Annotated in this window: 59 protein-coding genes, 4 tRNA genes and 1 pseudogene (1 of these 64 cut by a window edge); 40 read left to right on the forward strand and 24 right to left on the reverse strand. The window is 69.2% G+C overall.

Annotation, left to right across the window (positions count from 1 at the left end):
* From A5648_RS03065 to A5648_RS03075, 3 genes and pseudogenes are all read left to right on the forward strand, one after another.
* Nucleotides 1-360 (forward strand): annotated as a pseudogene (locus A5648_RS03065) (hypothetical protein); the annotation flags it as partial.
* Nucleotides 348-1532 carry a class I SAM-dependent RNA methyltransferase gene (locus A5648_RS03070; RefSeq protein WP_428844303.1) on the forward strand — a complete coding sequence of 395 codons (1185 nt, stop codon included), beginning with the start codon at nt 348-350 and terminating at the stop codon, nt 1530-1532. The pseudogene A5648_RS03065 and the gene A5648_RS03070, both read left to right, overlap by 13 nt.
* A 112-nt stretch (nt 1533-1644) precedes the next feature.
* Complete coding sequence (locus tag A5648_RS03075) at nt 1645-2304, forward strand: DUF6629 family protein (RefSeq protein ID WP_234787270.1); 660 nt, start codon at nt 1645-1647, stop codon at nt 2302-2304.
* A gap of 101 nt (nt 2305-2405) precedes the next feature.
* Here A5648_RS03075 and A5648_RS03080 read toward each other — a convergent pair whose 3' ends face one another.
* The gene (locus A5648_RS03080; RefSeq protein ID WP_065023143.1) at nt 2406-2858 is read right to left on the reverse strand and encodes a GbsR/MarR family transcriptional regulator; all 453 of its coding nucleotides are present in this window, start codon (nt 2856-2858) and stop codon (nt 2406-2408) included.
* Nucleotides 2859-2908: 50 nt separating this feature from the next.
* On the opposite strand from A5648_RS03080, the gene A5648_RS03085 reads away from it, so the two are divergent.
* Genes A5648_RS03085 through A5648_RS03095 form a run of 3 tightly spaced genes read left to right on the forward strand, consistent with a single transcriptional unit; the run spans nt 2909 to nt 5228 of the window.
* Nucleotides 2909-3793 (forward strand): ABC transporter ATP-binding protein, encoded by an 885-nt coding sequence (locus A5648_RS03085; protein WP_234787271.1) that lies wholly within the window; start codon nt 2909-2911, stop codon nt 3791-3793.
* Complete coding sequence (locus tag A5648_RS03090) at nt 3790-4488, forward strand: fluoroquinolone transporter permease (RefSeq protein ID WP_065023145.1); 699 nt, start codon at nt 3790-3792, stop codon at nt 4486-4488. Before A5648_RS03085 ends, A5648_RS03090 begins: the two co-directional genes overlap by 4 nt.
* Complete coding sequence (locus tag A5648_RS03095) at nt 4488-5228, forward strand: fluoroquinolone transporter permease (protein WP_065023146.1); 741 nt, start codon at nt 4488-4490, stop codon at nt 5226-5228. The genes A5648_RS03090 and A5648_RS03095 overlap by 1 nt, the downstream gene beginning before the upstream one ends.
* Before the next feature lie 21 nt (nt 5229-5249).
* On the opposite strand, the gene A5648_RS03100 is transcribed toward A5648_RS03095, so the two are convergent.
* Nucleotides 5250-6539 (reverse strand): SLC13 family permease, encoded by a 1290-nt coding sequence (locus A5648_RS03100; protein WP_065023147.1) that lies wholly within the window; start codon nt 6537-6539, stop codon nt 5250-5252.
* 112 nt (nt 6540-6651) lie between these two features.
* Nucleotides 6652-7107 (reverse strand): CBS domain-containing protein, encoded by a 456-nt coding sequence (locus A5648_RS03105; protein ID WP_064855066.1) that lies wholly within the window; start codon nt 7105-7107, stop codon nt 6652-6654.
* Nucleotides 7108-7154: 47 nt separating this feature from the next.
* Here A5648_RS03105 and dxs point away from each other — a divergent pair, with 47 nt between their 5' ends.
* Nucleotides 7155-9068 carry a 1-deoxy-D-xylulose-5-phosphate synthase gene (dxs, locus tag A5648_RS03110; protein WP_065023148.1) on the forward strand — a complete coding sequence of 638 codons (1914 nt, stop codon included), beginning with the start codon at nt 7155-7157 and terminating at the stop codon, nt 9066-9068.
* Here dxs and A5648_RS03115 read toward each other — a convergent pair.
* From A5648_RS03115 to A5648_RS03125, 3 genes are read right to left on the reverse strand one after another with little or no spacing between them, the layout of a single operon-like run.
* Complete coding sequence (locus A5648_RS03115) at nt 9049-9471, reverse strand: PACE efflux transporter (protein ID WP_065023149.1); 423 nt, start codon at nt 9469-9471, stop codon at nt 9049-9051. The two genes, dxs and A5648_RS03115, sit on opposite strands and share 20 nt — an antisense overlap.
* A 5-nt stretch (nt 9472-9476) precedes the next feature.
* A complete protein-coding gene (locus A5648_RS03120) occupies nt 9477-10748 on the reverse strand; it encodes a ribonuclease D (RefSeq protein ID WP_065023150.1) in 1272 nt (423 codons plus the stop codon).
* 1 nt (nt 10749) lies between these two features.
* Complete coding sequence (locus A5648_RS03125; RefSeq protein WP_065023151.1) at nt 10750-11331, reverse strand: DUF3000 domain-containing protein; 582 nt, start codon at nt 11329-11331, stop codon at nt 10750-10752.
* Between the two features lie 301 nt (nt 11332-11632).
* Here A5648_RS03125 and hemE point away from each other — a divergent pair, with 301 nt between their 5' ends.
* Genes hemE through hemQ form a run of 3 tightly spaced genes read left to right on the forward strand, consistent with a single transcriptional unit; the run spans nt 11633 to nt 14771 of the window.
* Nucleotides 11633-12682 (forward strand): uroporphyrinogen decarboxylase, encoded by a 1050-nt coding sequence (gene hemE, locus A5648_RS03130; protein ID WP_065023152.1) that lies wholly within the window; start codon nt 11633-11635, stop codon nt 12680-12682.
* Nucleotides 12679-14040, forward strand: a complete 1362-nt coding sequence (locus A5648_RS03135; RefSeq protein WP_065023153.1) for a protoporphyrinogen oxidase — start codon at nt 12679-12681, stop codon at nt 14038-14040. The genes hemE and A5648_RS03135 overlap by 4 nt, the downstream gene beginning before the upstream one ends.
* 29 nt (nt 14041-14069) lie before the next feature.
* A complete protein-coding gene (hemQ, locus tag A5648_RS03140) occupies nt 14070-14771 on the forward strand; it encodes a hydrogen peroxide-dependent heme synthase (RefSeq protein ID WP_065023154.1) in 702 nt (233 codons plus the stop codon).
* Nucleotides 14772-14789: 18 nt separating this feature from the next.
* Here hemQ and msrB read toward each other — a convergent pair whose 3' ends face one another.
* The 4 genes from msrB to A5648_RS03160 are packed head-to-tail and all read right to left on the reverse strand — an operon-like array spanning nt 14790 to nt 18868.
* Nucleotides 14790-15197 carry a peptide-methionine (R)-S-oxide reductase MsrB gene (gene msrB / locus A5648_RS03145; RefSeq protein WP_065023155.1) on the reverse strand — a complete coding sequence of 136 codons (408 nt, stop codon included), beginning with the start codon at nt 15195-15197 and terminating at the stop codon, nt 14790-14792.
* Nucleotides 15194-16492, reverse strand: coding sequence for an arabinofuranan 3-O-arabinosyltransferase (gene aftC / locus A5648_RS03150; protein WP_065023156.1), 1299 nt, complete (start codon nt 16490-16492; stop codon nt 15194-15196). The genes msrB and aftC overlap by 4 nt, the downstream gene beginning before the upstream one ends.
* A 23-nt stretch (nt 16493-16515) precedes the next feature.
* Nucleotides 16516-18075 (reverse strand): alpha/beta hydrolase, encoded by a 1560-nt coding sequence (locus A5648_RS03155; RefSeq protein ID WP_065023157.1) that lies wholly within the window; start codon nt 18073-18075, stop codon nt 16516-16518.
* A 10-nt stretch (nt 18076-18085) separates the two neighbouring features.
* Entirely contained in the window at nt 18086-18868 is a 783-nt protein-coding gene (locus A5648_RS03160) for a pyrimidine reductase family protein (protein WP_065023158.1), read from the reverse strand.
* Between A5648_RS03160 and zapE the strand changes: the two genes are divergently transcribed.
* The gene (gene zapE, locus A5648_RS03165) at nt 18867-19949 is read left to right on the forward strand and encodes a cell division protein ZapE (RefSeq protein ID WP_065023159.1); all 1083 of its coding nucleotides are present in this window, start codon (nt 18867-18869) and stop codon (nt 19947-19949) included. The genes A5648_RS03160 and zapE overlap by 2 nt on opposite strands.
* Nucleotides 19950-20006: 57 nt before the next feature.
* On the opposite strand, the gene A5648_RS03170 is transcribed toward zapE, so the two are convergent.
* The 7 genes from A5648_RS03170 to A5648_RS03200 form a co-directional block, all read right to left on the reverse strand.
* Entirely contained in the window at nt 20007-20540 is a 534-nt protein-coding gene (locus tag A5648_RS03170) for a hypothetical protein (RefSeq protein WP_065023203.1), read from the reverse strand.
* 74 nt (nt 20541-20614) lie between these two features.
* Nucleotides 20615-21361: a Clp protease N-terminal domain-containing protein gene (locus A5648_RS03175; protein ID WP_065023160.1), complete on the reverse strand. Its 747-nt coding sequence runs from the start codon at nt 21359-21361 to the stop codon at nt 20615-20617.
* 64 nt (nt 21362-21425) lie between these two features.
* Nucleotides 21426-21983 carry a DUF4352 domain-containing protein gene (locus A5648_RS03180; RefSeq protein ID WP_234787272.1) on the reverse strand — a complete coding sequence of 186 codons (558 nt, stop codon included), beginning with the start codon at nt 21981-21983 and terminating at the stop codon, nt 21426-21428.
* Nucleotides 21984-22184: 201 nt separating this feature from the next.
* Nucleotides 22185-22436, reverse strand: coding sequence for a hypothetical protein (locus A5648_RS03185; RefSeq protein WP_131810512.1), 252 nt, complete (start codon nt 22434-22436; stop codon nt 22185-22187).
* Nucleotides 22437-22525: 89 nt separating this feature from the next.
* A tRNA-Val gene (locus A5648_RS03190) sits at nt 22526-22597 on the reverse strand.
* Nucleotides 22598-22614: 17 nt separating this feature from the next.
* Nucleotides 22615-22685: transfer RNA gene (locus A5648_RS03195), tRNA-Cys, on the reverse strand.
* Between the two features lie 30 nt (nt 22686-22715).
* Nucleotides 22716-22788: transfer RNA gene (locus tag A5648_RS03200), tRNA-Gly, on the reverse strand.
* A gap of 159 nt (nt 22789-22947) precedes the next feature.
* Between A5648_RS03200 and A5648_RS03205 the strand changes: the two genes are divergently transcribed.
* Nucleotides 22948-23019, forward strand: a tRNA-Val gene (locus tag A5648_RS03205).
* 67 nt (nt 23020-23086) lie between these two features.
* On the opposite strand, the gene A5648_RS03210 is transcribed toward A5648_RS03205, so the two are convergent.
* From A5648_RS03210 to A5648_RS03220, 3 genes are all read right to left on the reverse strand, one after another.
* Nucleotides 23087-23854, reverse strand: a complete 768-nt coding sequence (locus tag A5648_RS03210; protein ID WP_082966305.1) for an esterase — start codon at nt 23852-23854, stop codon at nt 23087-23089.
* Between the two features lie 152 nt (nt 23855-24006).
* Entirely contained in the window at nt 24007-24627 is a 621-nt protein-coding gene (locus A5648_RS03215; protein WP_065023163.1) for an antibiotic biosynthesis monooxygenase, read from the reverse strand.
* A gap of 91 nt (nt 24628-24718) precedes the next feature.
* A complete protein-coding gene (locus tag A5648_RS03220; RefSeq protein WP_065023164.1) occupies nt 24719-25384 on the reverse strand; it encodes a DedA family protein in 666 nt (221 codons plus the stop codon).
* Between the two features lie 117 nt (nt 25385-25501).
* Here A5648_RS03220 and A5648_RS03225 point away from each other — a divergent pair, with 117 nt between their 5' ends.
* From A5648_RS03225 to A5648_RS03250, 6 genes are all read left to right on the forward strand, one after another.
* Nucleotides 25502-27154, forward strand: coding sequence for an acyl-CoA synthetase (locus tag A5648_RS03225; RefSeq protein WP_065023165.1), 1653 nt, complete (start codon nt 25502-25504; stop codon nt 27152-27154).
* A gap of 152 nt (nt 27155-27306) precedes the next feature.
* The gene (gene fdxA, locus A5648_RS03230) at nt 27307-27651 is read left to right on the forward strand and encodes a ferredoxin (protein WP_064920404.1); all 345 of its coding nucleotides are present in this window, start codon (nt 27307-27309) and stop codon (nt 27649-27651) included.
* Nucleotides 27648-28403: a helix-turn-helix transcriptional regulator gene (locus A5648_RS03235; protein WP_065023166.1), complete on the forward strand. Its 756-nt coding sequence runs from the start codon at nt 27648-27650 to the stop codon at nt 28401-28403. The genes fdxA and A5648_RS03235 overlap by 4 nt, the downstream gene beginning before the upstream one ends.
* On the forward strand, nt 28400-28825 hold the full coding sequence (locus tag A5648_RS03240; RefSeq protein ID WP_065023167.1) for a hypothetical protein: 426 nt from the start codon (nt 28400-28402) through the stop codon (nt 28823-28825). Before A5648_RS03235 ends, A5648_RS03240 begins: the two co-directional genes overlap by 4 nt.
* Before the next feature lie 45 nt (nt 28826-28870).
* Nucleotides 28871-29209: a cupin domain-containing protein gene (locus tag A5648_RS03245; RefSeq protein WP_065023168.1), complete on the forward strand. Its 339-nt coding sequence runs from the start codon at nt 28871-28873 to the stop codon at nt 29207-29209.
* 65 nt (nt 29210-29274) lie between these two features.
* Complete coding sequence (locus tag A5648_RS03250) at nt 29275-30162, forward strand: NAD(P)H-dependent flavin oxidoreductase (RefSeq protein ID WP_065023205.1); 888 nt, start codon at nt 29275-29277, stop codon at nt 30160-30162.
* On the opposite strand, the gene A5648_RS03255 is transcribed toward A5648_RS03250, so the two are convergent.
* On the reverse strand, nt 30159-30863 hold the full coding sequence (locus A5648_RS03255; RefSeq protein ID WP_065023169.1) for a helix-turn-helix transcriptional regulator: 705 nt from the start codon (nt 30861-30863) through the stop codon (nt 30159-30161). The genes A5648_RS03250 and A5648_RS03255 overlap by 4 nt on opposite strands.
* Before the next feature lie 93 nt (nt 30864-30956).
* Between A5648_RS03255 and A5648_RS03260 the strand changes: the two genes are divergently transcribed.
* The gene (locus A5648_RS03260) at nt 30957-31412 is read left to right on the forward strand and encodes a DoxX family membrane protein (RefSeq protein WP_065023170.1); all 456 of its coding nucleotides are present in this window, start codon (nt 30957-30959) and stop codon (nt 31410-31412) included.
* Between the two features lie 64 nt (nt 31413-31476).
* On the opposite strand, the gene A5648_RS03265 is transcribed toward A5648_RS03260, so the two are convergent.
* Nucleotides 31477-31974 carry a DUF1990 family protein gene (locus A5648_RS03265; RefSeq protein WP_065023171.1) on the reverse strand — a complete coding sequence of 166 codons (498 nt, stop codon included), beginning with the start codon at nt 31972-31974 and terminating at the stop codon, nt 31477-31479.
* An 85-nt stretch (nt 31975-32059) separates the two neighbouring features.
* Here A5648_RS03265 and A5648_RS03270 point away from each other — a divergent pair, with 85 nt between their 5' ends.
* From A5648_RS03270 to ruvB, 17 genes are all read left to right on the forward strand, one after another.
* On the forward strand, nt 32060-32683 hold the full coding sequence (locus A5648_RS03270; protein WP_207511587.1) for a PaaI family thioesterase: 624 nt from the start codon (nt 32060-32062) through the stop codon (nt 32681-32683).
* Nucleotides 32684-32767: 84 nt separating this feature from the next.
* Nucleotides 32768-34813 carry a threonine--tRNA ligase gene (gene thrS / locus A5648_RS03275; protein WP_065023173.1) on the forward strand — a complete coding sequence of 682 codons (2046 nt, stop codon included), beginning with the start codon at nt 32768-32770 and terminating at the stop codon, nt 34811-34813.
* Nucleotides 34810-35382, forward strand: a complete 573-nt coding sequence (locus tag A5648_RS03280; RefSeq protein ID WP_065023174.1) for an HIT family protein — start codon at nt 34810-34812, stop codon at nt 35380-35382. The genes thrS and A5648_RS03280 overlap by 4 nt, the downstream gene beginning before the upstream one ends.
* A complete protein-coding gene (gene pgsA / locus A5648_RS03285) occupies nt 35379-36041 on the forward strand; it encodes a phosphatidylinositol phosphate synthase (RefSeq protein ID WP_065023175.1) in 663 nt (220 codons plus the stop codon). The genes A5648_RS03280 and pgsA overlap by 4 nt, the downstream gene beginning before the upstream one ends.
* Before the next feature lie 17 nt (nt 36042-36058).
* On the forward strand, nt 36059-36982 hold the full coding sequence (locus A5648_RS03290) for a phosphatidylinositol mannoside acyltransferase (RefSeq protein WP_234787274.1): 924 nt from the start codon (nt 36059-36061) through the stop codon (nt 36980-36982).
* The gene (locus A5648_RS03295; RefSeq protein WP_065023177.1) at nt 36982-38106 is read left to right on the forward strand and encodes a glycosyltransferase family 4 protein; all 1125 of its coding nucleotides are present in this window, start codon (nt 36982-36984) and stop codon (nt 38104-38106) included. The genes A5648_RS03290 and A5648_RS03295 overlap by 1 nt, the downstream gene beginning before the upstream one ends.
* A complete protein-coding gene (locus A5648_RS03300; protein WP_065023178.1) occupies nt 38106-39155 on the forward strand; it encodes an NUDIX hydrolase in 1050 nt (349 codons plus the stop codon). The genes A5648_RS03295 and A5648_RS03300 overlap by 1 nt, the downstream gene beginning before the upstream one ends.
* 32 nt (nt 39156-39187) lie before the next feature.
* A complete protein-coding gene (locus A5648_RS03305) occupies nt 39188-40210 on the forward strand; it encodes an alcohol dehydrogenase catalytic domain-containing protein (RefSeq protein WP_065023179.1) in 1023 nt (340 codons plus the stop codon).
* Nucleotides 40211-40320: 110 nt separating this feature from the next.
* Nucleotides 40321-41241, forward strand: a complete 921-nt coding sequence (gene pdxS, locus A5648_RS03310; protein WP_065023180.1) for a pyridoxal 5'-phosphate synthase lyase subunit PdxS — start codon at nt 40321-40323, stop codon at nt 41239-41241.
* Between the two features lie 65 nt (nt 41242-41306).
* A complete protein-coding gene (locus A5648_RS03315) occupies nt 41307-42164 on the forward strand; it encodes an aldo/keto reductase (RefSeq protein WP_065023181.1) in 858 nt (285 codons plus the stop codon).
* Between the two features lie 55 nt (nt 42165-42219).
* Nucleotides 42220-43065 carry an acyl-CoA thioesterase II gene (gene tesB / locus A5648_RS03320; RefSeq protein WP_065023182.1) on the forward strand — a complete coding sequence of 282 codons (846 nt, stop codon included), beginning with the start codon at nt 42220-42222 and terminating at the stop codon, nt 43063-43065.
* Nucleotides 43062-43658, forward strand: a complete 597-nt coding sequence (pdxT, locus tag A5648_RS03325; protein ID WP_065023183.1) for a pyridoxal 5'-phosphate synthase glutaminase subunit PdxT — start codon at nt 43062-43064, stop codon at nt 43656-43658. Before tesB ends, pdxT begins: the two co-directional genes overlap by 4 nt.
* 54 nt (nt 43659-43712) lie before the next feature.
* A complete protein-coding gene (gene car / locus A5648_RS03330) occupies nt 43713-47261 on the forward strand; it encodes a carboxylic acid reductase (RefSeq protein WP_065023184.1) in 3549 nt (1182 codons plus the stop codon).
* A 42-nt stretch (nt 47262-47303) separates the two neighbouring features.
* Nucleotides 47304-48059: a YebC/PmpR family DNA-binding transcriptional regulator gene (locus A5648_RS03335; RefSeq protein ID WP_064853591.1), complete on the forward strand. Its 756-nt coding sequence runs from the start codon at nt 47304-47306 to the stop codon at nt 48057-48059.
* Between the two features lie 81 nt (nt 48060-48140).
* On the forward strand, nt 48141-48698 hold the full coding sequence (ruvC, locus tag A5648_RS03340) for a crossover junction endodeoxyribonuclease RuvC (protein ID WP_065023185.1): 558 nt from the start codon (nt 48141-48143) through the stop codon (nt 48696-48698).
* The gene (ruvA, locus tag A5648_RS03345; RefSeq protein WP_065023186.1) at nt 48695-49285 is read left to right on the forward strand and encodes a Holliday junction branch migration protein RuvA; all 591 of its coding nucleotides are present in this window, start codon (nt 48695-48697) and stop codon (nt 49283-49285) included. Before ruvC ends, ruvA begins: the two co-directional genes overlap by 4 nt.
* Nucleotides 49282-50334, forward strand: a complete 1053-nt coding sequence (gene ruvB / locus A5648_RS03350) for a Holliday junction branch migration DNA helicase RuvB (RefSeq protein WP_065023187.1) — start codon at nt 49282-49284, stop codon at nt 50332-50334. Before ruvA ends, ruvB begins: the two co-directional genes overlap by 4 nt.
* A 3-nt stretch (nt 50335-50337) precedes the next feature.
* Here the strand turns inward: ruvB and gabT are convergent, their stop codons facing one another.
* On the reverse strand, nt 50338-51678 hold the full coding sequence (gene gabT / locus A5648_RS03355; RefSeq protein ID WP_109470668.1) for a 4-aminobutyrate--2-oxoglutarate transaminase: 1341 nt from the start codon (nt 51676-51678) through the stop codon (nt 50338-50340).
* A gap of 31 nt (nt 51679-51709) precedes the next feature.
* Nucleotides 51710-52030, reverse strand: a complete 321-nt coding sequence (locus A5648_RS22355) for a hypothetical protein (protein WP_082947012.1) — start codon at nt 52028-52030, stop codon at nt 51710-51712.
* Between the two features lie 178 nt (nt 52031-52208).
* Between A5648_RS22355 and yajC the strand changes: the two genes are divergently transcribed.
* From yajC to A5648_RS03375, 4 genes are all read left to right on the forward strand, one after another.
* Nucleotides 52209-52517: a preprotein translocase subunit YajC gene (gene yajC, locus A5648_RS03360; RefSeq protein WP_065023189.1), complete on the forward strand. Its 309-nt coding sequence runs from the start codon at nt 52209-52211 to the stop codon at nt 52515-52517.
* Nucleotides 52518-52689: 172 nt separating this feature from the next.
* Nucleotides 52690-54798, forward strand: a complete 2109-nt coding sequence (gene secD / locus A5648_RS03365; protein WP_065023190.1) for a protein translocase subunit SecD — start codon at nt 52690-52692, stop codon at nt 54796-54798.
* Between the two features lie 4 nt (nt 54799-54802).
* A complete protein-coding gene (gene secF / locus A5648_RS03370) occupies nt 54803-56119 on the forward strand; it encodes a protein translocase subunit SecF (protein WP_065023191.1) in 1317 nt (438 codons plus the stop codon).
* A 6-nt stretch (nt 56120-56125) separates the two neighbouring features.
* A protein-coding gene (locus A5648_RS03375; protein ID WP_065023192.1) for an ABC transporter substrate-binding protein crosses the window boundary here: on the forward strand, nt 56126-56332 show its 5' portion. It continues 1452 nt past the right edge of the window; only the first 207 of its 1659 coding nucleotides appear in the window; it begins with the start codon at nt 56126-56128; its stop codon lies beyond the right edge, outside the window.

Below are 56332 nucleotides of genomic sequence, written 5' to 3' on the forward strand. Positions count from 1 at the left end.
ACGGTGATATTGCTGTCCTCCCACTCGCGGACCAAAGCGCGGGTCTCGGTGTCGTCGACGTTGACGGTGATCGCCTCGCCCTACCGTGAGGTCACCCGGCCGGTGCTCGACTACGTCAGGCGCATCAACAAGGAGTCGCCGCGCACCGTGGTGACCGTCTACATCCCCGAATATGTGGTGGGGCACTGGTGGGAACAGGTGCTGCACAACCAGAGTGCGTTACGGCTCAAGACCCGGCTGCTGTTCATGCCGCAGGTGATGGTGACCTCGGTGCCCTGGCAGCTCAACTCCTCGGAACGGCGCAAGGTGCTGGCGCCGCACCACGCCCCCGGTGACACCCGGCGAGGATTTCTGGAGTGAGCGACCATGAGCTGACCCTGGTCACCGACGCGCCCGCGAACGGCGGCAGTTGTGTGGCCCGCCATGACGGCCGGGTGGTCTTCGTGCGTTACGCCCTGCCCGGCGAGCGGGTGCGGGCGCGGATCACCGCCGAGCGCGGATCGTACTGGCACGCCGAATGTGTCGAGGTGCTCGAACCGGCGGACGGCCGGGTCGCCTCGCTGTGCCCGATCGCCGGCGTCGGCGGTGCCGGTTGTTGCGACCTGGCATTCGCCGACCCGGCCGCGGCCCGTGCGCTCAAGGGCGAGGTGGTCTCCAACCAGTTGGCCCGGCTCGGCGGCCATGACTGGCAGGGCGAGGCCGAACCGGTGGGCGAGGGCGGTCCGACCGGCTGGCGCAGCCGGGTCCGGCTGGAGGTCGGCGCCGACGGGCGGGCCGGGTTTCACCGGTATCACAGCGAGGAGCTGGTCACCGATCTGCGGTGCGGCCAGTTGCCCGCCGGGATGATCAAGGGACTGGCCGAGCAGAGCTGGCGGCCCGGCGACCACGTCCATGTGGTGGCCGACGACGACGGCGTCCGGCACGTGGTGAGCACCGGCCGCAATCATCGCCCGCAGGTGCACGAGGGCGACTATCACGCCACCCAGTGGGTCGGCCGGCGGCGCTGGCAGATCCCGGTGACCGCGTTCTGGCAGGCGCACCGGCACGCGGCCGCGCTCTACAGCGCGCTGGTCGCCGACTGGGCAGCCACAGAGGCCGGCATGACCGCCTGGGACCTCTACGGCGGGGCCGGGATCTTCGCCGCGGCACTGGCCGAGGAGGTAGGGGAGTCCGGCCGGGTGATCAGCGTCGACACCTCGCGGGCGGCCACCGGCGCCGCCCGGGCCGCGCTGGCCGATCTGCCGCAGGTGTCGGTGCGGACCGACTCGGTGCGCCGGGTGTTGGGTGCGCAGCGGACCGCTGCCGACGTCGCGGTGCTGGATCCGCCGCGCGCCGGCGCCGGACGCGAGGTGATCGAGGCGTTGGCGGCCGCGGCCGTACCGCGCCTGGTGCACATCGGTTGTGAGGCAGCATCTTTCGCCCGCGATATCGGGCTGTACCGCAAGCACGGCTATGCCGTGCAGCGGATCCGGGTGTTCGACGCGTTTCCGCTCACTCATCACGTGGAGTGCGTGGCGCTGCTGGTGCGCTAGCCCTGACACAGCAGCGGGGCAGCCCGAAGGTCGATATGGTCAGACGCTGCCTGCGCGGAAAACGGGATTACGGGCGTGGCGGCGGGGGCACACTGGGGCGGTGTGTTTTTCGATGACGGCCGATCTGGTGGCCGGCACTGCGCTGCTGCCAGTCGCTGCGCTTTCACTACGCGAGGTCAAAGCCGCCCGGGAGCTGCCGTTTGCGCTGTTACCGACGGTCTTCGCGGTGCACCAGTTCATCGAGGCGGCGGTGTGGGCGCATCAGGACCGTGACCTGTCCGCCGGGCTCGGCCACCTTGCGGTGCTGGCTTATCTGCTGATCGCGTTGCCGCTGTTGCCGACCCTGGTGCCGGTATCCGTGGTGTTGCTGGAGCCACCCGGCCGCCGGTTACGTGTCGCGCCGTTCGTAGTGCTCGGCGCGGTGGTGTCGGCATATCTGCTCTATGTCGTCCTGGCCTCGCCGGTCTCAGTCACCCGGCACCGGCATGCGCTCGATTACCAAACCGGTATCCAGCACGCCGGCGTGTGGGTGACGCTCTACATCGTCGCCGTCATCGGGCCGGCGCTGCTGTCGGGTTACCGTTCGATCATCGCCTTTGGCGTCGTCAACCTGGTGGGCCTGGTTGTCGTCGCGGTGCTCTACACAAAGGCGTTCGCGTCGTTGTGGTGCATCTACGCCGCGGTCGCGTCGGTGCTGGTATTGGTGCACATGGTGCGCCGCAGGAATTTTCGCGACCCGTCCGGGGCGGCTCGTCGGCCGAGCACGAAGTAGCGCAACCACAGATACGGCGTCGCCTGTGCGACAGCGGTTTTCGCCCGCGATATCGGGTTGTGCCGCAAACACGGCTACACCGTGCAGAGTGTGTCGCGCTGCTAACCCGCTGATTGCTCGCGCCAGCGGTCCAGCAGCGCCGGGATCTCGCCGAGCAGAAACGTGTAGAAGTCCCGCATCTGGGTGAGCCGACGGTGGGCCGGGTGGTCGGCGCCGATGGCCGCGATCCCGGCCGCCGCGGCGTCCTGCATGGCTGAGATCGTCACGTTCTGGTTGGTGAACAGCACCGCCCACGCGTCGTCGCGCAGTCGATAGTGCTCGCGGCGGCTGGCCGGCACCGGAACCCGTTCGGCCAGCCCGACCGCGGTGAGCATCTTCATCGCCCCGGAGATCGCGCCGGCGCTGGCCTGCAGCTTCTCGGCCAGCTCGCCCATCGTCATCGTGGACCGTTCGGTGAACAGCAAGGCAGCCAGCACCCGGGCGGTCATGCGCTGCAGTCCGAGACCGGTCAACGTCAGCGCGAGTTGTTCGGCGATGTCCGCGTCATCCGCCACCGGAACTCCTAATGTTCATTAATTTCTGAAATGTCAGTATATTCGATCAGGTGTTGGACGACGGCGAGACCACCGAAGTGATCCGGGTGCGCGGACTCACCTACAGCTACCCGAAAGCCGAGCAGCCGGCGGTTCGCGGCATGGACTTCTCGGTCGACCGCGGAGAGATTTTCGGCTTCCTGGGCCCCAGTGGTGCCGGCAAGTCCACGACGCAGAAACTGCTCATCGGCCTGTTGCGCGGCCACGGCGGCCAGGCCCAGGTCTGGGGCCGCGACCCAGCGGCGTGGGGACCCGACTACTACCAGCGCATCGGGGTGTCCTTCGAACTGCCCAACCACTACCAAAAGCTCACCGGACTGGAGAATCTGCAGTTCTTCGCATCGCTGTACGCCGGCAAGACCGCCGACCCGACGGACCTGCTGGACGCCGTCGGCCTGACCGAATACGCCGACACCCGAGTGGGCAACTACTCCAAGGGCATGCAGATGCGGCTGACCTTCATCCGATCGCTGATCCACCACCCCGAACTGATCTTTCTCGACGAACCCACGTCCGGTCTGGACCCGGTCAACGCCAACAAAGTCAAGGACATGGTGCGCGATCTCAAGGCACGGGGCCGGACCGTCTTCCTGACCACCCATGACATGGCCACCGCCGACGAGCTGTGCGACCGGGTGGCATTCGTCGTCGACGGCCGGATCGTCGCACTGGACAAGCCCGCCGAGCTGAAGATCGCCCGCAGCCAGCGCATAGTGCGAGTGACCTACCGGTGCGAGCAGGGCGGCCTGGCGAATGCGGACTTCGCCATGGACACCCTGGCCGACGACGCGGCGTTTCAGGCGGTGCTGCGCGAACGACAGATCGAGACGATCCACAGCCGCGAGGCCAGCCTCGATGACGTGTTCGTCGAGGTCACCGGTAGGCAGCTGACATGAGCCGGCTGGTGGCCGCGCTACGCCTGGAGCTGATGTTGCAGGTCCGGCAGAAGTTTTTGCACGCCGCGGTGTTCTCGGGTCTGATCTGGCTGGCGGTGCTGTTGCCGATGCCGGCGGGCCTGCGCACGGCCGCCGAACCATATGTGCTGATGGGCGATACGGCCATCATCGGATTCTTCTTTATCGCCGGCACGGTGTTCTTCGACAAGCAGGATCGAACCCTCTCGGCGATCGTCGCCACACCGCTGCGATTCGGCGAGTACCTGACCGCGAAACTCACTCCGCTGGCCGGGATCTCACTGGCGGTGGCCGTGGTGGTGGCCGGCGTGGATCGCGTCGGCTACCACCCGGCTCCACTGCTGGCGGGGGTGCTGCTGGCGACCCTGGTGATGCTGCTGGTCGGGTTCACCACATCACTGCCGTTCGCGTCGATCAGCGACTGGTTCCTGACCGCGACGATCCCACTGGCGGTGATGTCGCTGCCGATGCTGCACTACTCGGGGGTATGGCCGTCACCGCTGTGCTACCTGATCCCCAGCCAGGGGCCGTTGCTGCTGTTCGGGGCGGCTTTCGCGCAGCTCAGCCTGGCGCCCTGGCAGATCGCGTACGCGCTGATCTATCCCACACTGTGGATCGCCGGGTTGTACGTGGCGGGCCGGAAACTGTTCGCCCACTACATCATCGAGCGGTCGTAATGGCCGGCTGGCGCGCAGTGACGGCGTTCGGGCGCAATGATCTGCGGGGCACCTACCGCGACCCGCTGTTGGTGATGATCGTGCTGGCGCCGGTGATCTGGACCACCGGGGTAGCGGTGCTGACGCCGCGGGTCACCACCATGCTCGCCGAGCGTTACGCGTTCGATCTGGTGCCCTACTACCCGTTGGTACTCACCGCATTCCTATTGCTGACGTCCATCATCATCACCGGTGGCCTGGCCGCATTCCTGGTGCTCGACGAAGTCGATGCCGGCACGCTGACCGCGCTGCGAGTCACCCCGGTGCGGCTATCGGTGTTCTTCGGCTACCGGGTGGCCACCGTGATGGTGGTGACGACCGCTTACGTCATCGCCACCCTGTCGTTCAGCGGGATTCTGCAACCGGGCCTGGTGCCATCGCTGATCCCGATCGGGCTGGTGGCGGGCCTGTCCGCGGTGGTGACGCTGCTGCTGATTCTGGCCATGGCCAGCAACAAGATTCAGGGCCTGGCCGCGCTGCGTGGCCTGGGCATGCTGATCGCCGGGTTGCCGTGCCTGCCCTGGTTCATCGACTCGGGCTGGAACCTGGCGTTCGGGGTGTTGCCGCCGTACTGGGCGGTCAAGGCATTCTGGGTGGCCGGCGACCACGGTATGTGGTGGCCCTATCTGGTCGGCGGGGTCGTCTACAACCTGGCGGTCGCGATACCGCTGTACCGCCGCTTCATCGCCAAGAACACCTGACGGGATTGAACACCGCAGAAATCAACCGAACACGAAGTAGCGCAACCACAGATACGGCGCCGCCAGTGCTATCGAGACCACGGTGACCACGATGCCCTTGCGGGTGAACTCCCAGAACGTGATCGGATTCCCGGCGCGGCGGGCGATGCCGAGCATCACTACATTGGCGCTGGCTCCCACTGCGGTCAGGTTGCCGCCGAAGTCGGCGCCGAGCGCCAGCGCCCACCACAGGGCATCGGGGTGCAGATCGTTGGGCAGCGTGGTGCTCAGCTCGGCCACGATCGGTGTCATGGTGGCCACGTAGGGGATGTTGTCGATGATGCCGGACACCGGCGCGGACACCCCCAGGATTCCCATCGTGGTCAGCAAGGCGTTGCCGCCGGTGAGTTCGGTGGCGCTCTTGGCCAGGGCCGCGATCGCCCCGGTATCCACCAGGGCGCCCACCATCACGAACAGGCCGGCGAAGAACAGCAGGGTCTCCCACTCGACGCCGGACAGGTAGTCCGAGCGCTCCATCTTGGAGATCACGATCAGTACCCCGGCACCGAGCAGCGCCACCACGGAGGGCTCCAGGTTCAGCGCGGAGTGTCCGATGAACCCGGCAAACACCCCGGCCAGCACGAGGCCGCACTTGATCAGCAGGCGGCGGTCCCGGATCGCCTCGTGCTCCTCGAGCGCCATCACGTCGGCGACCCGGTCGGGGTCGACGGTGAACGATCCCGGAAACAGCCGGGGCAGCATGAGGATGAAGGCGATCAGGACGATGACCACGATCGGCGCCATGTGCACGAGAAAGGCGTTGAACGACAAGCCCGCTCGGCTGGCGATGATGATGTTGGGCGGATCGCCGACCAGTGTGGCGGCGCCGCCGATGTTGGACGCGAACACCTCGGCCATCAGAAACGGTGCGGCGTTGATCTCCAGCCGGTCGCAGACCAACAGGGTGACCGGGGCGATCAGCAGCACCGTGGTGACGTTGTCCAGCAGCGCTGATGCAACAGCCGTCACCAGCACCAGCAGAATCATGATGCGCAGCGGGGAACCCTTGGCCCGCTTGGCCGACCAGATCGCGACGTACTCGAACACGCCGGTCTGGCGCAGCACGCTGACGATAATCATCATGCCCAGCAACAGGAAGATGACGTCCCAGTCGATGCCGGTTTTGCGGGAGTAGAAGATGTCGTCGGAGGAGATGACGGGCAAGATGACGACCGCGGCCGCCCCGGTCAGCGCCACCACCGTCTTGTTGATCCGGTCGGCGGCGATGAACCCATAGGCGATCACGAAGACCGCGACGGCGAAGTAGATCATCGGGGGAGCTCCGCACAGCGGTCGGCCGCAACCCCCACCATGCACCCCCTGGATACGGAATCATTGACGCCGACCAGGCTTGCCGGTACACCGCATGAAAATGGATACGTTATCAGCCGCGCCGATCAGGTTTGAGCGCTGCCGCGAGCAGTCGCGAGGCGGTGATCACGCCGAGCAGTTTACCGTCCTTGACGACGGCCACCAGCGGGCTGCGCAGCTGGGCCATGGTGGAGGCGACTTCGATGAGGGTGTGGGCGGGCCCGGCGGTCGGCAGTTCGGGCAGGTGTTCGGGCAGCACATCGCGCACCGTCTTGCCGTGCAATTTCTCCGCGGCGCGATCGGCCGCGCTCTCGCTGAGCACTCCGGCCAGCGACGGGTCGTCCTGGACGTATCCGGGCAGGATGAAACGCACGACCTGTGAGGCCGGCAGCACCGCGTGCGGCTTGCCGGCGGGGTCGATAACCACGATTCCGGGCAGTCGGTGTTCGGCCAGTAACCGGGCCGCGTCCACGGCGTCGGAATCGATGGACACCACCGGGAACTCCTCAGCGATCTCCTCGGCGCGCATACGACGACCATACGGTGGTCACCCGTCGCCATGCGTAGACTGGCCGGATGCTTGAAGGGATCCGCGGCCCCGCCGATCTGCAGCACCTCTCGCAGGCTCAGTTGGCCGATCTGGCGGCGGAGATCCGGGAGTTCCTGATCCACAAGGTTGCCGCGACAGGCGGGCACCTGGGCCCCAATTTGGGCGTGGTGGAGCTGACACTGGCGCTGCACCGGGTGTTCGACTCTCCGCACGATCCGATCATCTTCGACACCGGCCATCAGGCCTACGTGCACAAAATGCTGACCGGACGCAACCGTGACTTCGGCAGCCTGCGCAAGAAGGGCGGGCTGTCGGGATACCCGTCCCGCGCCGAGAGCGAGCACGACTGGGTGGAGTCCAGCCACGCCAGTGCCGCGCTGTCGTACGCCGATGGGCTGGCCAAAGCCTTCGAACTGACCGGGCACCGCAACCGGCACGTGGTGGCCGTCGTCGGCGACGGTGCGCTGACCGGCGGCATGTGCTGGGAGGCGTTGAACAACATCGCCGCCGGTAACCGGCCGGTGGTGGTCGTGGTCAACGACAACGGCCGCAGCTACGCGCCGACCATCGGGGGTTTCGCCGACCACCTGGCCGCGCTGCGACTGCAGCCCGTCTACGAGCGTCTGCTGGAGCGCGGCCGCGCCGCGGTGCGCGGCGTGCCGGTCGTCGGGGAGATCGGCTACCAGGTGATCCACAGCGTCAAGGCGGGACTCAAGGACGCGCTGGCGCCGCAGGCGCTCTTCACCGACCTGGGCCTGAAGTACCTCGGCCCGATCGACGGCCACGATGAGGCGGCGGTGGAGTCGGCGCTGCGCCGCGCTCGCGGCTTCGGCAGGCCGGTGATCGTGCACGTGGTCACCTGCAAGGGCAAGGGCTACGGTCCGGCCGAGAACGACGAGGCCGAGCAGATGCACGCCTGCGGCGTGATCGACCCGCTCACCGGGTACGCCACCGAGACCGCCGGCCGCGGCTGGACGGCGACGTTCTCCGATGCGCTCATCGAGTACGGCACCAAGCGACGCGACGTCGTCGCGATCACCGCCGCGATGCCCGGGCCCACCGGGCTGACGCCGTTCGGGCAGCGCTTTCCCGACCGGATGTTCGACGTCGGGATCGCCGAACAGCACGCGGTCACCTCGGCGGCCGGTCTGGCGATGGGCGGCCTGCACCCGGTGGTGGCGGTCTACTCGACGTTCCTCAACCGCGCTTTCGACCAGGTGATGATGGACGTCGCGCTGCACAAGCTGCCGGTCACGCTGGTGCTGGATCGATCCGGGATCACCGGCCCCGACGGCGCCAGCCACAACGGAATGTGGGATCTGTCGATCCTGGGTGTGGTGCCGGGGATGCGGGTGGCCGCCCCCCGCGACGGCATCCGGTTGCGCGAGGAACTCGGTGAGGCGCTTGAGGTCCAGGACGGTCCCACCGCGCTGCGGTTCCCCAAAGGCGATGTGGGCGAGGACATTCCAGCGCTCGAGCGCCGCTCCGGGGTCGATGTGCTCGCCCGGCCGACGGACGGGCTGGGCCCCGACGTTCTGCTGGTCGCTGTGGGGGCGTTCGCGCCGATGGCATTGGCGGTGGCCGACCGGCTGCACAACCAGGGCATCGGCGTGACGGTGATCGACCCGCGCTGGGTGCTGCCGGTGCCGCAGGTGATCGCCGAGTTGGCCGTCGCCCACAAGCTGGTGGTGACCTGCGAGGACAACGGTGTCGCCGGCGGGGTCGGCTCGGCGGTGTCGGCGGCGCTGCGGGCTGCCGACATTGACGTGCCTTGCCGGGATGTCGGTCTGCCGCAACGCTTCTACGACCACGCCTCGCGGGGGGAACTGCTGGCCGAGGTCGGCCTGACCGCCCAGGATGTGGCCCGCCAGATCACCGGCTGGGTGGCGGCGATGGGCAGTTCCAACTGCGTCGAAGAGGTCAGCGAGCACCTGGATTAGGTCGCGGAGGCCAGATCCTGTCGAACAGCCAGGTGAACACGAACGTGTAGACCAGGAAGAACGCCAGCAGGGCCGCCTCGAGACCGAAAGCCTGCAGCAGGGACACGCCCAATATCCACGCCACGACCGGCAACAGCACCACCACCAGCCCGCCTTCGAAGCCGATGGCGTGCGCGATCCGGCGCGCGACGGTGCGGGTTTGGGAGTCCTGCCGCCGCTCCCAGAACTCGAACACGGTGTTCCACACGTAGTTCCAGACCATTGCCACCGTCGATGCCGTCACCGCCATGACACCCGAGCTGCCGCCACCGAAGCCCAGGACGACCAGGCCGAGGGCGGTGAGCACGATGGCGATGAGTTCGTAGCTGATCACGTAGCTGATCCGGCGAACCACGGCGGACACCCGGATCAGCCGCCGTCGGCGGTGGTGCCGACGGCTTTACCGAGCGCGGCAGCCAGCAACGGCACCGTGAGCTCGCGTTGCCACGGTCGGGCGTCGCCGGCAATCAGGAACGCCTCGATCGCCGCCGCGGGTTCGGGTGTCGCCGGATCCCAGTCCCAGCACAGCCGGCGCACCAGCTCGGGGGAGAGCAGGTTCTCCGTCGGCACGCTCACCTGCTCGGACAGCTGGCCCAGGGCGGCGCGGGCCGCATCCAGTCGCGCGGCCGCCTCGGGCTTGCGCCGGGACCAGCGCGACGGCGGTGGTGGGCCGTTCTGGGGTTCGACGGAATCCAGCGGCTCGGGGTTGTCGCGCGCGGCGGCCAGCGCGGCCAACCAGGTCGCTGCGCTGCGGCGCTGCTTGGGCCCGCCGAACACCGGTAGGGCGAGCAACTCCTCGACGGTGGTGGGATTGGCCACGGCGGCGGCGATGATCGCCGAGTCGGGCAGGATGCGCCCGGGGGCGATATCGCGGCGCGCGGCGATCCGGTCGCGCACCGTCCACAGCTCGCGCACGGCGGCCAGGCCGCGCCGGTCGCGCACCTTGTGGATGCCCGACGTACGCCGCCAGCGGTCCCGGCGGGTCGACGTGGTGAAGTCGGTGATCCGAAGATGGTTGAATTCCTGTGCTGCCCAGTCGCTTTTATGCTGGCCGGCCAGCACGTCGGCGATGGCCCCACGCAGTTCGATCAGCACCTCGACGTCCAGCGCCGCATAGTTGAGCCAGTCGGCGGGCAGCGGGCGTTTCGACCAGTCGGCGGCACCGTGGCCCTTGGCCAGCCCCAGCCCCAGCAGGCGCTGCACCATCGCGGCCAGGTTGACCCGTTCGAAGCCGGCCAGCCGCCCGGCCAGCTCGGTGTCATAGAGCGCCTTCGGCCACATGCCGACCTCGGCCAGGCAGGCCAGATCCTGGTCGGCGGCGTGCAGGATCCACTCGTCGTCGTCGAGCACCTCGGCGACCGGACGCAGCAGCGCCGCCGGATCCTCGCCGGCGCCGACCGGGTCGATGAGCACGGTGCCCGAACCGGCGCGCCGGATCTGGATGAGGTAGGCGCGGTTGGAGTAGCGGAAGCCCGAGGCCCGCTCGGCATCCACCGCGAACGGGCCGTGGCCGCCGGCCAACTTCTCGGCGGCGGCGCCGATCTGCGTCGCGGTGACCGACACCTCAGGCACCCCGTCGGCGGGATGCGGCAGGGGAGTCGGCTCGGGCTCGTCGGATGCCGGTTCTGTCTGCCCGGACATCTCAGACGCGGGTTCGGGAGCTCAGGTCGGTGATCCCGACCGGCGGCAGCCCCGCAGCGTGTTCGAGGACCTCGCAGAACGCCTGGACGTGCGCGCCCAGCTCCGGTGTGGTCGCGGTCCAGGATGCGCGCAGCTCCAGTTGGTGGCCGCGGGGCGGGCCGGAGATGTCGCCGTAGCGCACCGAGGTGGTCGCCGTGACGGTGCCCCCCAGCGCGGTGACGTGCTCGGTGCGGGAGCCCAGCGCCTCCACCAGCCAACTCCAGGCGACCTCGGGCAGCAGCGGGTCGATCGCCTCGTGCGGATCCAGATCGGCCTGGATGAACGCCACCATCCGCATGGTGCCGTCCCAGGCGTCGGTGCCGTCGGGGTCGTAGAGCAGGATCAGCCGGCCGAACGCGTCGCCGTCGGAGTCCTCCGGCACGAAGTCGGTCTCGGGGTGCTTGACCTCGGCGCCCAGCGCATAGCTGTAGGGCGCCAGGCGCTGGGGCGGCCGGATCGGCCCCAACTCGATCTCAGACCGCACCGTCGCGGCATGCATCGTTGCCACCGCTTCGCGGAATGGGGCAGGCTCGGCTGATGTCACTGGCGCCGCTCCTTAACTCATCGCTGTGCCCCGCGTCGCCAGCGGCCGGCCCCCGGGTGCTGTTGCGCACCGCCGCGACGCGGGTCGCCGGATCTCACGCTAACCCCCGGCGCCGATCGGCGCAGACAGGCGCGCCGAATCACCGGCGGTTCAGCGAGGCTCGACGGAGGAGAGTCGAAGCTGGGACCGCCGCATGAACCGCGCGGTTCAGCGAGGCTCGACGGAGGAGAGTCGAAGCTGGGACCGCCGCATGAACCGCGCGGTTCGCCCACGTAACGCGACCGTGGCAGCATTGACCTCGATGAGTGCCCGTCGTGAGCTGCCTGAGTCGTCCTTCCTGGCCGCCGCTGCCGGCCGGCAACCCGCCCGGGTGCCGGTCTGGTTCATGCGGCAGGCCGGCCGGTCGCTGCCGGAATACCGAGACCTGCGCGCCCAACACAGCATGCTGGCGGCCTGCTTCGATCCGGAGCTGGTCTGCGAGATCACCCTGCAACCGGTGCGCCGCCACGACGTGGACGCGGCGATCCTGTTCTCCGACATCGTGGTGCCGCTGCGCGGTGCCGGGGTGGACCTGGACATCGTGCCCGACGTCGGGCCGGTGATCGCCGAGCCGGTACGCAGCGCGGCCGATATCGCCGCCCTGAAGCCGCTGGAGCCGCAGCAGGTGACGGCCGTCGCCGAAGCGGTGTCGCTGCTGGTGGACGCGCTGGGGGACGTGCCGCTGATCGGCTTCGCCGGAGCGCCGTTCACCCTGGCGTCCTACCTGGTCGAAGGCGGCCCGAGCCGCAACCATGCCCGCACCAAGGCGATGATGCTGGCCGAGCCGGACAGCTGGCATCAGCTGATGACCCGACTCACCGATCTGACCATCGCGTTTTTGACCGTGCAGCTGGACCACGGCGTGGACGCCATCCAGCTGTTCGACTCGTGGGCGGGCACGCTGAGCCGGGCCGACTACCGCAGCTTCGTGTTACCGCACAGCACCCGGGTGTTCGCGACGCTGGCCGACGCCGGGGTACCGATGACGCATTTCGGCGTGCAGACCGCCGAGCTGCTGGGCGCCATGGCCGAAGCCGGGCCCACCGTGGTCGGGGTGGACTGGCGGACCAGCCTGACCGATGCCGCCGCGCGGGTCGGCGCGGGCTTCGCCCTGCAGGGCAATCTGGATCCCGCGGTGCTGTTGGCGGGCTGGCCGGTGACCGAACGCGCGGCGCGCGCCGTCGTCGCCGATGGCCGTGCCGCGGTGGCCGCCGGAGCATCCGGTCACATCTTCAACCTCGGGCACGGCGTGCTGCCGGAATCGGACCCGGGCGTGCTCACCGATCTGGTGTCGCTGGTCCATTCGTTGTGACCACGTCGTACTGCGTTGTCGGAGGCGGCATCTCCGGTCTGGCCGCCGCTTACCGGCTACGCGCGACGCTCGGTGACGCGGCCGAGATCACCGTCTTCGATCCGGCCGACCGGCTCGGCGGGGTGCTGCGCACCGAGACCCTGGGCGGTATCGCCGTGGACGTGGGCGCGGAGGCGTTCGTCGCGCGCCGGCCCGAGCTGCCCGCCCTGCTGGCCGAGCTGGGCCTGGCCGACCGGGAACGCACCACCACCGGGGTGCGGCCGCTGCTGTACTGCCGCCGCCGGCTGCATCCGCTGCCGCCGGGCACGCTCAGCGGAATCCCGTCCTCGCCGGGGTCGATGGCCGGACTGGTCGACGAGGAGGCCATCGCCCGCGTCGCCGGCGAACCCAGCCGCCCGCTGACGTTCGAACCCGGCAGCGACCCGGCGCTGGGTGCGCTGGTGGCCGACCGGTTCGGCGAGCAGGTGGTCGCCTGCTCGGTGGATCCGTTGATCGGCGGGGTGTACGCCGGGACGGCGGCGACGATCGGACTGCGCTCGGCGGTCCCCGGCCTGGCCGCTGCGCTGGACGGCGGCGCCGCCAGCCTCACCGAGGCGGTGCGGCGGGCACTGCCGCCGACGACCGGCGCACCGGTGTTCGGCGCGATCGCCGGCGGCTACCAGGTGCTGATCGATGCCCTGGTGCGCCGCAGCAGGCTGCGCTGGGTGCAGGCGGCGGTGACCCAGATCGACCCGACCGGAGATGGTTGGCTGTTGCGGGACGCCGCCGGCGGCTTCCACCGCGCCGCCCGGCTGGTGATGGCGGTGCCCGCCCACGTGCTGGCCCGTTTGGCCACCGGGTTCGCCCCGCGCACCGCGGCGGCAGCCAGTCAGATCACCCACGCCTCGTCGGTGGTGGTGGCGCTGGCGGTGCCCGCCGGTGCGGCATTCCCGGACAACTCCGGGGTGCTGGTCGCCACCGGGGAGCGACTGCACGCCAAGGCGATCACCTTGACCTCGCGCAAGTGGGGCAGCTGGGGCTATGGCGGCAAGGTGGAGGTGCTGCGGTTGTCGTTCGGCCGGTTCGGCGACTCCCGCACCCGAGCCTCCGAGGCTGAGTTGGTGGCGTGGGCGATATCCGACCTGGAAACCGTCTTCGGCGCTGCGGTCGACCCGCTGGAGGTGTTGGTCCAGCGCTGGCCTGCGGCGATGCCGCAATACCGGTCCGGGCACGCCGCGCTGGTCACCGGGCTGCGCGCCGGGCTGCCGCCCACGGTGGCGGTGGCGGGCAACTACCTCGACGGCATCGGGGTGCCGGCCTGCGTCGCAGCGGCAGACCGCGCGGCCGCGGCCGTGATCAGCGCCACCCCGGCGCCCTAGCGGCGGCCTGTCGTGGCAGCATGGGGGCCATGGCGCACCTCGATTACGACAAGCTGAATTCCACCATCCGCTACGTGATGTTCTCGGTGTTCTCGGTGCGTCCCGGGGTGCTCGACGAGGGTCCCGGCACCCGGGACGAGGTCGCCGACCAGGCGGCCACCTTCCTCAAGCAGCAGGAAGAGCGCGGCGTGGTGATCCGCGGCCTCTACGACGTCGCGGGCCTGCGCGCCGACGCCGACTTCATGATCTGGAGCCACGCCGAGCAGGTGGAGGACCTACAGGCCACCTACACCGGCTTCCGGCGCACCGCGCTCGGCCGGGCCTGCACCCCGGTGTGGAGCAACGTGGGACTGCACCGGCCCGCGGAGTTCAACAAGAGCCACGTCCCGGCGTTCATCGCCGGTGAGCCGGCTGGTGCCTACATCTGCGTGTACCCGTTCGTGCGCTCGCATGAGTGGTATGTGCTGCCCGAGGAGGACCGGCGCCGGATGCTGGCCGAACACGGGATGGCCGCCCGGCCCTACAAGGATGTCCGCGCCAACACCGTGCCGGCGTTCGCGCTCGGCGACTACGAGTGGATCCTGGCGTTCGAGGCGCCCGAACTCGACCTGATCGTCGATTTGATGCGCGATCTGCGGAACACCGAGGCCCGCCTGCACGCCCGCGAGGAGACCCCGTTCTTCACCGGTCCCCGCGTCGAGGTCGAGCAGTTGGTGGCCGCCCTGCCCTGACGCGGCCCAGCGCCCGCCTCAGGACGACGGCACCAGCCGCAGACAGATCGAGTTGATGCAGTACCGCTGATCCGTCGGGGTGGGGTAGCCCTCACCTTCGAAGACGTGGCCCAGGTGGCTGTGGCAGGCCGCGCACAACACCTCGGTGCGACGCATCCCCAGGGACTCGTCCGGGCGCAGGATCACCGCATCGGAGTCCGCCGGATCGAAAAACGACGGCCAACCACAGTGCGACGGGAATTTCTCTGTGCTGCGGAACAATTCGGCGCCGCATGCCCTGCACTCGTAGACACCCTCGGTGGTGGTGTTGGTGTATTCACCGATGTTGGGCGGCTCGGTACCGCCGCGGCGCAGCACGGCGAATTCCTCGGGGGTGAGTTTGCGGCGCCACTCGTCGTCGGTGAGCGCCACCTTGGGAGAGGTCATGCCTCCACGTTAGCCCTGTCGGGTTTATCTGCCAGCCACGCCGGATCGATCCCGTCGTCGAGGCGGCCGGCCTCGCGGGCGTCCAGGTAGCGGTAGCACAGCACGGCGCACACCACGATCAGCAGCAGCGACCAGCCGTAGGTGATCTTGAGGTAGTCCAGCGGCCGCCCGACATTCATCCACCGGAAGATCAGCCATTTGTCCAGCGTCATGAACCCGTAGATGCCCAGCCACGCCGGCCAGTTGCGCAGCACCGAGTTCGGCAGCACCACCGTCATCAGGAACGGGACCAGCACGATCGAGTAGTAGCCCTGGCCCAGCGACAGCACCAGAAACGAGGTGGTCAGTAGCACGCCCGAGGAGGTCAGCAGCCAGAACCGCGGGTCGCGGGTGCGGTAGTAGCGGTAGAGCAGCCACAGACTGACGGCCGCGATCGCGGTGAACAACACCCGCAGGAACAGGATCAGCGGAGACGGCAGGCCGAAGAACACGCCATTGCCCAGGATCGAGGAGTTGAAGTAGTCGCGGGTGCCCATGATGTAGGGCACGGTGTGGGTGAAGTAGCTGGTCGGATCGCTGGCCAGCGGGAACGCCACCAGGTTGAACAGCACCGGCGCCACGACCGCGCCGATGAGCGGCCGCCACTGCCTGTTCAGCACCGGAAGCAGCAGCAGCGGCGCCAGCACCGGTTTGACCACCAGGGTCAGCCCGATGGCCATACCGGCCCACCACTGGCGGCTCTCCCGGCCGTCGAGCACCCAGCGCAAGAACAGCACCTCCGCCAGCAGGATGACGCCGTTGATGTTGGTGAATACCAGTGTGCTGGAGACGCTTTCGGTCAGAAACAGCGCCGCCAGCAGGGCCGGGGCAGCCACCGAGGTCAGCGCGAAACCGAACATCCGCAACAGCAGGTAGGCGGCGAGCAGGATGGCGATGGTGTTGGTGGCGATGAACGTGTACCGCGACAGAGTTTCGGGCAGATACCCGAACGGCGACATCAGCAAGGTGCCGCCGGGGGAGTAGAGGTAGTGCGGGTCGACGTAGTCGAAGTGCTCGTTGTAGATGTCCAGGCCGTGCCGGAAGTTGAGCACCGCGCGGTAGACCGGCTTGAAGTCGTCGGTGATGTTGCCGTTGAGCGGCAGGATCACCGCGCGGTGAATCAACGACATGATGGCCACCGGCCACAGCACCGAACGCAGCACGTTCGCGGCGCTCGGCGCGCTGGTCGGTGGGCGGAAGGCGGTCAGCAGACTGCTGCGAAGTGAGTTAACTGCCGTCACCAGCGCACCGTACACCGAACGGGTGCGCCCGCCTCAGCTCAGGCCGGGCAGTAGACGTCGGTGTCGGGCAGCTTGCCGCTGTCGAGATAGCCGATCAGCGGGGGTAGCGTGCAGGACGAGTAGACGGTGGCCCCGTGACCGATGCCCTGCCACATCACCCGCTTGCTGGCCGCGCCGGCGTTGATGACGGCCGCGGCGGTGGCCGCCACACCCTCCTCGCCGACGATCGGGTCGTTTTGCACCCCGAACAGCAGCACGTCGATCTTGAGCTCCTTCGCCGCCTCCGGGGTGGCGCTGCTGGGCCAGCTCAGGCACTGCGCCATATCGAGGGCGCCGACGGCGCCGAACTGCGGGTACTCCTTGCCCCAGGCGACTAGCAGCTCCCGGACCCGGTCGGGGGTGGGCCGGTTGAGCGCGTCGGCGCACGAATTGATGAAGTGGCCGTCGCTGCCGACGGTGCCCTGGGCCCGGTTGATCAGGTTGTTCAGCAGGTTGGCGTCACCGGCATGCGCGCCGGCCAGCGCCCTGGCCAATTCGTTGGTGCTGCTGACACGGTCACCGATGGGATAGCCCAGGGTGCTGACGATGGCATGGGTCACCGCGGCCACCGAGGCGCCGCCCGGACCGTTCCCGGAACGGGCGGAGTCCAGCACCGCGTCCACGACACCCTTGGGGTCGGGCGCCAGGGCGCAGTTCACCGCGACGCACTGGGCGGCGAACGCCTCGAAGGCCGCCTCCTGGCCCTTGATCCGCTGCTCGGCGGCGGCCTCGGCGGCCACGCCGAGCGGGATGGGGGAGTCCAGCGCCAACCGGGCCACCTTGCCGGGATGGGATCCGGCGTAGGCCAGGGCGACCTGGGCGCCATTGCCGATTCCGATCAGGGCCAGCGCCGGAACGTCCCAGATGCTGCGCAGCCGTTCGAGGTCGGTGGCGGCGTGGGTGTTGTCGTAGGAGGACTCCCCGGGCGAGATGGCGTCGGTGCAGTCGGTGGTGGCGTCCATCGCGACGGTGCCCAGGTTGGCCACCGGGTCGTCGCCGGGGGCGAACTGCGCCAGGTTCCACATCTCGTCGCGATCACCGCGGTCGCGGCAGTCCACCGGGCTCGACATGCCGGTGCCGCGCCGGTCCACGGCCACGACGGGGTGGCCGGCGAGCACATCGGCACCGCCGCGCGCCAGCCAGGTCGGCAGCTGCAGCGAGGACGGGAGGTCCCAGCCGGTGGTGAACACGACGGGCCCGGCGTCGGCGGGGGTCTGCACCGAGCGGGCTCGCACCACGCCGATGCTGATCGCCGTCGAGCTGCCGCCGAGCGGGTCGACGTCGGCGTCGTAGCTGGCGCAGTCCAGCCGCACCCCGGGGGTGGCGGGCACCGCGGCGTCGTTGAAGACCCGGGCCGTGCAGTCATGCCAGGGCAGGTCGTTCTTGGGTACCTCGACCGGCGGCGGGCCGGCCGTGTCGGGGGTGGACTCGGGTTGGCCCTGCGGGCCGGCGCCGGAGTCGGTGGCGAAGCGCGGGTTCGCGGCCAGCCCGGGCGCACAGCCGGACAGCACGACAACCACCGGCAGGGCGGCGGCGAGCGCGATCCTGGCAAGATTCATGCCTGTCACCTTATAGGCGGACGCCTTTGACGTAGCGGCCGTAGAGGTAGCCGGACTCGTCGGTCAGCAGATGCGCACAGTGCATCGGAATCGCCACCTCGCCGGGGCCGGTGGCGATCCGGCGCGCCAGGCCCCCGACCAGAAAAGGGGCGACGGTCAGACACAGCTCGTCGAGCAGATCGCGTTCGATGAAAGAGCCCAGCAGCATCGGGCCGCCTTCGGTGAGCACCCGATAGTGCCCGCGGGCGCCCAGCGCGGCCAGCACCGCTGCCTCATCGACCCGGTCCGGGTCGCCGGTCGAGCAGTCCTGGACCTCGGCGTGGCCGGCCAGCCGCCGCCGGGTGTCCTCGGTGGCCGCTGTGCTGGTCAACACCAGCGGCGGCAGCTCGGTGTCGGTGAAGATCCGCAGGTCGCGGTCCAGCTGCCCGGACTGGGTGACGATCGCGATCCGGGGCACCTCGGACTGTCCGCGGTCGCGGCGGCGCTGGCGCTGCGCGACGCTGAGGCGGGCTCCGCCGTAGTTCTCCACCCGGACCGTGCCCGCGCCGACCAGCACGACGTCGGCCAGTGCCCGCAGCAGCATGAACAGGGCGCGGTCGCCCGGATTGCCCAGGCCGCCGGACCTCCCGGACAGCGTTGCGCCGCCGTCGATGCTGCCGATGAAATTGGCGCGCACCCACAGGCGCGGGTGCTCGGGTTCGGGGTAGGCGTACAACCGGGCCAGTTCGGCGTCGTCGACGGGTTGTGCCGAGTCCAGTCGGGTGAAACCCGGATCTGCGCTGAGGTCGGACATGGCCTCGATTGCACCATGTGGCTACAGTTCCTGCGTGCCTAATCCCGCCGTCGAGGGAATCGACCACCTGGTGGACCGGCATCCGGCCGTCTCACCGGAGCGGTTGATCGCGCAGCTCACGCCGCCGCCGACGTTCTCTCGCGCCAGCTTCGCCAGCTACCGTCCCGACCCCGCCGAGCCCACCCAGGCGGCGGCCGTGGCGGCCTGCACCGCGTTCTGCGCGCAGGCGGTTGAGCGGCGGGCCGGGCGGCGCAAGCTGCTCGGCAAGCGCGAAGTGCTGCCGGGCGTCGGGCTTTATCTCGACGGCGGGTTCGGTGTCGGCAAGACCCACCTGCTGGCTTCGGTCTACCGCGAGATCACCGAGACCGGCGATCCAGGGCAGCCGCATCGGACGGCGTTCGCCACGTTCATGGAACTCACCCAGCTGGCCGGGGTGTTCGGGTTCACCGAGTGCATCGAGTTGCTCGGCGGCTACACCGTGGTGTGCATCGACGAGTTCGAACTCGACGATCCGGGCAACACCACGCTGGTGTCGCGGCTGCTCCTAGAACTGGTGGCGCGCGGGGTCTCGGTGGCCGCCACGTCGAACACCCTGCCCGACCAACTCGGTGAGGGGCGCTTCGCCGTGCAGGATTTCCTGCGCGAAATCCAGGCGCTGGCAAGCATTTTCACACCGGTTCGGGTCGACGGCCCGGACTATCGGCATCGGGACCTGCCGCCGGCGCCCGAGCCGCCGTCGGCGCAGCAGGTCGCCCAGCGCGCCGCGGCGCTGCCCGGTTCCACCCTGGATGACTTCGACGCGCTGTGTGCGCACCTGGCCACCATGCACCCGTCGCGGTACCTGAGCCTGATCGAGGGCGTCACCGGAGTCTTTCTCACCGGCGCGCACCCCATCGACGATCAGAATGTGGCGCTGCGCCTGGTGGCACTGACCGACCGGCTCTACGACGCGGGCACTCCGGTGGTGGCGTCCGGGGCCAAGCTGGACGACATCTTCAGTGCCGAGATGCTGGCCGGTGGCTATCGCAAGAAATACTTGCGGGCCACCTCCCGGCTGCTGGCGTTGAGCAGCGGCGGTTAGCGAGGCTCGACGGAGGAGAGCCGAAGCTGGACCGCCGCATTGAACTCGGCGGTTAGCTCACAGATTCCACTGCGCCAGGCGCAGGCCGGTGTTGCGGGACAGCATCGTGACGTGGGTGACCAGGCCGCGGTAGACGTCCCAGTACACCCCGCCGGTGACGGTGGAGCCCGCCGGCGCGTTGGTGAGCAGCGCGTCCAGGGTGGTGGGGTCGTCGGTGTGCTTGGCCACGTAAGCGTCACCGCCGGGAGTGACTCCGTTGAAGGTGGTCGAGGCCGCCATGATGTAGGGGTTGGGCACCGCGATCGGGTGGATGGTCACGTTCGCCCGCCACGGACCGCCCTGCGCGCGCCAGCGCGGCGATCCGTTCTGGCCCCAGCCCGGCGGGATCTCACTGGGCACCACGTCGTGCACGGTCACGTCGGCGACGATCGGGCCGAAGGCCTCGTCCTGGTATTGGATGCGCAGCGTGTCGCCGAGCCGGCCGATCGGGGCTTCCGGCGTGGTCGTGGGCGTGGCGTAGCCGACGGCCGGCGCCGTCAGGGCCACCACGGTGACGATGGAAGTGACCAGGGCCAGAATCCAGCGATGCATCATGTCCTTCTTTGGTTGGTTGGAGGAATCTTGGCATATCGCGGTTGCGGGTGCACCAGCCTTGGCCAGGGAGATCAGTCCGTAGCGTCGGCGCCGCCGGTGGCCGGCGTGACGGTGATGGACTCCAGGGCTGCGGCGAGGTCGGTCTCGAGGCGGTCCCGGTCGACTCCGGCGCGATGCAGCGGTCCGGTGTCGTCTTCGGCGTCGAACAGGGCCAGGAGCAGGTGTTCGGTGCCGATGTAGTTGTGGCCGAGGCGAAGTGCGATGCGGAAGGTCAACTCCAGTGCCTTGCGGGCCGGCCCGCTGAACGGGATCAGCGGGGGCGGTTCGCTGACGCCGGGGGCAAGGGTGACGGCTTCGGCGACGGCGCCCGGGTCGATGCGCTGTGCGGCGAGCAAGGCGCTGGCCAGTGCATCGGGGTCGTGCAGCAGGCCCAGCAGCAGATGGTCGGGGGTGATCTCGGTATGGCGCGCCCGGTGGGCGGTGTTCTGGGCGGCCACCACCGCGCTGCGCGCTCGCGGCGTGAACCGGGCGAAGCCCTGCTCGGCGTCCAGCGTGGCCGCCTCGGCGCGCGGGACGAACCGCTTCTGCGCCGCCTGCTTGGTGACGCCCATGCACTTGCCGATCTCCGTCCACGACGCGCCGGAGCGGCGTGCCTGATCGACGAAGTGCCCGATCAGGTGATCGGCGACCTCGCTGAGGTGCTCGGCGGCCAGCACGGCGTCGGTCAACTGCTCCAGCGGATCGTCGTGCACGCCGGTGATGGCGTTGATCAGATCGTCGAGCCGGACGGGCGGGGTCACGGGAGTCGGTTCAGCCATGCGTCAACTGTAGGTTGACGTTGCCGCAGACGTCAACCACCGGTTGACCTCTGCGGGTGGGCGGCTACGGCAGGGACCATTCCCCGAAGTCGTAGGCGAACCCCGAGGACGGGGCGTACTTGACCTTGGTCGGGCTCACCCCGTGCGGCAGCGCGAACACCACGCAACCGATCGCCGACTCGCCGGGGCTGAGGCGGAAGATGCCGGATTCGAAATTCGTGCACTCGCTGACGTTGTTCAGATCCGGGGTGTAGCGCTGGCCGTCGGAGCCGAACACCGAGACGTTGATGTTGACGTCGCCGTCGATGTCCACCGTTCCCGGGTCGGCGATCTTGAGCCGCGTGGCGATGTAGGTGGCGCCGCGGTCACCGCCGGCGGGGGTGACCGTCGCGGGGTTGATGACCCCTTCCAGGGTGACCGCGATGGTGCTGCCGTCGGCGCGAGTCAAGGTCAGGGTGTCACCGATGTGCCCGGTGGCTTTCGGTGCGGCACTGGTGGTTTCGGTGGCGGCGGGCACGTCGGACGATGACGGCGCCTGCGGCGATTCGGTGTGGCCCGAACACGCCGCCGAGACGCCGGCGGCCAGCAGTGCCACTACCGACAGGGCGACAACCGGTCTCATAGGGTCCACCTTTCGCTACTTTCCCAGCCTACGGGGGCGTTGCTACCGATTGTGCTGCCTAGCTGCCGGTGGGCGCGGAGCGACTCGCGATTCGGCCGCATTCCCGCCAATGCCGCCCAGTCGGACGTTCGGAAAATGGGTCATTGCCGCGCCTCGTCCTGCCGGCGGCGCCGGGTCGCAGCGCGCAGTTTGATCACCAAATCACCACCGCCACAGGTACTTGGGGCATTGTCCGGCGACGACGGAGCGAATGTAGACGCGAGCGTCGGCGTTGGAGGCGTCCGGGCCGAGTACTTGGCGCGCGGTCACCGAGTTTTCCAGTCCTTCGGGCGTGTTCCCGGCTGCGAGCAGCCGACAGATCGCGTTGCCGGCGGGATCGGCGTATGCGGTCGGGGCGGCGAGGAACGCGAGGAACGCGAGGGCCGCGAGCGCGGCGAAGGCGAGGCGCTTCATGCGCGAACCGTATCGCTGGGCTGTGACAGGCGGCACATGCTGCGCCATCGTCGAGGCCAGAAAACAATTCCGACCTGCATCGATCTCGGTGCGCGGTACTGGGATTGAACCAGCGACCTCTTCCGTGTCAGGGAAGCGCTCTCCCGCTGAGCTAACCGCGCTTAGAGCCAAGGAACGGAGGTGGAGACGGGAATCGAACCCGTGTGCACGGCTTTGCAGGCCGTTGCCTCACCACTCGGCCACTCCACCGCAAGGGCTTGATGCCACTTGACACCCTCGAGCGGATGACGGGATTCGAACCCGCGACCCTCACCTTGGCAAGGTGATGCGCTACCAACTGCGCTACATCCGCGTGCCACGGGCGAGATCGTCGCCCGTCGCGATGCAGAACATTAGTCCACTGATGTGAGACAACACAACTTGGCCTGTCAGACCGGCGAGTCGACCGAAAATCGGCCTGCGCATTGAAGCTACGGGGACCGGCCGTGCTAGTCTTCGACCTCGTTCATCCGGTCTCGTAGCTCAGGGGGAGAGCGTCCGCCTCACACGCGGAAGGTCGCTGGTTCGATCCCAGCCGGGACCACAAGAAAACCACCTCACGGCAGGTGGTTTTTCTGTTTCAGGCCGGACGGGGCAGTGCTGCGCAGGTGTCAGGCGATCATCGGGTCGATCGCAGACCGGGGCACCAGGACGTGTACAGCCCCGGCCGAAGCGGGCAACACCACGCCCTGGTCGAAAAAGAAAATCACGCCGTCGTTGACCACTGCGAAATTCTGATAGTTGGTGGGGTCGTACAGCGCGGCTTGCGCGAACGGCAACGGTGGCGGCGCCGTGGTGGACGTCGTCGTCGTCGACTGTTCCGGTTGTGCGGGCGGCGGTGCCAGCTGCTGCTGCAGGTCAGCTTGGACGATCGGGGCAACGGTCTTCAGCGGATCGTCCACCTGCCACAACGGCGCATGTTCTTTGTCGTCCGGTGCGGCTGCGTAGGTGATCGCCTTGCGGTAGGTCTGGTCCCAGTTGAACGCCTTGTACGTCGTCTGTGGCTGCGCCCCGCCGAGGTTTTTGTTCACTGTGAACACCACCGCTTGTGTGCCGCGCGGGGGAATCGACGAGGTGTATTCCGTCGGCTTGATGCTCAACTCGTACGGTGTGCTGCGAGGCGCGCCAGACTTGGCCGAGTTGAGGAACGCGTCGCGTGTCTGGGCGACGTACTCGGCGACCGACTTCTGGTCCGGGTAGTTCAGCGGAATGCTGATGTCGACCTTGTACCCGGGGTCGGAGAGCTGGATCTCACACGTGCGGCCGGCATTGCCACCTTGGAGCTCGGCGCAGTAATCCTTCGGGGCCGCCACAGCCACGCCCGGGCAACCGACCATGGCGGCTACCGTCACGACCACGGACACGCTGAAAGACCGCATGGGTGATACCTCCTAGCAAAGGCGGCAACGCGCCGCGAGCAAAGGTTAACCTGCGGTCCCCCTACCGCGTCGTCTCGCGTAAGCCGTTGCAACACCTGCTGCTCGCCGAAGCACACCCCACGTGGGGCGTCGCCTACTACGGCTAGCGGCGCTCAGGCCATCTCGGGCACATTCAAGTGCGCGATCGCCAGGTCGAACTCGGCGACCTCGAGGACCTCGGCGCCGGCGTCGTTGACGGCCCTGGCCCAGATGGCCTGCTCACCGCTGCGGCTGGCCACCATCGCCGCACGGTCGTCGAAGCTGATCGACGACACCGCGCGCCCCGAGCTCCGGTCCACCAGCAGGGTGGTGCTGCAGAAGCCGTCGAGGTCGGCCATCTCGGGCATCAGCGCCAGCTTGTAGGTGTCGATCATCCGCTCGCACCTGGCCGGATCGGTCCGCAACCAGGTGACCCGCACACCTGCGTGGCGCCGGGACCGGTAGTCGCGGCGTACCGCGGCGACCTCCCAGCGGGTGATCTCGGCGGTGGCGTGGAAGATCTCTCTGGCGCGGTCGCACAGCTGCTGGGCACTGTCCTCGCTGGCGCGCAGGGTGTCCTCGTCCAGCCAGGACGACGTCACGATGCACCGGCCGGCGTCGCGGTCGACCAGCATCGACATTCCCGCGCAGCCGTCCTCATCGGCCAGGGTCGGCATCACCACGCCGCGAACGTGAGTGATCCCCTCATCGAGGAATGACGGATGGGCGTGAATTGTGGTTGCGCGCGCGAACATATCGGCCTCCGGCTGATCGATCGGTGGCGACGCCCCGGCGGCGCCGCCGGTCCCCTTCCACCATGCTCCGCCGATGCTGCGGCGACAACCCCTAATCGGCGAGTTCTTGAACGGAGTCCGCTTCGTGACGATGTTGGGCCTCCAGCTCGGCGATCCGAGCACCGACGCGTCCCCGCAGCGCGATCGTGCCGATGACACCGCCGAGGATCGCCACCAGCAACGCGACCCAGGAGAACCGGGACAGCCAGTGCTCGGCGGCCATCCCGGCGTAGTAGACCAGGGCGGTGGTGCCGCCGGCCCAGCAGATCGCGCCGGTCACGTTGGCGACGAGGAACTGTGGGTAGCGCATCTTCAGTGCCCCGGCCAGCGGCCCGGCCAGGATGCGCAACAGTGCGACGAACCGGCCGAAGAACACGGCGCTGGTGCCCCAGCGGGCGAACAGGTGTTCTGCGTAGGCGATGTGACCGGGGCCGAAGTGGTTGGGAAACCGTGCACCCAGGCGGTCGAAGAGCGGCATGCCGAAGCGCCGCCCGATCAAATAGCCGATCGAATCGCCGATCACCGCGCCGACGATCGCCGCGGCCGCGACCCCGGCCGGGTCGACCGCCAGGTCATGGCGCGACGACAGCAGCGCGGCCCCGACCAACATCACTTCACCGGGCAAGGGGATGCCGAGGCTCTCGATCCCGATCACCCCGCCGACGAGCAAATAGACCGCCAGGGGCGGGATCGACTGCAGCAGGACATCCACCGACATGCGGCTAAGCATGCCTGACGCTGGCCGGATGCGCCCGCCCAGACCATGGTCGGGCCAATAGCGCGTCACCTTGTAGCGTTATCCGGGCGCATCCGGAGGTCGAATCGAGGAGTGGCAGTGGAATTCAACCTCGCCCAGGTGTTCTCGGCGGTGGCGTCTGCCATTCCGGACCGGGACTGCGTGGTGTTCGGCGACCGGCGGTTCAGCTACGCCCAGATCGAGGGCCGTGCCCGCCGGTTGGCGCGCGTGCTGCACGAACGGGGTCTGGGTGCGCGCCGGGAGCGCTCGGAATTGGCCGCCCATGAATCCGGACAGAGCCATCTCGCGCTGTATCTGGCCAACGGCAACGAATACCTGGAAGGCATGCTGGGCGCCTACCACGCCCGCGTCGCCCCCTTCAACGTCAACTACCGCTATGTGGCCGACGAACTGGTCTACCTGCTGGCCGACGCCTCGGCCGAGGCGATCATGTACCACGCGCGGTTCGCCCCCACGCTGGCCGAAGCGCTGGCCCAAGCCGGCGACCAGCTGCCGGCGATGCTGCTGATCCACATCGACGACGACTCCGGCAACGACCCACTGCCCGGCGCGCTGCGCTACGAGGAGTTGCTCGCAACCGCTTCCGATGAACCGCTGAACCTGCCGCTATCCGCCGACGACCTATACGTGCTCTACACCGGCGGCACCACCGGCATGCCCAAGGGGGTGCTCTGGCGCCAGCACGACATCTTCATCAACGCGATGGGTGGCCGGGAGTTCGGCACCGGCGCCATTCCCGCCAGCCTGGCGGAGGTCGTCGAACGCACGCGGGCCGGCGGGCCGGGGTCGATGACGGTGGCGCCGCTGATGCACGGCGCCGCCCAGTGGGCCGCGTTCATCACGGTGCTCGGCGGCCGGCCGTTCGTGATGTCGGCGACCACCGACCGGTTCGACCCCGCCGCGACCTGGGAACTGGCGGCCCGGGAGCGCGTCATCTCGCTCTCGATCGTCGGCGACGCCTTCGCCCGGCCACTCGCCGACGCCCTGGAGAGCGGCAACTATGACTTGTCGAGCCTGTTCGTGCTGGCCAGCGGCGGTGCCCCGCTGACCGCCCCGCTCAAGCAGCGGATCCTGGACCTGCTTCCGCAGCTGTCGATCCTCGACGCCGGCGGCTCCTCGGAGACCGGCGCGCAGATGGGCCAGACCACCCGCCGCGGCCAGGCCTCCACCGGCCGATTCACCCCGAATCCCGGCGCGGTCGTGGTCAGCGAGGACATGAGCCGCATCCTGCGGCCCGGCGACGACGAGATCGGCTGGCTGGCTCAGCAGGGCTATGTGCCGCTGGGATACCTGGGCGATCCGGAGAAGAGCGCACGGACCTTCCCCGTCATCGAAGGCATCCGGCATTCGGTCCCCGGGGATCGAGCCCGCTGGGATGCCGACGGCGGCATCGAGCTGCTCGGGCGCGACTCGGTGACGATCAACTCCGGGGGCGAAAAGATCTTCGCCGAGGAGGTCGAAGCCGCGGTCGCGCACCATCCCGCCGTCTACGACGTCGTCGTGGTGGGCCGGCCCAGCCGGCGCTGGGGCAACGAGGTGGTCGCCGTGGTGCAGCTGGCCGAGGGCGCCGAGGCCACGGCCGAGGACATCGTCGCCGAGGCGGCCCGCTACATCGCGCGCTACAAACTGCCCAAGGATGTGGTGTTCTGCGCGCGTGTGCAGCGCTCGCCGTCCGGCAAGGCCGACTACCGTTGGGCCGCGGCGCAGGCGAGCGCGGTGCCGACCGTCTGAGTGGTGAAGCTGTCTCGGAACACATTGCTGCGCAATATGTTTCGTGACGGCATCCGGGCCATCGCGGGCACGTGCCGAGGGCGGAAATCCGCGGGCGACATTTAGGTCCGCCCTTCTAGTTTCTACAAAATCCCTTGTGTAAACTCTCGCGCATGGCATATGTGATCGGGAAGCCGTGCGTTGACGTGATGGACCGGGCCTGCGTGGAGGAGTGCCCCGTCGACTGCATCTACGAAGGCGGGCGAGCCCTCTACATCCATCCGGATGAATGTGTGGACTGCGGTGCCTGCGAGCCGGTATGCCCGGTCGAGGCCATCTACTACGAGGATGACCTCCCGGACGAGTTGCAACCCCACCTGGCCGACAACGCGGAGTTCTTCACCGAGGCGCTGCCCGGCCGCGATGAAGCGCTCGGCTCGCCAGGCGGCGCCGCCAAGGTCGGCGCGCTCGGCGTCGACACTCCGCTGGTGGCCAGTTACCCGCCCCAGGGGGAGTGAGCGACATCGCCAAACCGGCCGGGCCACCTGGAGGACGTCGTCTTGACGTACTTCGGCTGGTGCAGGCCGCTGACGAGCCGCTGAGCATCGCCCAGATCGCCGACGAGCTGGGCGTGCACCCCAACACCGTGCGTTTCCACCTGGACACGTTGGTGGAAGAAGGCCGCGTCGAACACACCGAACCCGACCACAAGGGCCGGGGCCGTCCGGCGCTGATGTTCCGGGCGATCCGGCAGATGGACCGTGGTGGCACGCGCCGGTTCCGGCTCCTCGCCGAGATCCTCACCATCGGCCTGGCCGCCGACCAGGACCCCGGCGCCAAGGCGCTGGCGGCCGGCCGGGCATGGGGGCGGCGACTGCGGCCGCTGCACGGCCCGGCCGAGCCCGTCGACGCCGAGGAGTCGACCGACCATCTGGTCGACATGCTCGACGAGTTGGGATTCCAGCCCGAGCAGCTCGAGCCCGACGGCGTCGGCGACAAGCAGCTCGGTCTGCGCCACTGCCCGTTCCTCGAGCTCGCCGAGACCTCCACCGAGGTGGTCTGCCCGATCCACCTGGGCCTGATGCAGGGTGCGCTGGAGGCCTGGAACGCACCGGTGACGGTCGACCGCCTCGACTCGTTCGCCAAGCCCGATCTGTGTGTGGCGCATCTGAAGTCGGTGGACGCCGATGCGCCCAGGCCGGCCCCGAACGGGGCTCGGATCGAGCAGTCGCCCGCGCTGCCGGTGCGAGTGGAAGGGCCGACCGGGTGAGCGCTGCCTCCGCCGTCGCGGTCGCCGCGACATTTCTGTGGCTGGGCATGGTGGTCGCGATCTCGTTCATGGAGGCACCGCTGAAGTTCCGCGCGCCCAACGCGACGATCCCGGTCTGCCTGGGGATCGGCCGGTTGGTGTTTCGGGCCCTCAATGCCGTCGAGTTCGTTCTGGCCGCGGCCCTCGCGGTCGCGTTCGCGATCGAGCGCCCGAGCGCCGGCACCGTCGTGGCGTTCGTGGTCGCCGTGGCTATGTTGTTCACCCAGATGCTGGCCGTGCGGCCGCGCCTGAGCCGCCGCGCCGACCAGGTGCTGTCCGGGCTGGAGGCGCCTCGTTCCCGTGCTCACTACGCCTACGTCGGCCTGGAGGTGATCAAGGTCGCCGCACTGGTGCCACTGGGCATTCTGTTGCTGTCTCGCTGAGCCGTTCGACCCGCTAACCGACCCGACGAGTGAGAAGGACTACCGATGGAATCGACCTCCCTGACCGCGTTGGCCGACGAGAAGCTCGCCGAGGCCAAGCAGCATCACAGCGGGCGCGCGGCCCACACCGTCTACGGCGGCTCGGTGCATCATCTGCGCCAGACCCTGGTTGCCCTGCAGGCCGGCCAGTCGCTGGCCGAACACGACAGCCCGGGGGAGTCGACCCTGCAGGTGCTGCGTGGCCGGGTCCGGCTGAGTGCCGGCGACGACGCCTGGGAGGGCTCGGCCGGCGAGCTCGTCATTCTGCCGCGCACCCGCCACGCGCTGGAGTCGCTGGAGGACTCGGTGGTGCTGCTGACGGTCGCCAAGAGCGCATCCCACTGAGCGTGCCGCTGAGCACACCCTGGTCGAAGCGGGCCGGTCTGCAGCTGCCCATTCTCAACGCCCCGATGGGCGGGGTGGCCGGTGGGCGGCTGGCCGCTGCGGTCACCGCCGCGGGCGGGCTGGGCATGATCGGCATGGGCAGTACCGCCACGGCGGAATCACTGGCCGGCGAGCTGGCCCTGGCCGGGCCGGCGCGGTTCGGAATCGGCTTGGTGGACTGGGTGATCCGCGATCAGCCGGAGCTGCTCGATGCCGCCCTGGCAGCGCGCCCGGCGCTGCTCTCGGTGAGCTTCGGCGACGACCTGTCCTGGGTGCAGCGCGCCCACGCCGCCGGAATACCAGCCGCCACCCAGGTCTATGACGCCGAGACCGCCCGCCGTGCAGCCGACGCCGGGCTGGACCTGGTGGTGGCCCGCGGCGCCGAAGGTGGGGGGCACGGCGAGATCCGGCTGGCCACGCTGCCCCTGCTCGATGCCGTGCTGGACGCCGTGGCGGTACCGGTGCTGGCCGCCGGGGGGATCGCCTCGCCGCGCAGCTTGGCCGCGGTGCTGGCGGCCGGCGCGGCCGGCGCCTGGCTGGGCACCTGCCTGTCGGCTTGCCCCGAGGCGTTGACCGGCGACGGTGCCCGGCGCGCCCTGATCGCGGCCACCGGCACCGACACCGTCAGCACCCGGGTGTTCGACGTCGGCCAGCGGCTGGATTGGCCGACGCGCTTCCCTTCGCGGGTATTGCGCAATGAGTTCGTGGGCCGCTGGGCGGGCCGAGAGGAGACGCTGGCCGGCGATAGCGAAGCCGGCGCGGAACTGGCTGCCGGGATCGCCGCCGACGATCAGCGCATCGCCCCGGTCGACGCGGGCCAGGGCGTGGGGATGCTGCACGACAGCCGTCCGGTGGCCGTGGTCATCGACGAGTTGTGCGCCGGGGCCAAGCAACTGCTGGCGCGCTGGGCCTAATCGGGGTCCGCTGCGGCACGCAGCACGACGCAGCAGCGCGACGGGTCCGGGCAGAGCCGGGTCTGCGGGCAGTGCGGCTCCAGTGCCTCGCTGACGCCGCTGATCAACGCGAGGTTCATGGTGCAGGCCAGCTCCGTCTGGGCCCGGGCCAGCGCGTGGAACGGACAGTTGGCCAAGAAGACCTCGCCGTCACCATCGCGGGGTTCGTAGCCGTGTTCGCCGAGCACGCCGATGGCCAACTCGAGTGCGGCCATCGCGTCGGTCGGCGCCTGCCCCGCGGTCGCGGTGCTGCCGAGTCCGCGGCCAAAGTCGCGGGCCAGGGAGCGCAGTACCTCGATCGCCGGAGTGCCGGTGCGGGCGGATTCGGCGATCGCGTCGGCCATCAGCCGGCCCGCCAGCTCATACTCCCGCGGCGGCAAGCTGATGGCGATTTGGTCAGGCGAGCGCCGGTAGCGCTTCGAGGGGCGGCCCGCGCCGGGGCCGGAGCGGCCGGTCAGCCGGGCATAGTCACTCTGCAGCAGGCCGTCGGCCTCCAGCCGGTCCAGATGGAACTTGGCCTGGTGGCGGGCGATACCGGTCGCCGCGGCAGCCTCGTCGCGGCTGACCGGGCCGGGTTGGGCGGCGACGAATCGATACAGCTCACGGCGGACCGGATCGGCGAGTGCGCCGATTCCCGTCACGTCGCGGTCGCGGTTGGCCATAGTTCGTGAACTTCTATCGGATGAAACTCTTGACGTTAGATTCTACCCGTTCTAACGTAGAAAATATAAGCCGTTAGAGTTGAGGAGGGCGTTATGAGTGCCACCGGTCATGCGAGTTCACCTGCCGTTTCGGAGCGGTTGAAGGATCCGGTGTTCGAGGCGTTCTTCGTGCTGCGGACCCTGTTCACGGTCGCTCCGATCCTGTTCGGTCTGGACAAATTCTTCAACCTGCTGACGCACGTGCCGGGCGGCGCGGGACCGAGTCACTGGGACAAGTACCTTGCCGGCTGGATCAATGACATTCTGCCGGGCAACGGCGACCAGGCGATGTACCTGATCGGCGCCATCGAAATCGTCGCCGGTGTCCTGGTCGCGGTCGCGCCGCGGATCGGCGCCTGGGTGGTGGCAGCCTGGCTGGCCGGCATCATCGTCGACCTGCTCACCTTGTCGGGCTACTACGACGTCGCGCTGCGCGACTTCGGTCTGCTGGTCTCCGCGGTAGTGCTGGCCCGACTGGCTCAGGCGGTGCACACCCGCCAGTTGACCTGACACTCCGCCCGCACCGACTCGCGACCGCGCCACGGTCACCCGATCCGTCCGTGGCGCGGTCGCGTCACACCGCCCGCAGATAGCGTTTGGCGATCACGCGCTGGACCACCGATGTCACCGGCCCGCCCGCCCTGATCCACCATTTGTTCGGCCGGAAGAACGATCGCACCTGCGCATAGACCAGGTCATCGGCCGGGTCGTAGCGCACCGCGAACAACTCCTCGCCGCAGCCGGGGTGTCCCGGCAGGGTGCCGTAGGCGAAGCCGCGCCGATCGGGTTCCGAGACCACGTAGACGACCCGGCACGGTGCGGTCAACAACCCCATTCGCACCACCACGGTCGCGCCCACCTGCGCGACGTCGCTGTCCGCCCGCACACCCAAGCCGGTCCCGCGCTGCATGCCCCAGTGCAACACCGCTTCGCCGGCCTCCTCGAAGCGCTGTCGGCCGCGGCCGATCGGGGCGGTGTGCTCCAGGTGCTGATACCCGTCGGGCAGCGCCCCCGCGGTGGCGCCCACCTCCGCGTAGGTCAGCGGCAGATCACGCAGCTCGCTCAAGTCCACCGGCCCACCCTCCCAGGCGGTTGAGCCTGCGTCCAGGGCGCAAAAGTGCGAGCGGGATGCGCCCTGGACGCAGGGTCAACGTTAAATAGGACGCGTGCAAGCCCCACATGCCGGCGGCGGGTTCAACCCGCCCGAGCCGACCGAGAAGGGCGGGTCGGACTACGGCCGGTTCTTGGAGATGATGCGTGACCTGCAGGACCACGCCCGCGCCGTCGACGCCCCCGCCGCGGTGATCAGCCGGGCCGCCGACGCGCTGCAGGAAGTCTGCGACCTGTTGGCCCCGTACGACGCCGACGAATGGGCGTCGCCGTCCGGGCGCCGGCTGGACCTGCCGATGCGCGGCAACCTGCTTCCGGTGCCGATGAAGCTCAAGAAGGGCGACGACGGGCGGCTGCACGGCTGGGCGCGATTCCGGCGGTTCCACCTGGGGCGCAACGGCGCTGCCCACGGCGGCGCCATCGGGCTGCTGTTCGACTCGGTGCTCGGGACCGCGTCGTGGCTGCTGACCGGCGGGCCCTACCAGCGCACCGCCTATCTGCACATCAACTACCGCAGCATCGTGCCCATCGGTAAGGAGTTGCAGGTCGAGGCGTGGGTCAGCCGGACCGAGGGCCGCAAGATCTTCGTCGAGACCACCCTGCGCGACGGCGATACGCTGCTGGCCGACGGCGAGGCGTTGTTCGTGGTGCTCAAACCCGGCCAGCCGTAGATGCCCTCAACGGTCGGCCACCACAGCCCCGATAGCATGGTCGCGGACGTTTCGACCACCTCGCATCCCCTTGGAGACCACGCCATGAGCGCGCCCGCACAGCCCGCCCCGATCCGGGTTCCTGCCGGCACCACCGCCGCCGATGCGGTGCGCGCGGCGGGCCTGCCCAGCCGCGGCGCGCCGGATGCGATCGTGGTGGTGCGCGACGCGCAGGGCAAGCTGCGCGACCTGGGTTGGGTTCCCGACACCGACACCGAAGCAACCCCGGTGGCCGCCGATACCGAAGACGGCCGCAGCGTCATCCGGCACTCGTGCGCGCATGTGCTGGCCCAAGCGGTGCAAGACCTGTTCCCGGCCGCCAAGCTCGGCATCGGCCCGCCGATCACCGACGGCTTCTACTACGACTTCGACGTCCCCGAAGCCTTCACCCCGGAGGATCTGGCCGCGCTGGAGAAGCGGATGCGGGCCATCATCAAAGACGGCCAGTTGTTTTCCCGGCGGGTCTATGAGTCCAAAGACGCCGCCCGCGCCGAGCTCGCGAACGAGCCGTACAAGCTGGAGCTGGTCGACGACAAATCGGGCGACAGCGACATCATGGAGGTCGGCGGCGACGAGCTCACCGCTTACGACAACCTCAATCCCCGTACCCGGGAACGGGTTTGGGGTGACTTGTGCCGCGGCCCGCACATCCCGACCACCCGGTTCATCCCGGCGTTCAAACTCACCCGCTCCTCGGCGGCCTACTGGCGCGGCGACCAGAACAACGCCAGCCTGCAACGGGTCTACGGCACCGCATGGGAGTCCCAGGAGGCACTGGACCGTCACCTGGAACTGATCGAGGAAGCCCTGCGCCGCGACCACCGCAAGCTCGGCGTCGAACTGGACCTGTTCAGCTTCCCCGACGAGATCGGTTCGGGCCTACCGGTTTTCCACCCCAAGGGCGGGATCATCCGCCGCGAGCTGGAGGACTACTCGCGGCGCAAGCACATCGAGGCCGGCTACCAGTTCGTCAACACCCCGCACATCACCAAGTCCGAACTCTACGAGACCTCCGGACATCTGGAGTGGTACCGCGAGGGCATGTACCCGCCGATGCACATCGACGCGGAGTTCGCCGAGGACGGATCCCTGCGCAAACCCGGCCAGGACTACTACCTCAAGCCGATGAACTGCCCCATGCACCATTTGATCTTCCGGTCGCGTGGGCGCTCATACCGTGAACTTCCCTTGCGGCTCTTCGAATTCGGCAGTGTGTACCGCTACGAACGCTCCGGGGTGGTGCACGGCCTGACCCGGGTCCGCGGCATGACCCAGGACGACGCGCACATCTATTGCACCCGGGAGACCATGCGCGACGAGCTGGCCTCGCTGCTGCGCTTCGTGCTCGACCTGCTCTCCGACTACGGCCTGGACGACTACTACCTGGAGCTGTCCACCAAGGACCCGGAGAAGTACGTGGGCTCCGACGAGGTGTGGGAGGAGGCCACCGAGACGCTGCGCGAGGTCGCCGAGGCGTCCGGGCTGACCCTAGTGCCCGACCCGGGCGGTGCGGCGTTTTATGGGCCGAAGATCTCGGTGCAGGTCAAAGACGCGCTGGGCCGCAGCTGGCAGATGTCGACCATTCAGCTCGACTTCAACATGCCCGACCGTTTCGAGCTGGAGTACACCGCGGCCGATGGCACCCGACAGCGCCCGGTGCTCATCCACCGGGCGCTGTTCGGCTCGATCGAGCGTTTCTTCGGGGTGCTGACCGAGCACTACGCCGGGGCGTTCCCGGCCTGGCTGGCGCCGGTGCAGGTGGTCGGCATCCCGGTCGCCGACCAGCACGTGGGCTACCTGGAAGAGGTTGCCGCCCAACTACGCAGCCGCGGGGTGCGGGTCGAGGTGGACGCCAGTGACGACCGGATGCCCAAGAAGATCGTCAACCACACCAATGCCAAGGTGCCGTTCATGCTGCTGGCCGGCGACCGCGACGTCGACGCCGGCGCGGTCAGCTTCCGGTTCGCCGACCGCACCCAGATCAACGGCGTGCCGCGCGACGAGGCAGTCGCCGCGATCGCCGGCTGGATCACCGCCCGCGACAACACCGTGCCGACCGCGGACACGCTGAAGGTAGGCGGCACCCAGTGACCGGCGACGAGGGCGGCGAGCAGGGGATCGTCGACACCGGCGTCGGTGAAGCCGACCGGCTGGAGCGGCTGTGGACGCCGTATCGGATGACCTACCTGGCCGAGGCACCCCTCAAGCGCACCGAAGCGGGCTCGGCGCGATCCACCCGGCCGTTCACCGACATCCCCACCATGTCCGACGAAGACGGGCTGGTGGTGGCGCGCGGTGAATACGTCTACGCCGTGCTCAACCTCTACCCCTACAACCCCGGCCACCTGATGGTGGTGCCCTACCGGCGGTTCTCGGAGTTCGAAGACCTCACCGAACCCGAGGGCGCCGAGCTGATGACGTTTATTCAAAAAGCCATCCGGGTGATCAAGGCGGTGTCGCGCCCGCACGGGTTCAACGTGGGGCTGAACCTGGGCGAGTCGGCCGGCGGGTCATTGGCCGAGCACCTGCACGTGCACGTGGTGCCGCGCTGGGGCGGCGACGCAAACTTCATCACGATCGTCGGCGGCTCCAAAGTGATCCCGCAATTGCTGCGCGATACTCGCCGGCTGCTCGCCGACGAGTGGGCGAAACAGCAATGAGCAGACTGCCGTTCCTGTCCCGGGCGACGTTCGCCGGTATCACCACCCCGGTGGCGCGGGCCTTCCTGCGGGCCGGGCTTACCGCCGACATCGTCACGATCCTGGGCACCGCCGGTGCGGTGCTGGCGGCGCTGACCCTGTTTCCGACCGGTCAGCTGTTCGCCGGCACGCTGGTGGTCTGGTTCTTCGTGCACTTCGACATGCTCGACGGGGCGATGGCGCGCGAGAGCGGCGGCGGCAGTGCGTTCGGCGCGGTACTGGACGCGACCTGCGACCGGATCAGTGACGGAGCGGTGTTCTGCGGACTGGCGTGGTGGGCGGCGTTCGGCCTGGACAGCGCCCCGCTGGTGGTCGCGACGTTGATCTGCCTGGTCACCTCGCAGGTGATCTCCTACATCAAGGCCCGCGCCGAAGCCAGCGGCCTGCGCGGCGACGGCGGTTACATCGAACGCCCGGAACGGCTGATCATCGTGCTGGTGGGCGCGGGATTGTCCGATCTGCCGGTGTACCCGCTGCCGTGGGCGCTGCACGTGGCGATGTGGCTGCTGGCGGTGGCCAGCCTGATCACCTGCGCCCAGCGGCTGCACACCGTGCGCACCTCCCCCGGAGCGGTGGAACCGCTGCCGGACGCCGACGGCGAGGGAACCGCCGGATCGTGACTCTCCTCCCGAGCGGTCTGCGCATTCCCGGGCTCAGCCGGCTCGACGCCTGGGCCACCGACGCCGGGTTCGCTGCCGGCTGGATGATGGTGCGTGCACTGCCGGAATTCGTCGCCCGCAACGCCTTCGACGCCGGTGCGTTGTTCGCGGCGCGCAGCGGTGGCCCCGAGCAGTTGCGCAAGAATCTGGCTCGCGTACTGGGGGTGGCCCCGGCCGAGGTGCCCTCGGCGCTGATGCGGGCCTCGCTGGCGTCCTACGCCCGGTATTGGCGCGAGGCGTTCCGGCTGCCCACCATGGATCACGCCAAGTTGGCGGCGCAGCTGCAGGAATCGGTGCGGGGCCACGAGAACATCGAGGCCGCGCTGCGCGCCGGGCGTGGCGCGGTGCTGGCCTTGCCGCACAGCGGCAACTGGGACATGGCCGGGGTGTGGCTGGCCCAGACGCACGGCGGGTTCACCACGGTCGCCGAACGGCTCAAACCCGAGTCGCTGTACCGGCGCTTCCTCGACTTCCGGGAGAGTCTGGGCTTCGAAGTGCTGCCGTTGTCCGGTGGCGAGCGGCCCCCGCTCGAGGTACTGGCCGAGCGCCTGACCGGCAACGGGCTGGTCTGCCTGATGGCCGACCGCGACCTGACCCGAAGCGGGGTGCCGGTCGACTTCTTCGGTGCGACCACCCGGATGCCGGCCGGCTCGGCCAAACTCGCGATCCAAACCGGTGCCGCACTGCTGCCGGTGCACTGCTGGTTCGAGGGCGCGGGCTGGGGCATCCGGATTCACCCGCCGCTCGACTGCGCAGGCGGTGATGTCGGGGTGATCACCCAGGCGCTGGCCGACAGGTTCGCCGAGGGCATCGCCGCCTACCCCGAAGACTGGCACATGATGCAGCCGCAGTGGGTGGCCGACCTTACCGAATCCCGGCGGGCGCGGCTGGGGGAGAGCTGATGCGGATCGGCATCGTCTGCCCCTACTCGTTCGACGTGCCGGGCGGGGTGCAGGCTCACGTCCTGCAGTTGGCCGAGGTGCTGCGGGCCCGCGGGCACGAGGTCAGCGTGCTGGCGCCGGCCTCGCCGCACGTGGAGTTGCCCGACTACGTCGTCTCCGCCGGCAAGGCCCTCGGGATCCCCTACAACGGGTCGGTGGCCCGGCTGCAGTTCAGCCCGGCCGCGCATCGCAAGGTCAAGAAATGGCTCATGCAAGGGGATTTCGACGTGTTGCACCTGCACGAGCCGAACGCCCCCAGCCTGTCGATGCTGGCGCTGAACGTGGCCGAAGGCCCGATCGTGGCCACCTTTCACACCTCGACCACCAAATCGTTGACGCTGAGCGTGGCCCAGGGCTTGCTGCGGCCGATGCACGAGAAGATCATCGGCCGCATCGCGGTGTCGGACCTGGCCCGCCGCTGGCAGATGGAGGCGCTGGGATCCGACGCCGTAGAGATCCCCAACGGGGTCGACGTGGCCGCGTTCGCCACCGCGCAGCCATTGGCCGGTTACCCGCGGGCCGGGCGCACGGTGCTGTTCCTGGGCCGCTACGACGAACCCCGCAAGGGGATGGCCGTGCTGCTGGGTGCGCTGCCTGCGCTGGTCGAGAAGTTCGCCGACGTGGAGGTATTGGTCGTCGGCCGCGGTGATGAAGCCGAATTGTCCAGCAACGCAGGCGCATTGGCCGGCCACCTGCGATTTCTGGGGCAAGTCGACGACGCCGAGAAGGCGTCGGCGCTGCGCAGCGCCGACGTGTACTGTGCGCCGAACACCGGTGGCGAGAGCTTCGGCATCGTGCTTGCCGAGGCGATGGCCGCCGGGGCCGCGGTGGTCGCCAGTGACCTGGACGCGTTCCGCCGGGTGTTGTGCGACGGCGAGGCGGGCCGGCTGGTGCCCGTCGATGACCACGAGGCCCTGGCCGCCGCCCTGATCGAGGTGCTCGAGGACGACGCGCTGCGGGCGTCCTATGTGGCGGCGGGCCGCGAGGCGGTACGCCGCTTTGACTGGTCGGTGGTGGCCGACCAGATCATCCGGGTCTACGAGACGGTCGCCGGCGCCGGCCGCAAGGTCTCGGTGGGCGACTGATGGGTCCGACGATCGTCGGCACCGTGCTGGTGCTGATCGCCGTGGCAGTGCTGGCCGCCGCGGTGGGCTGGGCGTATCAGACCGCCAACCGGCTCAACCGGCTGCACGTGCGCTGCGAGCTGTCCTGGCAGGCGCTGGACGGGGCGCTGGCGCGTCGTGCGGTGGTGGCCCGGGCCGTCGCGATCGAGGCCTACGGCGGCGCGGTGGCCGGGCGCCGGCTGGCGGCCCTGGCCGATGTCGCCGAGCGGTCCACGCGAGACGCTCGCGAGACGGCCGAGAACGCGTTGTCGGCCGAACTGGCGATGGTCGAACCCGCGTCGTTGCCGCCGGCGATGGTCGCCGAGCTGGCCGACGCCGAAGCCCGGGTGCTGCTGGCCCGCCGGTTCCACAACGACGCGGTCCGCGACACGGTGGCACTGCGCGAGCGGCCGCTGGTGCGGGCCTTGCATTTGGGCGGAACCGCACCGATGCCAACGTATTTCGAGATCCTCGAACGAGCGGGCCTGCAGGGGCACGGCGATCAGGGCGTGCTGGAACCGCGTGTTTCGGCGCGGGTGGTGTTGCTCGACGAGACCGGGTCGGTGCTGCTGCTGCGCGGCCGCGACCCGGCCCTGCCGGACGACGACGCCGCGAACCCGGCGCCACGCTGGTGGTTCACCATCGGCGGCCAGGTATTGCCCGACGAGCCGCTGGCCGAGGCGGCGGCCCGGGAACTGGCCGAGGAGACCGGTCTGAAGGTCGACCCCGGCGAGCTGGTCGGGCCGATCTGGCGCCGCGACGCCATCTTCGAGTTCAACGGCGAACGGCTCGACAGCCAGGAGTTCTTCTTCGCTTACCGCACCGGCCGGTTCGAGCCGTCGGGCGCCGGCCGGACCGGGCTGGAGCAGCGCTACCTGCAGGGCCACCGCTGGTGCGACGCCCCCGCGATCGCGGAGCTGGCCGCCGGCGGTGAGAAGGTCTATCCGCTGCAGCTGGGCGAGCGGCTCGCCGAGGCGGCCCGGCTGGCCGACGCTGTCGGCTCGACTCCGGACGTCCGCCGGATCACCTGACCGCGGCGGGTTGATCCGCCTAGCCTGGACAGGTGAATCCCAAGGCATCCCATCGCGCCGTTCAGGTACCGTCCGTTGGCGCGCCACTGACCCTGGTCGACGTCGAGACTCCCGCACCGGGGCCCGATCAGGTCCGGATCGCCGTCGCTGCCTGCGGTGTCTGCGGTACCGATCAGGGCATCGTCAACGGCGGGTTTCCCGGCCTGAGCTGGCCGTTGACCCCCGGGCACGAAATCGCCGGCACCATCGCCGAAGTCGGTGCGGGCGTGGCGGGCTGGGAGGTGGGCGACCGGGTCGCGGTGGGCTGGTTCGGCGGTCACTGCAACCGCTGTATCCCTTGTCGCAAAGGCGATTTCATCCACTGCGCCAACGGGCAGGTGCCCAGCTGGCATTACCCGGGCGGATACGCCGAGTCGGTGACCGTCCCGGCCAACGCACTGGCGCGGATCCCCGCTGAGCTGTCCTTCGCCGAGGCGGCGCCGATGGGGTGTGCCGGGGTGACCACGTACCACGCGCTGCGGTCGACGCAGGCGCAGCCGGGGGACCGGGTCGCGGTGCTGGGTCTGGGCGGTCTGGGCCACCTGGGCGTGCAGTTCGCCGCCGCGATGGGATTCGAGACGATCGCGATCGCGCGCGGAGCCGCCCGCGCCGACGACGCCCGGGATCTCGGCGCCCAGCACTACATCGACTCGACCGCCGGGGATGTCAGCCAGGCGATGCAGACGCTCGGGGGTGCGGCGGTGGTGCTGGCCACCGCGGCCAACTCGGCGGCGATGGCCGCCACCCTCGGCGGGCTGCAGCCGCGCGGGGAGCTCGTCATCATCGGGGTCAGCGCCGAACCGCTCCCGATCGCCCCGGTGCAGTTGATCGGGCCGGGACTCAGCATCGTCGGTCACCCGTCAGGCACCGCCCGCGACGTCGAGGAGACCATGGCTTTCGCGGTGCTGTCCGGGGTGCGGGCCCGTATCGAAGAACGGCCGCTGGCTCAGGCCGCGGAGGCCTACGCCGCCATGGCAGACGGCCGGGCTCACTACCGCATGGTGCTGACCATGTGATCTTTCTCCGGCGAGCCCCGTTTTCACGGCGCTGGACCAGCGAGGGCGAAAATCGGCTGGCGGGCGCCCACTACACTTGATCGGATATCACGAGCGAGGAGAAGCATTCAGTGGACAGCGCGGCGCAGAACGGCTCGGCGGCAGCCGGCGGGCAGACCGGGACGGCGCGGGTCAAGCGCGGCATGGCCGAGATGCTCAAGGGCGGCGTCATCATGGACGTCGTCACCCCGGAGCAGGCCCGCATCGCCGAGGGGGCCGGCGCCGTCGCGGTGATGGCGCTGGAGCGAGTGCCCGCCGACATCCGTGCCCAAGGCGGGGTGTCGCGGATGAGCGACCCGGACATGATCGAGAGCATCATCGCCGCAGTCACCATCCCGGTGATGGCCAAGGCACGCATCGGGCACTTCGTCGAAGCGCAGATCCTGCAGAGCCTCGGGGTGGACTACGTCGACGAGTCGGAGGTGCTCACCCCGGCCGACTACAGCCACCACATCGACAAGTGGCAGTTCACCGTGCCGTTCGTGTGCGGGGCGACCAACCTGGGCGAGGCGCTGCGCCGCATCACCGAGGGTGCGGCGATGATCCGCTCCAAGGGTGAGGCCGGAACCGGGGACGTCTCCAACGCCACCACCCACATGCGTGCCATCGGCGGCGAGATCCGCCGGCTGACATCGCTGTCGGAAGACGAACTATTCGTCGCCGCAAAGGAACTGCAGGCACCCTACGAACTGGTCGCCGAGGTCGCCAAGGCCGGCAAGCTGCCGGTGACGCTGTTCACCGCCGGGGGCATCGCCACGCCCGCCGACGCGGCGATGATGATGCAGCTCGGAGCCGAGGGCGTGTTCGTCGGCTCCGGCATCTTCAAGTCCGGTGATCCGGCGGCGCGCGCGGCGGCCATCGTCAAAGCCACCACCTTCTACGACGACCCCGACGTGCTGGCCCGGGTGTCGCGCGGGCTGGGCGAGGCGATGGTCGGCATCAACGTGGAGGACATCGCAGCGCCGCACCGGCTGGCCGAGCGCGGCTGGTAACAGGCGGTGTCCCCGCGGCCCTCGACGTCATCGAGGAGCACGCTGAACAAGAAGGGGGACAACGCATGACGATCCTGACCGAGTCCTACACGCTGTCCAACGGCGTCACGATCCCCAAGCTGGGCCTGGGCACCTGGTTCATCGACGACGACCGTGCCGCGCAGGCGGTCCGGGACGCCGTGGAGATCGGGTACCGAAACATCGACACCGCGCAGGCCTACGGCAACGAGCGCGGCGTGGGGGAGGGCGTGCGCACCGCCGGCATCGCCCGTGCGGAGCTGTTCGTCTCGACGAAGCTCGCCGCGGAGATCAAGGACTACGACGAGGCCGTGGCAGCGATCGACGGTTCGCTGGTGAAGCTGGGCCTGGACTACGTCGACCTGATGCTCATCCACAGCCCGCAGCCCTGGAACGACTTCCGCGGTGGCGATTACGCCGAGGGCAACCGCGCGGCCTGGCGGGCCCTCGAGGAGGCTCATACCGCGGGCCGGCTCCGCTCGATCGGGGTGTCGAACTTCCTGCAGTCCGATCTGGAGAACATCCTCGGCAGCTGCACCGTGGTTCCGCACGTGAACCAGCTGCTCGCCCACGTCGGAAACACCCCGTCCGAGCTCATCGCCTACTGCGAAGGCAAGGGCATCCTCGTCGAGGCGTACTCGCCGATCGCGCACGGGGAGATGCTGAAGAATCCGGATGTCGCGGCGATTGCCGAGAAGTACCGCGTGAGCGTTCCGCAGCTGTGCATCCGCTACACCTTGCAGCTGGGCGCCGTGTCGCTGCCGAAGACGGCCAACCCCGAGCACATGCGCTCCAACGCCGAGGTGGATTTCGTCATCTCCGACGATGACATGGCCGTACTGCGGGATCTGCGCGCACGCGACTACGGCGAGCACAGCGTCTTCCCGGTCTTCGCCGGGAAGTAGCCCGGGAGACCGCCCGCCGCGCCGGCGGGCGCGGCGCGGCTGGTAAGAACGTTTCGTGGCGATCGAAGAGATCCTCGATCTCGAACAACTCGAGGTCAACATCTACCGCGGGAGTGTGTTCAGCCCGCTCTCCGCTGACCATCAGCGCACCTTCGGCGGGCATGTCGCCGGTCAGGCACTGGTGTCGGCGGTGCGCACCGTGGACCCGCGCTTCCGGGTCCACTCGCTGCACGGCTACTTCCTGCGGCCCGGCGATGCCCGGGCGCCCACGGTATTCATCGTCGAGCGGGTGCGCGACGGCGGTTCGTTCTGTACCCGGCGGGTCAACGCGGTGCAGCACGGCGAGACCATCTTCAACATGTCGGCGTCGTTCCAGACCGAGCAACGCGGCATCGGGCACCAGGATGTGATGCCCGACGCGCCCGACCCCAAGGATCTGCCCGACATCGCCAGCATGAAGGCGTTCGACGACGCGGGCTTCAAGGCCTTCGCCGAGTGGGACCTGCGCAAGGTGCCGCGCGAGGCGTTGCCGCACATTCCGGGGAAGGTGGCCGAGCAGCAGGTGTGGTTCCGCCACCGCGACCGGTTGCCCGACGACCCGGTGCTGCACATCTGCGCGCTGGCCTACATGAGCGACCTGACTTTGTTGGGCACCTCCTGGTCGATTCACCCAGGCGAACGCGACCTGCTGCAGGTGGCCTCGCTCGACCATGCGATGTGGTTCATGCGCCCCTTCCGGGCCGACGAATGGCTGCTCTATGACCAGTCCTCGCCGTCTGCGGGGGCCGGCCGGGCGCTGACCCAGGGCAAGATCTACAACCGATCCGGCGACATGGTGGCCGCCGTCATGCAAGAGGGGCTGACCCGCTACCCGTCCGGGTACCACCCGACCGGCCAGTGAGCAGCCCGCGCATCGGCGTGCTCGCCTTGCAGGGCGACGTCCGCGAGCACCTTGGGGCACTGCGTGCCGTCGGCGCCGACCCGGTGCCGGTGCGCCGTCGGGCGGAACTCGACGCCGTCGACGCCCTGCTGATTCCCGGTGGGGAGTCGACCACGATGAGCCACTTGCTGCGCGAGCTGGAGCTGACCGATCCGCTGCGGGCCCGCCTGGCCGCCGGGATGCCGGCCTACGGGTCCTGCGCGGGCATGATTCTGCTGGCGACCGAGATCGTCGACGCCGGCGCCGAGGGGCGCGCCGCAATCCCGCTGGGCGGAGTCGATATGACGGTGCGGCGCAACGCTTTCGGCCGGCAGGTTGATTCCTTCGAGGGCGACGTGGCGTTCGCCGGCTTGGACGATCCGGTGCATGCGGTATTCATCCGGGCACCCTGGGTGGAGCGGGTCGGGCCCGGCGTTCAGGTGCTCGCGGAGGCCGCTGGGCACCCGGTCGCGGTGCGCCACGGCGGGGTGCTGGCCACCTCGTTTCACCCCGAAGTGACCGGCGATCGCCGCATCCACCGGTTGTTCCTCGACATCGTCAACGAACACCGCTGAGTGCCTGGCCGGCAGGCCGTTTCTGCGCGCTCGCGAGCGGGTATCTCGCCCGCCATGACCGCCGGAGCCGCCGACCGCCAACAGCGCCTGTCGCACCGCATCGACACGCTCAACCGGACCGATCCGCAGTTTCGGGCCGCAGCGCCCTCGCCGGAGATCACCGACGCCGCTCACCGGTCTGGACTACGGCTCTGGGAGGTCATCGACACCTACCTGGGTGGCTACGCCGACCGCCCGGCGCTGGGCCAGCGGGCCCGCGAAGTCACCCGCGACGAGGCCACCGGCCGCAACACCACCACGCTGCTGGCCGGCTTCGACACCATCACCTACCGGCAGCTCGGCGACCGGGTCGCCGGTCTGGCCACGGCCTGGCAGTCGGTGGTACCCGGATTCGGCCAAGGCGAGCGGGTGGCGGTGCTCGGCTTCACCAGCATCGGCTACGCGGTGATCACGCTGGCCTGCGCGCGCTCAGGCGCGGTGTTCGTGCCGCTGCAAACCAGCTCGACCGCCGCCCAGCTGGCGCCCATCGTCGCCGAGACCGAGCCGCACATCTTCGCCACCAGCATCGAATCGCTGGACACCGCGGTCGACGTGGCGCTCGGGTCACAGTCGATCCAACGGCTGGTGGTGTTCGACTACAACGTCGCCGATGACGACCAGCGAGAGCGCTACCAGGCCGGTATCGCCCGTCTGGTCGCCGCCGGGCGGGCCCTGGACGTGGTGCCGTTGCTCAACGACCTGGAGACCGGCAGCGCCCTGCCGCGGGCTCCGGCGTTCGTCCCGGCCGGCGAGGACAATCCGCTGGCCACCCTGATCTACACCTCGGGCAGTACCGGCACCCCCAAGGGCGCCATGTACACCACCGACATGATGACCCGCATCTGGCAGCGGCCCCGCGGCCCGTCGGTGGATGTGGGCCAGCCGATCCCGGCGATCCACCTGCAGTACATGCCGCTGTCGCACGTGTTCGGTCTGGAATGGCTGATCGCCACCCTGGCCGCCGGCGGCACCGGCTATTTCGCCGCCAAGAGTGACATGTCCACCCTGTTCGACGACATCGCGCTGGTACGGCCCACCGGGCTCAATCTCGTTCCGCGGGTGTGCGACATGATCTACCGGCGCTACCGCAAGGAACTCGACCAGCGGCCCACCGATGGACGCAGCGCCGGCGAGGTGGACGCCGAGGTGAAAACCGAACTGCGCGAAGAGTTTCTGGGTGGGCGGGTGATCTCGGCGATGTGCGGCAGCGCGCCGCTGTCGAAAACCGTGCACGCCTTCATGGAATCCATGCTCGACATCGCCGTCAGCGACGGTTACGGTTCCACCGAGACCGGCGGCGGCATCATGCGCAACGGGATCGTCAAACGTCCGCCGGTGACCGACTACAAGCTGGTCGACGTCCCCGAGCTGCAGTACTTCACCACCGACCAGCCGAATCCGCGCGGCGAGCTCTACCTCAAGTCGGAACTGCTGATTCCGGGCTATTACCGCCATCCCGAACTGACCGCACAGATCTTCGACGACGACGGCTACTACAAGACCGGCGACATCATGGCCGAGATCGGGCCCGATCACCTGGTGTATCTGGACCGCGCCAACAACGTCATCAAGCTCTCGCAGGGCGAGTTCGTGGCGGTGTCCAAACTGGAAGCCACCTATTCCACCAGCCCCTATATCCGGCAGATCTTCCTCTACGGCTCCAGCGAGCAGCCGTTTCTGCTCGCGGTGATCGTGCCCAACACCGACGCCGTCGGTGCGGCTGACGCGCACGCGCTGATCGCGCAGTCGCTGCAACAGATCGCCGCCGACGCCACGCTGAACGCCTATGAGATTCCACGGGATTTCCTGCTCGAAACGAGTCCGTTCACCCGCGACAACGGACTGCTGTCCGGGGTCGGCAAGCTGCTGCGACCGGCGCTGACCGCACGCTACGGCGAGCAGCTCAAAGCCCGCTACGACCAGCTCGCGGCCGGCCAGGACGACCAGCTCGACCGGCTGCGGGCCGAGGCGGGCCAGCGGCCGACGATCGACACGGTGCGGCGCGCCGCGGCGGCCACCCTTGGTCTGTCCGCCGACGACGCGGCGTTCGAAGCAGGCGCGAAATTCATTGACCTGGGTGGTGATTCACTTTCGGCGTTTTCCTTCGCCACCCTGCTGGAGGGGATCTTCGCCATCGACGTGCCGGTGCAGACCATCGTCAGCCCCACCGCGACGCTGGCCAACATCGCCGGTTACATTGACGGCGAACGTGATTCGAGACACGGCACCCGTCCGACGTTCGCCTCGGTGCACGGGCGCGGCGCCACCGTGGCCCGGGCGACCGACTTGAGGTTGGACAAGTTCATCGACGCCGGCACGCTGGCCGCCGCGCCCGGACTGGCCGCGCCGACCGGTGCGGCCAACACCGTCCTGCTCACCGGCGCCAACGGCTACCTCGGTCGATTCTTGTGCCTGGAGTGGCTGCAACGGCTGGCGCCGCGCAACGGCAAGCTGATCTGCATTGTCCGCGGCGCCGACCCGGACGCAGCCCGGCAACGCATCGAGGCGGCCATCGACACCGGCGACGACGAGCTGTGCGCCCACTTCGCCGCGCTGGCCGATCAGCACCTGGAGGTGCTGGCCGGGGATCTGGCCGCGGAGAATCTGGGGCTGGACACCGCCACCTGGACCCGGCTGGCCGGTTCGGTGGATCAGATCGTGCACGCCGCGGCGATGGTCAACCACGTTCTGCCGTACAGCCAGCTGTTCGGCCCCAACGCGGTGGGCACCGGCGAGATCATCAAACTGGCCCTGAGCACCCGCCTCAAGCCGGTCACCTACCTGTCCACGGTCGCGGTGACCGCGCTGCCCGACGGCGGTTTCGTCGGTGAGGACGTCGACGTGCGGCAGGCCAGTGCGTCGCGGTCGCTGCACAGCTCCTACGCCGGGGGCTATGCCACCAGCAAATGGGCCGGGGAGGTGCTGCTGGCCGAGGGGCATGAGCTGGCCGGGCTTCCGGTGGCGGTGTTCCGTTCGGACATGATCCTGGCGCACAGCCATTTTTCCGGGCAGCTCAACGTCACCGACATGTTCACCCGGCTGATCTTGAGCCTGCTGGCCACCGGGATCGCGCCGCGCTCGTTCTATCAACTCGATGCTGCCGGCAACCGGCAGCGCGCCCACTACGACGGGCTGCCCGCTGATTTCACCGCCGAGGCGATCACCACCCTCGGTGAGCGCAGCACCGTCGGGTTTCACACCTACAACGTGCTCAACACCTACGACGACGGCATCTCCCTGGACACGTTCGTCGACTGGCTGATCGATGACGGCCAGCGCATCGAGCGGATCGACGACTACTCCGATTGGCTGGCCCGCTTTCAAGCCGCGATGCAGGCGCTGCCCGAGGACGAGCGCAAGAACTCGGTGTTGCCGCTGCTGGACGCTTATGCCCGCCCGGCACCGGCGTCGGGCCGCCATGCGCCCACCGAGAAGTTCCGCGCCGCGGTGCAACGGGCCGAAATCGGCGAGGGCAGCGACGTGCCGCACCTCAGCGAGGCGCTGATCCTCAAGTACGTCGCCGACCTGCGCCACCTCGGCCTGCTGGGTGTGCACGCCGCGTAGACTCGTCAGGCTGACTTTGCGAGCGAGAAAACGAGGTAGTGCATGAGCGGCCATTCCAAGTGGGCCACCACCAAGCACAAGAAGGCCGTCATCGACGCCCGCCGCGGCAAGAACTTCGCCCGGTTGATCAAGAACATCGAGGTCGCGGCCCGGGTTGGCGGCGGCGACCCGTCGGGCAACCCCACGTTGTACGACGCCATCCAGAAGGCCAAGAAGAACTCGGTGCCCAACGACAACATCGAGCGGGCCCGCAAGCGTGGCGCCGGTGAGGAAGCCGGTGGCGCGGACTACCAGACCATCACCTATGAGGGCTATGGGCCCAACGGGGTGGCGGTGCTCATCGAGTGCCTGACCGACAACCGCAACCGCGCTGCCAGCGAGGTGCGGGTGGCGATGACCCGCAACGGTGGCCAGATGGCCGACCCGGGCTCGGTCGCCTACCTGTTCAGCCGCAAGGGGACGGTCACCCTGGACAAGAACGGGCTGACCGAGGACGACGTGCTGGTGGCGGTGCTGGATGCCGGCGCCGAGGACGTCAACGACCTGGGGGAGAGCTTCGAGGTGATCTCCGAGCCGGGCGACCTGGTGGCGGTGCGTACCGCTCTGGTTGACGCCGGCATCGACTACGACTCGGCCGAGGCCAGCTTCCAGCCGTCGGTCAGCGTCCCGGTGGACGTCGAGGGCGCACGCAAGGTGTTCAAGCTGGTCGAGGCGCTCGAAGACAGCGATGACGTACAGAACGTCTGGACCAACGTCGATCTGTCCGACGAGGTGCTGGCAGCGCTCGAAGCCGAGTAGCGCCCCCGCGTGTCCTACCGCGCGGTGTCGGTCCCAACCGCTACTGTTCGAACAGATGTTCACTACGGTAGGGAGCGTGCGGTGCGGGTGATGGGTGTCGACCCCGGGCTGACCCGCTGCGGGTTGTCGGTGGTCGAGGGCGGCCGGGGGCGCCAGGTGACCGCCTTGGACGTCGACGTGGTCCGCACGCCGGCCGATCAGCCCCTGCCGCAGCGGTTGCTGACGATCAGTGACACCGCCGAGCACTGGCTCGATACCCACCGCCCCGACGTCGTCGCCGTCGAGCGGGTGTTCTCCCAGCAGAACGTCTCCACCGTGATGGGCACCGCCCAGGCCGGTGGGGTGATCGCGCTGGCTGCCGCCCGCCGCGGCATCGATGTGCATTTCCACACGCCCAGTGAGGTCAAGGCCGCGGTGACCGGCAACGGCACGGCCGACAAGGCGCAGGTCACCGCGATGGTCACCAGAATCCTTGGGCTGCAGCAGAAGCCGACGCCCGCCGACGCGGCGGACGCGCTGGCGCTGGCGATCTGTCACTGCTGGCGCGCCCCGATGATCGCCCGGATGGCGGCCGCCGAGGCGCTGGCCGCCGAAGCGCGGCGCCGCTACACCGCCAAACTCAAGGCGGCGCGGGCATGATCTCTTCGGTGCGCGGTGAGGTCATCGACATCGCACTCGATCATGTGGTGGTCGAGGCGGCCGGGGTCGGCTACAAAGTGATGGCCACCCCGGCGACGCTGTCGACGGTGCGCCGCGGCAGCGAATCGCGGTTGATCACCGCGATGATCGTGCGTGAGGATTCCATGACGCTGTACGGCTTCCCCGACGCCGACGCGCGTGATCTGTTCCTGACGTTGATCGGGGTGTCGGGAATCGGGCCCAAGATCGCACTGGCCGCGCTGGCGGTCTATGACGCGGCCGCGCTGCGCCGGGTGCTGGCCGACTCCGACGTCACGGCGCTGACCCGGGTGCCCGGCATCGGTAAGCGTGGGGCCGAGCGCCTGGTGCTGGAACTGCGCGACAAGATCGGGCCGGTGGCAGCAGCAGAGGGTGCCGTCTTCAACGGTCATGCCGTGCGCGCCCCGGTCATCGAAGCCCTTGTCGGCCTTGGTTTTGCCGCCAAGCAGGCCGAGGAGGCCACCGACAAGGTGCTCGCCGAGGATCCCGACGCCAACACCTCTGACGTACTGCGGACCGCGCTGAGCCGGCTGGGAAAGACCAAGTGAGCGAACCCGACGACGCAGATGCCCGCGAGGTGTCCCCGGCGCTGACGGTCGGTGAGGGCGATATCGACGCCGGCCTGCGCCCACGCAGCCTGGCGGAGTTCATCGGCCAGCCCCGGGTGCGCGAGCAGTTGCAGCTGGTGATCGAGGGCGCCAAGAACCGCGGCGGTACACCGGATCACATCCTGCTGTCCGGCCCGCCCGGCCTGGGCAAGACGTCGCTGGCGATGATCATCGCCAGCGAACTGGGCAGCTCCTTGCGGGTGACCTCGGGGCCCGCGCTGGAACGGGCCGGAGATCTCGCGGCGATGCTGTCGAATCTGGTCGAGCACGATGTGCTGTTCATCGACGAGATCCACCGCATCGCCCGGCCCGCCGAAGAGATGCTGTACCTGGCCATGGAGGACTTCCGGGTCGACGTCGTGGTCGGCAAAGGTCCAGGGGCGACATCGATTCCGCTGGAAGTGGCACCGTTCACCCTGGTCGGGGCGACCACTCGCTCCGGCGCGCTGACCGGCCCGCTGCGGGACCGGTTCGGCTTCACCGCGCACATGGATTTCTACGAGCCGGCCGAACTGCAGCGGGTGCTGACGCGCTCGGCGGCGATCCTGGGCGTCGAGCTCGGGGCCGAAGCGGCCGCCGAGGTCGCACGCCGATCCCGTGGCACCCCGCGGATCGCCAACCGATTGCTGCGCCGGGTACGCGACTACGCCGAGGTGCGCGCCGACGGGGTGATCACCCGCGACGTGGCCAAGGCCGCCTTGGCCGTTTACGACGTCGACGAGCTGGGTCTGGACCGCCTCGACCGGGCGGTGCTGTCGGCGTTGACCCGAAGTTTCGGCGGCGGGCCGGTCGGCGTTTCCACCCTGGCGGTGGCGGTGGGGGAGGAGGCGGCCACCGTCGAGGAGGTCTGCGAGCCGTTCCTGGTGCGCGCCGGGATGGTTGCCCGCACCCCGCGGGGCCGCGTCGCGACCCCGGCGGCCTGGACGCACCTGGGCATGGTGCCGCCGGCCGGCGCGGCGGGACTGGGGCAACAAGGGCTGTTCGAGTAGGCCCTACAGCTTGGCGAGTTCGCCGGCCAGCACGTCCAAGCCCTCGGTGAGCAACTCGTCAGTGATGGTCAACGGCGGCAACAGGCGCAACACGTTGCCGAACGTGCCGCAGGTCAACACGATCACGCCGGCCCGATGACACGCCGCCGCCAGCGCTTGGGTCAGCGCCGGATCCGGTTCGGCGCTGCCGGACCGCACCAACTCGACGGCGATCATGGCGCCGCGGCCGCGGACGTCGCCGATGCGGTCGTCATCAGCCTGCAGCCGGCCCAGGCGCTCGAAGACCACCCGCTCGATCTGCCGGGCCCGCCCGACCAGGTCGTCGGCCTCGACGGTAGCCAGCGCCCCCAGTGCCGCCGCGCATGCCACCGGGTTGCCCCCGAACGTCCCGCCCAGGCCGCTGACCTGGGGGGCGTCCATGATCTCGGCGCGGCCGGTGACCGCCGACAGCGGGAGCCCCCCGCCGATGCCCTTGGCGGTGCAGATCAGGTCGGGCTCGATGGGTTCGTGCTCGCAGGCGAACATCGCGCCGGTGCGCGCGAAGCCGGTCTGCACCTCGTCGGCGATGAACACCACGTCGTTGTCGCGGCACCAGGCCAGCACCGCGGGCAGGAAACCCGGTGCCGGAACGATGAATCCGCCCTCGCCCTGGATCGGTTCGATGACCAGCGCGGCCAGGTTGTGGGCGCCGATCTGGTTCTCCAGGACACCGATGGTGCGCTCGGCGGCCCGCTCGCCGTCGCTGCCCAGCTCCTTGTCGATCAGGCCGTCCCGGTAGGGGTAGGACGTCGGTGCGCGGTAGACGTCGGGTGCGAACGGCCCGAAGCCGCTCTTGTAGGGCATCGACTTGGCCGTCAGCGCCATGGTCAGGTTGGTCCGGCCGTGGTAGCCGTGGTCGAACGCCACCACCGCGGACTTACGGGTGTAGGACCGAGCGATCTTGACGGCGTTCTCCAAAGCTTCCGCGCCGGAGTTCAGCAGCACCGAGCGCTTCTCGAACCTGCCCGGGGTGAGCCGGTTGAGTGCTTCGGCGACGGCCACATACCCCTCGTAGGGCGTCACCATGAAGCAGGTGTGGGTGAACTCGCCGACCTGCTGGCGTACCCCGTCCACCACGCGCGGTGCGGCATTGCCGACGGTCGTCACCGCGATACCCGAGCCCAGATCGATCAGCCGGTTGCCGTCGACGTCCTCGACGATGCCCCCTGCGGCGCGCGCCGCGTAGACCGGCAACGTGCTGGCCACCCCGCGTGCCACGGCCGCCGCGCGGCGCCCGGCCATCCGCACCGAGCCGGGGCCCGGGATCTCGGTGGCCAGGTGACGGCTCTGCGGCAGCGGCGGCACAGACATGGCGGGTCTCCTCAGCGGCCGCGGTTCAGACTTGGCCGAGCGGGCGGCAGGCGTTGCCGAAGGGGTTCCACCACTCCCCGGCCGGGCAGTCCAGCGGTGTCGGGCCCTGACCGAGAGGCATGCAGGTGTTGGTGCTGGGCTCCCAATACTGGCCGCCGGGGCAGTCCAGCGGTGTCGGGCCCTGACCGAGGGGCATGCAGGTGTTGGTGCTGGGCTCCCAGTACTGACCGCCCGGGCAGTCCAGTGGTGCCGCCGAGCCGATGGCGGGCGCTGCGATCGCTCCTAGCGCCAGGGGAGCCGCCGCTAACGCCACCGCGGTAGCCAGACCGCACGCAAAGCTTCTCATCGGCCAACCTTCCCTCAAGAATCCTGACCCCCGATTTCCCCCACAGCCTAAGGGGCCAACTGCGGTCCCGGCGTCGAGTCGCGCCACACAATGGCAGACTGTTGTCATCACAGCGGCCCGTCACATCTGGTCGGGTGCCGAAATCCAGTACGAACAAGTTGAAAGATCGGTTGTCGTCATGAACAGCATGGTTGCCTTCCTGCCGCTATTCATCGTCATGGGCGCGTTCATGTTCTTCGCCTCGCGGCGGCAGAAGCGCGCGATGCAAGCCACCATCGACCTGCACGAGTCGCTGCGGGTGGGGGACCGGGTCCACACCACCTCCGGGATGGAGGCCTCGATCACCGGTATCACCGACGACACCGTGGATCTGGAGATCTCGCCCGGTGTGGTGACCACCTGGATGAAGCTGGCGATCCGGGACAAGATCGAGCCGGAAGAGCTCACCGCTGACGCCGCGGTCGAACAGGCCACCGAAGACGCCTAGCGGCGATCGCGAGCACGACGCGCGGAACGCCCGCCCAACGACCGAGCCCGCCAGCCGGGCACGTACCCTTTTGCGGGTGCAGTCGAACTGATCGTCGCGAGCTGGCCCCCCGCGGAGCAGCCCCGACGATCGCGAGAGCGCATCGTGCAATGAGCGAAGGAGACTCAACAACGTGGCATCGCCTTCGGCACCGGTGCACCCTGCCCGCAACATGGCGGTGTTCCTGGCAATGCTCATCGGCGTCTTCCTGCTGGTGTTCCTGACCGGAAATAAGCTCGCCGAGCCCAAGCTCGGCATCGACCTGCAGGGCGGCACCCGCGTGACGCTCACCGCCCGCACCCCCGACGGCTCCGCCCCGACCCGCGACGCGCTCAACCAGGCCCAACAGATCATCAGCGCGCGGGTCGACGGCCTGGGGGTATCCGGGTCCGAGGTCATCATCGACGGCAACAACCTGGTTATCACGGTGCCGGGCAGCGACGGTAACGAAGCGCGCACCCTCGGGCAGACGGCCCGGCTCTACATCCGGCCGGTGATCAGCGGGGTCTCGGTGGAGGAGGCCAAGCAGGCCGGCGGCGGCCAGATGCCCGGACTTCCGGGCGGACCCGGACGGCCCGGCCTGCCGCCGGGCGTTCCCGGCGTCCCAGGAGGCGTTCCCGGCGTCCCGGGTGGAATTCCGGGCATGCCTGGCGGTATCCCCGGCGCCCCGGGCGGAGTTCCCAGCATGCCGGGCCTGCCCGGCTCGCCGGCCACCGGCGGCCAGTCCGGTTCGGGCGGGCAGGGCCTGCCGGGCGGTGGCGGTGCCGGCGGCGAAGGCGCGTTCGGCGGCGGTGCGTTCGGCGGCGGTGCGTTCGGCGGAGACAATGATTCGCTTCCCCAGCAGCCCCTGACGCCACCGGCGCAGCCGCGGCCCTACCCCCTGGAGCCGGCCCCCTCGCCGACCACCACCGCGGAGAGCCCCGGGCCGGAGAACACCACCGAAGTTCCGGGCGGCACCGGGTCCCCGGGCATCCCGCAGCCGGGTACGCCCGGTGAGGCGCCGATCCCCGGAGCGCAACTGCCGGGCATGCCGCCGGTTCCCGGCCAACCGGGCCAGCCGCAGGGCCTGGCAGCCCGTATCGCCGCCGAGAAGCGGCTGCGCCAAAGCGACAACAAGGTGGTGCAGGCCCTGGCCCTGCAGATCCAGGCCAGCCGGTGCGACAAGGAAGACATCCTGGCCGGCAACGACGACCCGGACCTGCCGCTGGTGACCTGCTCGCAGGACCACCAGACCGCCTACCTGCTGGCGCCGTCGATCATCAGCGGTGACCAGATCGCCGACGCCAGCTCCGGAATGGATCAGCGCAGCGGCTCCAACATCGTCCAGGTGCAGTTCAAGAGCGCCGCCGCCGACATCTGGGCGGACTACACCGCGGCCCACATCGGCACCCAGACCGCGTTCACCCTGGACTCTCAGGTGGTCAGCGCGCCGCAGATCCAAGAGGCGATCCCCGGCGGCCGCACCCAGATCACCGGTGGCTCACCGGGATTCACCCAGGACGAGGCACGTCAGCTGGCCAACGTATTGAAGTACGGGTCGCTGCCGCTGTCGTTCGAGGCCTCGGAGGCCGAAACCGTTTCGGCCACACTGGGAATGACCTCGCTGCGGGCGGGTCTTATCGCCGGCGCGATCGGCCTGGCGTTGGTGCTGCTCTACTCGCTGCTCTACTACCGGGTGCTCGGGGTGCTGACCGCGCTGTCGCTGGTGCTTGCCGGCGCCATGGTGTACGCGATCCTGGTGCTGTTGGGCAGATACATCAACTACACGCTCGACCTGGCCGGCATCGCCGGTCTGATCATCGGTATCGGCACCACCGCCGACTCGTTCGTGGTGTTCTTCGAGCGCATCAAAGACGAGATCCGAGAAGGCCGTTCGTTCCGCTCGGCGGTGCCGCGCGGGTGGACGCGGGCCCGTAAGACGATCGTGTCCGGCAACGCGGTGACCTTCCTGGCCGCGGCGGTGCTGTACTTCCTAGCGGTCGGCCAGGTGAAGGGCTTCGCGTTCACCCTGGGACTGACCACGATCCTGGACCTGGTCGTGGTGTTCCTGGTGACCTGGCCGCTGGTGTACCTGGCGTCCAAGTCGCCGACGCTGGCCAAGCCGACCTACAACGGCCTCGGCGCGGTTCAGCAAGTGGCACGCGAGCGGCGGGCGGTAGCCAGGGCGGGCGGCAGACCGGGTGGCAGGCCCGGAGCCAAAGCGGGCGCGCGGGTGACCGCCCAGTCGACGGGACAGGGATAGCCAGATGGCCAAACCGAGCACCAAGGGCGGCACGAAGCGCGCCACGAAGAACACCGACGCGGTCGAACTGACCGACACCCGCACCGCCGTCGAGGAGACGGCCCGCAAGACCACCGGCACGCCGCGGCCGCCGAAGCACAGCTTCTTGTCGCGGCTCTACACCGGTACCGGCGCGTTCGAGGTCATCGGCAAGCGCCGGCTGTGGTACGCGGTCAGCGGCGCAATGGTCGCGATCGCCATCTTGAGCATCCTGATCCGCGGCTTCACCTTCGGTATCGACTTCGCCGGCGGCACGAAGGTTTCGTTCCCGCGGGGCGAGACCTCGGTCACCCAGGTCGAAGATGTCTTCCGCAGCAGCGTCGGCAACAGCCCCGAATCGGTGGTGGTGGTCGGCAACGGCTCGTCGGCGACCGTGCAGATCCGCGCCGAGACGCTCACCAACGAGCAGACCGAGAAGCTGCGCGACGCCCTGTTCGACGCGTTCCAGCCCGTCGGCCCCGACGGGCAGCCCAGCAAGCAGGCGATCAGCGACTCGGCGGTGTCGGAGACCTGGGGCGCGCAGATCACCCAGAAGGCCGTGATCGCGCTGGTGGTATTCCTGCTGCTGGCGTCGCTCTACATCACGGTCCGCTACGAGTGGTACATGACGCTGGCGGCGATGATCTCCATGGTCTTCGACGTCCTGGTCACCGCCGGGGTGTATTCGTTGGTCGGCTTCGAGGTCACCCCGGCCACCGTGATCGGGTTGCTGACGATTCTCGGGTTCTCCATCTATGACACCGTCATCGTGTTCGACAAAGTCGAGGAGAACACCCACGGCTTCGAACACAAGACCCGGCGCACCTACGCCGAAGAGGCCAACCTGGCGGTCAACCAGACTTTCATGCGGTCGATCAACACCAGCCTGATCTCGGCGCTGCCGATCATGTCGCTGATGGTGGTTGCGGTGTGGCTGCTGGGGGTGGGAACGCTGCAGGACCTCGCGCTGGTGCAGTTGGTCGGGGTCATCGTCGGCACCTACTCGTCGATCTACCTGGCGACGCCGCTGCTGGTCACCCTGCGGGAGCGCACCGAGCTGGTGCAGAACCACACCCGCAAGGTGATGCGGCGCCGCAAAGCCGCTACCGGCACCACGTCCGCACCGGCCGCCTTGGAAGGCGCGGACGACGCCGAGGACACCGCCGAGGACGACGACGAGGCGACCGTGGCCGCGGGTGCCTCCGCCCCGTCACCGGCCGCCCCGGCGCCGGGCGCCAAGCCGGTGCGCCCCACCAGCCGGCGCAGCCAGCGTCCGACCGGCAAGCCGGACGCCGGACGGTAACGGAAGATGGCGGCCCGCTGTCGGCCTGCGGCGGCGTGGGTGGTGGCGATCGCCACCGCGGTGGGCGCCTGGTCGGCGTCGGCGTGCACCAGCGCCACCGTCGACCAGATCGACTACGCCGTCGACGGCGGCCTGAACACTTACAACACCACCTCGGTGGCCGGTGCCGCCTCGGCGGCACCGCAAGCGTTCTCGCGCACCCTGACCGGCTTC

It is taken from the genome of Mycolicibacter sinensis, from assembly GCF_001673565.1.
GTDB lineage: Bacteria > Actinomycetota > Actinomycetes > Mycobacteriales > Mycobacteriaceae > Mycobacterium > Mycobacterium sinense_C.

Bases quoted from the DNA above. Each gene is read 5' to 3' on its own strand.
- A5648_RS03075 (WP_234787270.1), top strand. From the start codon at position 1,645: ATGACGGCCGATCTGGTGGCCGGCACTGCGCTGCTGCCAGTCGCTGCG.
- A5648_RS03090 (WP_065023145.1), top strand. From the start codon at position 3,790: ATGAGCCGGCTGGTGGCCGCGCTACGCCTGGAGCTGATGTTGCAGGTC.
- A5648_RS03095 (WP_065023146.1), top strand. From the start codon at position 4,488: ATGGCCGGCTGGCGCGCAGTGACGGCGTTCGGGCGCAATGATCTGCGG.
- A5648_RS03100 (WP_065023147.1), bottom strand. From the start codon at position 6,539: ATGATCTACTTCGCCGTCGCGGTCTTCGTGATCGCCTATGGGTTCATC.
- A5648_RS03105 (WP_064855066.1), bottom strand. From the start codon at position 7,107: ATGCGCGCCGAGGAGATCGCTGAGGAGTTCCCGGTGGTGTCCATCGAT.
- dxs (WP_065023148.1), top strand. From the start codon at position 7,155: ATGCTTGAAGGGATCCGCGGCCCCGCCGATCTGCAGCACCTCTCGCAG.
- A5648_RS03120 (WP_065023150.1), bottom strand. From the start codon at position 10,748: ATGTCCGGGCAGACAGAACCGGCATCCGACGAGCCCGAGCCGACTCCC.
- hemE (WP_065023152.1), top strand. From the start codon at position 11,633: ATGAGTGCCCGTCGTGAGCTGCCTGAGTCGTCCTTCCTGGCCGCCGCT.
- hemQ (WP_065023154.1), top strand. From the start codon at position 14,070: ATGGCGCACCTCGATTACGACAAGCTGAATTCCACCATCCGCTACGTG.
- msrB (WP_065023155.1), bottom strand. From the start codon at position 15,197: ATGACCTCTCCCAAGGTGGCGCTCACCGACGACGAGTGGCGCCGCAAA.
- A5648_RS03155 (WP_065023157.1), bottom strand. From the start codon at position 18,075: ATGAATCTTGCCAGGATCGCGCTCGCCGCCGCCCTGCCGGTGGTTGTC.
- zapE (WP_065023159.1), top strand. From the start codon at position 18,867: ATGGCCTCGATTGCACCATGTGGCTACAGTTCCTGCGTGCCTAATCCC.
- A5648_RS03160 (WP_065023158.1), bottom strand. From the start codon at position 18,868: ATGTCCGACCTCAGCGCAGATCCGGGTTTCACCCGACTGGACTCGGCA.
- A5648_RS03170 (WP_065023203.1), bottom strand. From the start codon at position 20,540: ATGCATCGCTGGATTCTGGCCCTGGTCACTTCCATCGTCACCGTGGTG.
- A5648_RS03175 (WP_065023160.1), bottom strand. From the start codon at position 21,361: ATGGCTGAACCGACTCCCGTGACCCCGCCCGTCCGGCTCGACGATCTG.
- A5648_RS03180 (WP_234787272.1), bottom strand. From the start codon at position 21,983: ATGAGACCGGTTGTCGCCCTGTCGGTAGTGGCACTGCTGGCCGCCGGC.
- A5648_RS03185 (WP_131810512.1), bottom strand. From the start codon at position 22,436: ATGAAGCGCCTCGCCTTCGCCGCGCTCGCGGCCCTCGCGTTCCTCGCG.
- A5648_RS03210 (WP_082966305.1), bottom strand. From the start codon at position 23,854: ATGCGGTCTTTCAGCGTGTCCGTGGTCGTGACGGTAGCCGCCATGGTC.
- A5648_RS03215 (WP_065023163.1), bottom strand. From the start codon at position 24,627: ATGTTCGCGCGCGCAACCACAATTCACGCCCATCCGTCATTCCTCGAT.
- A5648_RS03220 (WP_065023164.1), bottom strand. From the start codon at position 25,384: ATGTCGGTGGATGTCCTGCTGCAGTCGATCCCGCCCCTGGCGGTCTAT.
- fdxA (WP_064920404.1), top strand. From the start codon at position 27,307: ATGGCATATGTGATCGGGAAGCCGTGCGTTGACGTGATGGACCGGGCC.
- A5648_RS03245 (WP_065023168.1), top strand. From the start codon at position 28,871: ATGGAATCGACCTCCCTGACCGCGTTGGCCGACGAGAAGCTCGCCGAG.
- A5648_RS03250 (WP_065023205.1), top strand. From the start codon at position 29,275: ATGGGCGGGGTGGCCGGTGGGCGGCTGGCCGCTGCGGTCACCGCCGCG.
- A5648_RS03255 (WP_065023169.1), bottom strand. From the start codon at position 30,863: ATGGCCAACCGCGACCGCGACGTGACGGGAATCGGCGCACTCGCCGAT.
- A5648_RS03260 (WP_065023170.1), top strand. From the start codon at position 30,957: ATGAGTGCCACCGGTCATGCGAGTTCACCTGCCGTTTCGGAGCGGTTG.
- thrS (WP_065023173.1), top strand. From the start codon at position 32,768: ATGAGCGCGCCCGCACAGCCCGCCCCGATCCGGGTTCCTGCCGGCACC.
- pgsA (WP_065023175.1), top strand. From the start codon at position 35,379: ATGAGCAGACTGCCGTTCCTGTCCCGGGCGACGTTCGCCGGTATCACC.
- A5648_RS03295 (WP_065023177.1), top strand. From the start codon at position 36,982: ATGCGGATCGGCATCGTCTGCCCCTACTCGTTCGACGTGCCGGGCGGG.
- A5648_RS03300 (WP_065023178.1), top strand. From the start codon at position 38,106: ATGGGTCCGACGATCGTCGGCACCGTGCTGGTGCTGATCGCCGTGGCA.
- A5648_RS03315 (WP_065023181.1), top strand. From the start codon at position 41,307: ATGACGATCCTGACCGAGTCCTACACGCTGTCCAACGGCGTCACGATC.
- car (WP_065023184.1), top strand. From the start codon at position 43,713: ATGACCGCCGGAGCCGCCGACCGCCAACAGCGCCTGTCGCACCGCATC.
- A5648_RS03335 (WP_064853591.1), top strand. From the start codon at position 47,304: ATGAGCGGCCATTCCAAGTGGGCCACCACCAAGCACAAGAAGGCCGTC.
- ruvA (WP_065023186.1), top strand. From the start codon at position 48,695: ATGATCTCTTCGGTGCGCGGTGAGGTCATCGACATCGCACTCGATCAT.
- A5648_RS22355 (WP_082947012.1), bottom strand. From the start codon at position 52,030: ATGAGAAGCTTTGCGTGCGGTCTGGCTACCGCGGTGGCGTTAGCGGCG.
- yajC (WP_065023189.1), top strand. From the start codon at position 52,209: ATGAACAGCATGGTTGCCTTCCTGCCGCTATTCATCGTCATGGGCGCG.
- secF (WP_065023191.1), top strand. From the start codon at position 54,803: ATGGCCAAACCGAGCACCAAGGGCGGCACGAAGCGCGCCACGAAGAAC.